Raw genomic sequence first — 57,671 nt, forward strand, 5'->3', positions numbered from 1 at the left:
CAGATGAAGCTAGATAAAACAGCTTCAATTGCGACTATTGCGTTAAAAGCGCCAGCAATTGATGATGTCGTGATTCTGGCTAGTACATGGGAAGATGAATGGCATGATTACAAAGAGTGGCTTGAAAAAAAACTTGCTTGTGCCGGGCGTTCCAATACTTCAGTAAAGATTCAACGTATCAGGTTGTCATCTCCAATTGATTACACTGCAATTACCAAAGTCATGCACAAGCAACTGGCTTATGTCTCTGATCAGGCTGATGGTATTTTTCTAAATCTGACCTCTGGTACGCCTGCAATGACAGTCGTTTCTGTTCTACTTGGAAAGAGTATTGCGAAATGTCAGTTAGTTCAAACTACCCCTCAAGGTCAGTTAATCGAGGTTGATGTACCTGTAGACTTTTCTGCTGAGTATCAAAAATCTTCGTCAACAGCTATTGCTCAACTTGCTTCAAAAACACCGTCTCTCAATAGTGCTTTTGATTCGATTACGGCCAAATCTACTGTCATGCAGAACGTCATCAAGAAAGCGCAACGATTGGCTTATGCTGATCTACCGGCTTTGCTACTCGGAGAAAGTGGTACCGGTAAAGAAGTGATGGCAAAAGGTATTCATAAAGCCAGTCTTCGTGCTGATAAGCCATTTAAAGCTGTTAACTGTGGTGCTTTACCTGAAAATTTGGTTGATTCCATTTTGTTTGGTCATGTAAAAGGTGCGTTTACAGGGGCACACCAAGATCATGCAGGTCTATTTGAGCAAGCAAATGGTGGAACATTATTTCTTGATGAAGTTGGTGAACTACCTTTAGCCGTTCAAGTTAAATTACTTAGGGCACTGCAGCAGCAGGAAATTACAAAGGTGGGAGACGTTGCCACGAAAAGTGTTGATGTGAGGATTATCGCTGCGACACACCGTGACCTTTTTAAAATGGTTTCTGACGAGTCTTTTCGTGAAGATCTTTTCTATCGGCTAGCCGTTGGAGTGATTGAGTTGCCTTCATTAAGGGCGCGTTCAGAAGAGATCCCTTTCCTGATCGAAGAGTTGATGATCGAGATAAACCAGCAGATGAAGACTCATCCCTTATTTGAGAGTAAGAATATTTCCAAGTCTGCAATAGAATTTGCAGAAGCATACAGCTGGCCGGGTAATATTCGTGAGCTATGGAACACATTAAACCGAGCCGTATTATGGTCGGAAGGTAAAGAGATCACTAAACAAGATTTGGACGTTGCGATAATAAGTCGTGACCTAAATTCGGCGAACAATGGTGAATTTAGGGTTCCTGGTGACCTTCAGCAACATATTGATAATATAAAGAAAAGTGCAATTGAGTCTGCGATGGATTATGCTGCTGGAAACAAATCTAAAGCTGCAAAATCGTTAGGTTTAAATAATCATCAAACGCTAAATAACTGGCTGAAAACGCTCAATTTAGAATCATAAAAACAACCAAGTTTGAAATTGGCGTAAACGTTGCAAAGTATCACTCATCTTAGGAGACAGAAAGGTGAAGAAGTCTATGAATTTTGAACATTTAAGGGAACAGTGGCCAGAGTTAGCTGAACTTGGTGCTTTTGCTGAAACGTACGCCGTTGTTGATCCGCAAAGTGCTCTCGTTAAGCTACGTTGTTATGTTGAAAAAATTGTTGGTTACCTATACCAAGAACTTCACCTACCTGTTGCTCCCAATGCTTCAATGCACGACAAACTCGTCAGTGGCGCTTTTACCTCGGTTGTTGATAAAACCATTGCTGATAAATTTCACGCTGTCCGCAAGGGGGGCAACAAGGCTGCCCATGAAGGGAAAGTCTCACAACATGATTCAATTTGGTTGTTGAAAGAGTCTTACTTTATTGGTTGCTGGCTCTATATGGCCTATGGCGACGGTGATATAAAAGGTTGCCCTAAATTTACTGTCCCAGACAATGCACCAACGGGTGAAGAGTCTAAAGCTGAGTTCAAGAGAAAGAACAAACTTTTACAGCAGAAGCTTAACCAAAATGACGATCTTCTTAAGAAAGCGCTAAAAGAATTAGAAGAAGTAAAGCAAGCGCAGTTAGAAGCTCAGAAACAAGCCGCTCAGCTGAAGCAGCAAACTGACCACGTTAAAGCCGATAAAATTCGCACTAATACTTTGTCGCTAAAAAGCAGTTTTGATTTCAATGAAGCGGAAACTCGTAAGCGCCTCATTGATGCTGAATTACGCAGTGAAGGTTGGGATGTCGCTCTTGATAATGAAAGCACGGAACAGGTGTCAAAAGAGTATGAAGTCGACGGTCAACCTACTGCGACAGGTAAAGGTTTTTGCGACTATGTTCTGTGGGATGACAATGGAAAGCCTTTGGCTGTTATTGAAGCAAAGTGCACCCGAAAAGATGCTAATGCAGGTCGTGAGCAAGCAAAGTTATATGCAGATGCACTAGAAGCAAGTACCGGCCAGCGCCCAGTCATTTTCTACACTAACGGCTATGAAATCTATATTTGGGATGATGCTCAAGGTTACGCTCCTAGGTTAATTTTTGGCTACTACTCAAAAGACAGTCTTCAGTATCTGATTCTTCAACGAGAAATAAAGAAAGATTTAAACAGCACACCCATTGATACAAAAGTTGCGGGTCGTTTATATCAAATGGAAAGCATCAGCCGTATTTGTGAGCGCTTTTCAGACAAGCATCGAAAGGCCCTTATTGTACAGGCAACCGGGACAGGTAAAACGCGAGTCTCTATTGCTTTAGCTAAGCGCTTGTTAGATGCAGGTTGGGCGAAACGTATTCTGTTCTTATGTGACCGAAAAGAGCTACGTAAACAGGCAGGTAATGCGTTTAATGAACACACTAAAGAGCCGTTATTCATCAAAGGTAAAAGTAAGAAAGAACTAGCTTCAAAAGCGCGTATTGTTATCGCGACCTATCCGGGCATGATCCAAAATTATGAAGAGTATGATGTTGGTCACTTTGACCTAATTGTTGCTGATGAATCGCATCGTTCGATTTACAACAAGTACGGCGAGCTATTCAAATATTTCGATGCATTACAAGTAGGTTTAACCGCGACACCTGTTGAGATGATTTCGCGCTCAACCAGTCAGTTGTTCGGCTGTGACTACAAAATGCCTACGGCGAACTACCCACTTGAACAAGCGATTGAAGAGAAAAATTTAGTTCCATTCAAAGTCGTGACTCACACAACTCAATTCTTACGTGACGGTATTAAGGCAAGCGAACTGACGGATGAGCAGATTGCAGAACTAGAAGACCAAGGTATTGATCCAAACACTCTGGATTTCGATGCGAAGCAGGTTGATAAAGCCATATTCAATAAAGATACCAATCGAGCAATCATCCGCAACCTAATGGAAAAGGGTTTAAAAGATGTGGATGACCAACTTCCTGGTAAATCGATTATCTTTGCAAGAAACATAGCCCATGCCGAACTGCTAGCTGAGTTGTTTAGTGAAATGTACCCAGATATGGGTGGAAATTTTTGCCGAGTTATTCACTCAAAATATGAGAGAGCAGAAGAGCTTATCGACAATTTCAAAAGTGTCGAAGGTAACGATGATGAGGTTACCATCGCCGTCTCAGTTGATATGTTAGACACCGGTATAGATGTACCTGAATGTGTTAACTTGGTCTTTGCTAAGCCTATAAAATCAAAAGTGAAATTTTGGCAAATGGTAGGGCGTGGTACACGTTTATGTGAAAACTTATATGGGCCAGGGTTAGATAAAAAGCACTTCCTCATCTTCGACCACTGGGGCAACTTTGAGCATTTCAAAATGAACCCAGACGAGGATGAAGGAACGCAAAGTAAATCTTTGGCGCAAAAAGTATTTGAAGCCAAATTAGTGCTGGCCGTTGAAGCGCTTAAAAAAGCAGAGATGGAAATCTTTGCTGACGTTATACCGCAGATTAAGGCAGACATTGACTCTCTAAACGTTCAAACCATCGCGGTACGCGAGAAATGGAAACTAAAAGCACAGCTGAGTGAAGAAAAACGTTTAATGCAGATGGCGCCAGATACTAAAGCGTTACTCTTTGATGAAATGGCGCCTCTGATGCAGTGGAAGAAGACCACCGGTGAAAGTGAAGCGCTGCGTTTAGATCTGCAACTCTTACAACTGCAACTCACCAAACTGCGGCAGCCGAGTAAAGTCGAGTTAGAAGTGCCGCCAATATTGGATAAAGTTACCAGTCTGTCGATGCATCTAAACGAAGTGCGTAGCAAAGCGGCCACGATTAAGCAGATTCAACAACCCAACTATTTGAGTGATGCCGATTATTTTGCGGTAGAAGCGTGTCGTCATAACTTACGTACGGTTATCCATTTACGCGATAAAGGCGTAGCACCACCTGCACCGACAACGCCCATTATTGACTTGCAAGAAGATCCAACACTCTATGAAACGCAAGAAATTAAAACCGACATTATCACTGTAGATTACGAGATCTATCGTCAAGAAGTTGAAAAGACACTTACGCCACTGTTTGAATCTAACACTGTGCTACAGAAAATACGTGGCGGGCAAGCGGTAACAGAAGCTGACTTATTAACACTGAATGCACTGGTGCATACACAAAACCCAAATGTGGATTTACATACACTTAAAGAGTTCTTCCCTGAATCAACAGCAGAGTTGGATCAAATCCTGCGAACGATAGTAGGGATGGATGAACCTCAAATTGAGCATGAATTTACTGCGTTCGTTCAACAAGTCCATACACACCTGAGTGCAAGGCAACAGCGTTTTATTGGCATGCTCAAGAACCACCTTTGTAAACACGGCTGTGTGGACATAGACGATCTTTATGAAGCACCATTTAATCAGGTTGATGATGCAGGCTTGGAAGGCGTGTTCCCTAACCCTGCGCAAGCAGACATAGTTGAACAGTTTGTTCGCCGCTTTAGCGTGCATTTGGGTAATAAACAATCAAGCGTCGAGAAAGCAGTGAATTAGCCCTTTGGTTAAGCCAGTAAGCTGATTACACTACAACCATTAAAAAACCAGCGGCTACTACCTTGAATGAGGGCCTTGAATTAAGGCTCTGAATACGCCGTTGGTTGCTCCCGAACTAGCTTTGCCGAAGAATTAAGCAAGCAGTCAAGCGAAAAACTAAGAGAATGAATAATGATTACATCAGGTGCACTAAAAAGCCAAATCGATAAGCTATGGGAAGAGTTCTGGACCGGTGGTATCACCAACCCTTTAACCGTCGTTGAGCAAATTACTTACCTGATGTACGCCCGTATGTTAGACATGAATGAACGTAACGATGAGAAGCGTAGCGCTCGTACTGGTAAGCCATTCACTCGTCGTTTTCCTATGAGCGAAGATAAAGAGAAGGATAAGCAACATATCCGCTGGGAAAACTTTCGTCACTTAGGTGCGGAAAAGCTTTACCCATTGGTTAAAGACGAGCTATTTCCCTTCTTTAAAGAGCTGACCAGCGATGACACCTTGTTTGCTGAGTTCATGAAAGACGCTCAGCTGATGATCCAAAAGCAATCTTTGTTAGTCAAAGCGGTTGAATTGGTCAGTGACCTTCCTTTAGAGAACAAAGACGTAAAAGGCGATTTGTACGAGTACCTACTTTCAAAATTGACCACCGCAGGTATTAACGGTCAGTTCCGTACACCGCGCCATATCATTCGAGCCATGATCGAAATGCTTGATGTAGAAGAAACACACCGCATTTGTGACCCTGCTTGTGGCACTGGCGGCTTTCTTTCATCGACGTATGAATACTTGTTAGAGAAATACTCTTCACCAGAAGGCACAGAGAAAGAGCAAGCATTTGACGAAGAAGGCAAGCCAGTATTAGACATTAACGGCAATCCGGTCTTTAACTATCTGTACGCAGGTGACAAGCTTGAAAACCGAGCCCATATCGATTACGACATGTTCCACGGCTTTGATTTTGACTCTACCATGCTGCGTGTTGCGGCAATGAACTTGGTGATGCACGGTGTAAAACAGCCGGATATCCACTACCAAGATACATTAAGCCAAAGCTTTATTGAACGCTTCCCCGATGAGGCTAAAAATGGCTTCGATATCATCCTTGCCAACCCACCGTTCAAGGGCAGCCTAGATGAAGAAGACGTCGATCCTGCGATTCTAAAAGTCGTGAAAACTAAAAAGACCGAGCTGCTGTTTGTTGCACTGATCCAACGGATGCTTAAGACCGGTGGCCGTAGCGCAACAGTTGTGCCTGACGGTGTTCTATTCGGCAGTTCTAAAGCGCACCAAGCGCTTCGTGCACACCTAATTGAAGATAACCAGTTAGAAGCTGTTATCTCGCTACCAAGCGGTGTGTTCAAGCCATATGCAGGTGTGTCTACCGCAATTTTAATCTTCACCAAAGGTGGCAGCACAGACAAGGTTTGGTTCTACGACGTGCAAGCCGATGGAAAATCACTTGACGATAAACGTACGCCAATCAAAGACAACGACTTGCCAGACTTGGTTAAGCAGTACAAAGCGTATCAAGCTGCGGTAATGGCAGGTGAGTCAACTGATCAGTGGTCAGACAAGACTCAAAAAGCCTTCTTGGTTGCGAAAGATGACATCAAAGCGAACAAATATGACCTGTCGATCAACCGCTATAAAAAAGTGGTGTACGAGCAAGAAAATTACGAAGAACCAAAAGTGATTTTAGGCAAGCTGAAAGCCTTAGAAAATGAGATTCTGGCTGATTTGAATGAGTTGGAGTCGATGCTATGAAAGTTGACTACATTCCCGTAACTGAATGCTTTGATATTAGAACTGGAAAATTGAATTCTAATGCAGCGGTTGATGGTGGGGAGTATCCGTTTTTTACATGTTCGAAAGAAGCTTCAAGCATCGATAAGTATGCTTTTGATCAAGAGGCTTTGTTATTAGCCGGAAATAATGCTCAGGGTCAATATGATGTAAAATACTATCACGGTAAGTTTAACGCTTACCAACGAACCTACGTTCTTTCACTCAAATCAGACAGCCATTCATATCCATATTTTAAGTATGCGTTGCAAGCTCAGCTAGAACTTTTAAAAGCTAGCTCTAAAGGAACCAATACAAAATATATTACGATGGAAATTTTGGGTAGGGTTTTATTACCTGTACCGTGCCCTAGTGAACAAAAACGCATCGCTGCCATTTTGGATAAAGCCGATGCTATTCGCCAGAAACGCAAACAAGCCATTGACCTTGCCGACGAGTTCTTACGCAGCGTGTTTTTGGATATGTTTGGTGATCCGGTGACGAATCCGAAGAAGTGGGATGTTAAAACTATAAGTGATTTTTGTAATGTTTCGTCAGGCTCAACACCTTCAAGAAAGAGAGAAGATTACTTCCAAGGTTCAATACCGTGGGTTAAGACAACAGAGGTTGACGGCTATGTTATCAAAGATACCGAAGAGAAAATAACCGAATTAGCCGTTAGAGACACAAGCTGTAAGCTTAACCCGAGAGGGGCAATAGTTGTTGCGATGTACGGGCAAGGTAAGACACGTGGAAAAGTAGGTATCCTTGGAGTGGAAGCCGCTACCAATCAAGCATGTGCTGTGCTAGCTCCTTCAAACAGTATAAACATGTCATATCTATATTACTATTTGAAGCTTTCGTACGAAACGCTGCGTTCATTGGGGCAAGGTGGTGGACAACCAAATCTTAACGGAACAATAGTAAAACAATTTCCAATATTGCATCCACCTAAACACCTGCAAGATCGATTTGTTGACATCGTCACGGTGTATGAAAGTACCGCGCTAAAAAATAATACGGTGACAGGCTGTTGTATAGAGTTATTCAACTCTCTTTCCCAAAGTGCTTTCTCTGGCCAACTATAAATTTCAGAGGTATCTTCGGATGCCTCTTTTTTTGAACGAAGATTAGGTCCTCTCTTTTTAAATATTGGTAAATAACATCCCTTATAGTTGGTGGTTTCAAAGGCATAAAAGTCAAGTTGAGATCCCAATTATTCCTATCATATCAGTGGTTATTCAAATAACCCCTTTCCTCTAAACTTAACCGTAAAATTAATTACACCTTGGTAATTTAACTTCCAAAGTTAAAGTGTGATTACCGACTTATTCCTTGATAAATCAACTTGTTACTAATCGGGATGTTTGTTGCAATGCATTGGCTTGTATAAAAATGGCTAAGTGCGAAGTATTTGGCCGGCTTACAGTTAAGGTTAAGTAAATAAGGTTAGGTTATTAATGGATACTACGTCCCCCAGCGCACTTGAACCTACAAGTGCGATACTCGGCTCTACTTCGGTTAATGGTTGCCTACGAGCCATTTTGACGAAGCGAGAACTATCTCAGCCAACAGGTCAGCCGCTCTTTACCTATCAGCTATCAGAATCCGAATATCATCACTTACGAACCAGTTTAAAAAAACAAAAATTGCCAACAAGGTTGCACGGAGATAGTAGCTGGTGTGCCGCTTTTTGCCTTTTTAGTGCTGAATGGTATCGACGTCAATATCAAGGTGGATGGAGCTGGAGTGGTATATCAAGCAGCTTAGAGTTTGAGTTAGATGCTAACCAACGTAGTAAAGTAATAAAAACAGGTTTTAAATATTGGCAGCGTACGGTTAGCCAATATAACGATGAAAGGCATAGTTTTCTTGGTTCAGTATTTCGAGAGGGCGGTTTGCCCTATGGGCTGCTAGCGAGTGAAGGCGGCCGTTTCCAAACAATCTTTAAACGTATTCTTAGGGTTTTTGACGACGCTCAGGAATTTGGTCAATCGCCTTTTCAGTTAGTGTCGGAGGGCCTTGAACATTTACCTGAGGCATTTAGACAAGAAACGACGGTTGATCTAATCACTAATATGGCGGAGCTATTGCTGCGTTTAACTGACGAATACAACCTGCAACAACAAGAGCAACCAGCCAATCATTTAGACACCCAATTACCCAATTGGCGAGATCTATTTCCAATCCCGCTTGATGTAGACACCGGAAGTGAATTTCTCACTGGCTTGCTGACTTCAGCCTCCGTTCAGCGAAAAGATAAATCACAACAAACAAAACGAATTATTTGCAGGCAAAGGCTTTCGAACAATGATGATTTGGGCTTTGTTGCTCAAATTAAATTGATGAAGGCGATACCTATGCCTTTTAAACGCGAAGCATTGATTAACAGTCGAGTTGAGTTATTTATACAAGAAGGCAATAGAGTAATTGCAGAGCTAGGCATTGGTCATACAACCTTTGAAGGAGAAACGACGAAGGTTATTTTACGAACTCCTGCTTGTGAATTTCGTCGCCAAGCTATAGAGCAAGATCTGTACTTAGTCGTATTGCAAGCCGGTGTTGAGCTTCATCGTGAAGAAATCGCTAATTCTGATCTCGCTATGAATGAGATGCCCATTGTGCTTAAGTCAGACGGTGAACATGATTGGGTCGTTGGACAAGGAAGTGTAAATGTTAAAGCAGATCAACTGAAAGCTATCTTATCAAAAGGTTCGACGTACACTGCCGAGTTTCCAGAATTGTGCACATCAGTAACGACAGAACACTGCCAGTTTGTCCACTTTAGTGGGGAAATTAAGGTTGATTATTATACTGAAGATGATGAGCATGATACTTATGTAATATCAACGCGACAGTCTGCAGTCTTAGCAGAGCAAGTGAGCGTTCGAGGTGTCAAATTACAATATTACTCAAGTACTGGACAACCTATCTATCTGGGGTTGCCAACCATTACCAGTCAAGAAGCGCATACAGAATTATGGTTAGGTAATAAACCACTAGGAGAAACGCATCAAGCTGGCTTGTTTGGTATCCAATCAGTACGTTTAAAGGCGAGTGGTAATCGAACAATGCTTCGTAAACGCCTCGCTATTCTTCCGCAATCATTCGGCATTGAACTTAAGCCGTCTAAGCAGGCTAATAGTGGTTTTGTCGATCTTCATTGTGAAAGGAACTTATTTGTATCCATAGAAGGCGAACAGGTCTCCTATAAACAAACCAATATAGAAGGTGGCAAGAGAATAACGGTGACAGCTGAAGGGTCACCGCCAGCGGATATTATTCTCTCTATCAGTGCTAACTTGATGGCTGACCCGATAAAAGTACGGGTACCTTTTCCAGCCTCAGGAGCGTTAACCTTTGACAAACATGGTAACGGTCTAGCCAATCGTATCACCATCGATGATTTATTAGGTGCACGTATTCAGTTTTTCCCGCGTGTAGATGTAGCGGCAAGTTATCATATTGAATTGAAAGGGCCGACGAGGTCTCGTGATGCGTCTTATTATTGGGAGTACAAGGTTGCAGATAAGGTGCTAGAGGTCAGCTTATATGAGTTTCGCCATCGAATTCGCGAACTATTGGCAGCATCTGGTGAACTTGATGATGAAATCCGAATGGTTATTGGAGGGTCGGGTTGTAGAGAACAACAAACGATCATTGGACGATATGCCACAGAAGCTCAACAGCTAAATGACACTGTGAGCTTTAATGTAAAACTGGAAAAAGAGCTCATTATTAAGCCAGAATTGATTAATTTGGCTGACCCAGCAGAAAAACCGCATGCCCTTCAACAAAGATATTCCAATGGCGTAGCGACAGGCGTATTCGAGCTAAATACAAAATTATCTCAGCCAGCGTTAATCGTTCCTTCAAACAAGACTCAGTTGGCTTTTCGCGCGAAGTTTATTCCAAGTCGTGAGCCTATTGAACATTCTAGTGATGTTAAAACTTTAAATAAGGCGGTTGCGTTATTTCATCCAGTAACTAACCCAAACGCGATAGCCGATGTGCTCCCAATGTTAGCGAATGACTTTAATCACAGTAGCTGGCGATTTATCAACGATTTGTTTGCTAATTACTCGCATCTTCCGATGGCGACCTTTGAAGTGTGGAAGGCAATAGTGACGAATACTACTTGCTTATCGGCTCTTGCGTTTAAAGCCGATAACCCCGCTCAATTAATGGAACGTTTGAAAGTTGAGTTCAATGTTATTTGGGAGCTTATACCGCTGAGTATTTGGCGGTCACATACTGTTAAGTATCGCCAGATGTTGCTAGATATAGGGCTGCCTGAAAAAGTGGTGGATAACAAAGTTAAGAGCAAGCTAGAAACTCTTTCTGAATTTACCCCATTGTTTGAAAAGCAGTGCCGAGCATTAATTGACGATCAATTTATTCAACAAAAGACCAATCTACCAGCTGTGTTTCAATACTTTCTACCGAAATGGAGCCAGGACTTGATGCGAGTTCACTTGTCTGACCGTGAATGGCCTAAAGCGTTTGGCTATGACTTAGAAACATGGTGCCAGAAACATTGCGAATCGCTTATTCATTTTGAAGTAAACCGAAGTTCACATAAAAGTGTGCTTTATTTCCCTATTTTTGCCGCTGCAGTGGCGTGTGGAAAAGTGCAACTGGAAGAATTGTCACCGTCACTTTATCCCATAGACTATTTCCATCTACGACAGATTGTCGAGTTTGACCGTCATTGGTTTAACCCCGTATTTCAGAGTGCATTGTGCGTATTTTCCCAAGAGGAAGCTTAAATGAAGCAATATTTTTCCACGCTAAAACAACAAGCTAATAGCCGAGCAAAAGAGTCAACTTTAAGTATTTTGGGTATCAATAACCCGGCGCTTAGAAACCATTTAAGCGAGAGAATGGAAACGGATGAAAAATTTGTTCACGGTCCGGTGTTTGAGCAAATGTTCTCTTGGGAAGCAGACGAAATAACGATAGAAGACCTTTCTACCCCTGAATATAACAACCTACTCAGCCCAGAGCTACTAGACGCGCTAGATGTCGCACCGCATAAAGAGGGGTGTAAAAGAGACAGTAGCTGCAAGTGTAAGTATGTTCTGAATCGAGAGATAAAGCCGTACAAACATCAACTAGAAGCATGGAGAGGTTTGCTTGACCCTCGCCCCCAATCCCAAATTATCACCAGTGGTACAGGTTCGGGTAAAACAGAGTGTTTCATGGTACCAGTTCTCGAAGATTTGTATCGAGAAACACAACAGACCAACAGTTCGCTAACCGGGGTGAGAGCGCTATTTTTGTACCCTTTGAATGCGTTAATAAACTCGCAGAAAGAACGACTGAATGCTTGGACGACACACTTTAACGGTGATATTCGTTTTTGTCTGTATAACGGTAATACGCCTAATGACCTTAAAGCTCAAGATAGGCAAAGGCAAAAAAATCAGCCTCAGGAAGTGCTTTCGAGAAAGTTGATGCGAGACAACCCGGCTCCTATTTTGGTCACCAACGGAACCATGTTGGAGTATATGTTGGTGAGGCAAGCAGATGCTCCCATTATCCAGCAATCGCAGGGCAAGCTGCGTTGGATCGTATTAGATGAAGCGCATACGTATATTGGTTCCCAAGCCGCTGAACTTGCTTTGCAGCTAAGACGTGTGATGCAAGCTTTTGATGTTAAGCCAGAGGATATTCGATTTATTGCTACGTCCGCAACAATTGCGGGCGCTGAAGCAGAAACGCAACTCAAACAATACCTCGCTAGGCTAGCTAATGTCGGCGTAGAGCAGGTAGCCGTCATTGGGGGGAGACGCGTTGTTCCGGGCTTACCCAAAGTAACACCAGCAAGCCTAACCATCAGTGAAATAGAAGCGATAGATCCAGAAGGTGAACAACCTAAAGAGAAGAAGCTAAGTCAAAACTCGGAAGTATCAGAGCGTCGATACTCTGCTTTAGCGAGTTCCAAACTAGCCGTTAGAATACGAGAGTTGTTAGCTGGAGACAATATAGGTCCGGTACATTACGCTGAATTGCTTGATAAATTACAACCTTATGATTTAAACGAAGCAGAATTATGCCGATGGCTAGATATCTGTACCGGAACCAAGCAGTTTCATAGCAGTGAGGCATTTTTAAAGCTTAGAGCTCACTATTTTCAGCGCACATTGCATGGTTTGTGGTGCTGTATTGACCCAAACTGTGCGAATAAGAAACAGTCTAAACTGAATGGCGCATGGCCATTTGGTCTTGTTTATAGTGAACATCGTCAGAAATGTCATTGTGGATCTGCAGTACTTGAATTGGCATTTTGCAATGATTGTAATGAACCACACCTATTAGCCATAGACCAAGATCGTCAATTGCAACAAAGGACTGGGAAAATAAGCGATGAATTTTCGCTACTTGATGAAGAAGAAAAAGAGGTAGATGAGGAGCGCTCAGATCAGTTTTCCAAAAAGACAACGGCAAGTGATACTCAAGTCGTTATTGGATCAAAGCAGAATGATGATTACCTACTAACAGGTTTTGATAATGCAGGTCATGAAGAGTTTGTGGAGAACAGTTCAATTCACTTATCAAAGTCGATGAATGAATCACAACAATGTTGCGAATGTGGTTACTCAGGTAGAGGTCAGTACAGTAAAGCGTTGCGAAGAGGGTTGTTGGGTGCACCATTTTACACAGCAAATGCGGTACCAACAGTATTAGAATACTGTCCGGATATTGAAGTCGATAAAGAATCCAAAATAGGCCCTAACTCTGTCCCGGGTCGAGGGCGTCGGTTAATTACTTTTACCGATAGCCGACAAGGAACGGCAAAAATGTCCATTCGAATGCAGCAAGAAGCAGAGCGCTCTCGATTGCGAGGTTTAGTATTTAAGGAGCTTCGCAGGCATGTTGAAGAGAAAGTCGTTATAGATGAGGCGTTACTCGACAGCGTAAAGGACTACTTGAGTATGCCTATCGACAAATTACGAGTCATGTTGCCATCCATCGAACAATCCATGCCTGAAGATGCAAAGGCACTAAAAGAATATATTGATGTTGTCAGTAGTTCGGTTGCTATACCTTTGCCTCAAACGATCCCTTGGTCTGAATTGGCAGCTGCTATTAAGCAAGATAACGATCTAAAAGAGTCGATGTTAAAAGAGAACAAGCGGCTATCGCCAGAAATTTTCGATGACTCGACAGGACCTTTGCGACTCACTCAAATGCTATTGACGAGAGAGTTTGCGAGACGACCAAAAAATAGAAACAGTCTAGAGACTCAGGGGTTGGTCAAAATAGTCTACCCAGGATTGGATAAAATCGATGTTGTTCCGGAGCTTTGGGAGAATTACGGCCTAACGGTAAAAGATTGGCGTGATTACCTTAAAGTTTGTTTGGATTTCTTTGTCCGCGAAAACTCTTATATAACCATTGACCGTGAATGGATTCGTTGGATCGGTATGCACTTTTCACCTAAAACATTATTAGGGCCAGATGCTAGTGATGTCGATGAAAACAGAGCGAAGAGTTGGCCGTTAGTGCGAAAAGGCAGTAAACGTCAACAACGTATAATCACTCTGCTCATTGTTGCCACAGGAATTGATATTACGAGTACATTAGGGGAAGACACGGTTAATGGTTGGTTGATTTCTGCATGGAATGCATTAACTGGATCAAAAATTTTACAAGATTCAACAGCAGACAAACAATATAGTTTGAACCTGACTAATGTCAGCTTTTCTTTGATGAATTCGGCTTATATATGCCCGATTACGAACAAGCTGTTGGACACTACGTTTAAAGGGATCACTCCTTATATTCCGTTTAAAGGCCAGTTAGATAGCAACCTATGTGAAAAAGTGAAACTTCCCGCGGTATGGGCTTTTGAAGGAAGTGACGACTTCTTACTTTCATTGATTCTAACGCGCAAGGATATTGAAAAATCATCGGAAGTGAGATCACTTAGAGAGCAGAATTTGTGGACGGACATTAATGACCGAACAGTAGAGGGTGGTTTTTACTATGCTTCAGCAGAACACTCTGCGCAACAATCCGCTGAGCGACTTAAAATCTATGAGGATGAGTTTAAAGTTGGCAGGAAAAATGTCCTCAATTGCTCAACAACAATGGAAATGGGCGTTGACATCGGAGGTATTACAGCGGTAGTGATGAACAATGTGCCGCCACACCCTGCGAACTATCTTCAGCGAGCAGGTCGCGCTGGTCGATCTAAAGAATCTAGAGCGATAAGTTATACGCTGTGTAAAAGTAACCCGCATGATACGTTGGTTTTTAATAACCCGAAATGGCCATTTACTACCGTTATACCAGCTCCTCATGTTGAATTTTCGTCTGAGAAATTGGTGCAGCGCCATGTGAATTCATTTTTGATGGGACGCTTCTTAATTGAAGAGGTTGGATTAACGAATAAAGAGAAATTTAACTTAGATCTTGAGTGGTTTAATGCGAAGCTTAACGGTGAAAAATCTATAGCAGAACGTTATATTAATTGGCTAAAAACGTGTGATAAGAGATTTGAATCAGCTTTATCTACTTTAATTGAAGGTACTGAGTTGAAAAAAATTCCTTTGACACAAATCTGTAAGCGCTCGGCAAAGAAAATAGAGGAAATAACCACGCGTTGGCTAAAAGAGTATCAATACATAGAAAATGAATTGGTCGGTGTTGATCCAGATGGACCTTACGCTTTTAAGCTAAATAGTGAAAAGTCCCGTTTATGTAGAGAGTACTTACTACGGGATTTAGCGACAAGGGCGTTTTTGCCTGGATATGGATTCCCTACTGATGTCGTAAACTTGGATACCGATAATATCGTCGATTTTAGAAGGCAGCTTCAATTTAGGAATCTAAGCAAACTTGATCGAGAGGATAATGTTTCTATCAATCGAGGGTTACCAAGCCGAAATCTAGCTGTTGCAATTCGAGAATATGCCCCAGGTTCAGAAATAGTTCTTGATGGGCGAGTACATCGGGCGGCAGGCATTTCTCTTAACTGGCAGAAAATTCACGTTGATGGCGCGAAGGATTCACAGAAATTTGACTTAGCTTGGCGTTGCCCTGGTTGTGGTCAGACAGGTTACGAAACGGATCTGGAAATACAATCTGATTCAAATTCTCTCGTGTGTACCAATATCGCTTGTGGACAAGTCATTCCAAAAAATGATGAAAAAGACCCAAGTAAAATAGACTGTCGAAAAAAAGTGATTCAACCTACAGGTTTTGTCACTGATTATTATCGAGAGCCAACAAATAATATTTCGAATAATAATTATGTTCCAGTACAACCTTCTTGGGTTATTGCATCCGGTACAGCGACACCATTACCCATGCCTGCACTTGGTTATATGGTGGCGGATACTAATGGAAAGGTCTTCCATCATAGTTCTGGGTTGTCCGGTAAAGGATACGCGTTGTGTATGGCTTGTGGCCGCGCAGAGTCGATGACAGCGAAAGGTGAGTTGCCAAATGCGCTTAACTTTGAAAAAACACATAAGCCCCCGCGTCCTAGTAAGTTCGATAAAGATGAAGTAGGTCGACACGCTGATTGTGATGGGTCAGCCAAGATAATGTCTTCAATTCATTTAGGTATTAACTCTCGAACCGATGTATTTGAGCTGGTGATTAAAAACCCCAAAACGGGTGAATACATACCTGATAATGAGCAGGGTCGGAAAGTAGCGACTACATTAGCTGTGGCATTACGAAAGTGTTTAATCGAACAACTTGGAGTGTCTACCAATGAGGTTCAGTATAGCGTTAGGCCAACAGTTATTGGTGAGAATCAACACGCATTAGTGCTACAACTGTTCGACAGCGTGGGCGGCGGTGCCGGATTTTCGACTTCCGCGCCATTTCATATCTCTAAGATATTAAATGGATTAGTTGGAAAGCTTGATTGTAGGAAGCATTGTGACGCGTTTTGTCCTGAATGTCTTTTAGAGTCGGATTCGAGACACGATACCGATAAACTCGATCGCATGTTAGCAATAGAATGGTTAGGAGATGATTTTAAGCACTACGTATCACTTGCTACTAAACACCAAAACCTTATCAATGATGGAAAATACTGCCCTCAAACTATTGAGGCGCAACTAACCGATTTACTCAATGAGAAAGTATCGGAATGTTTGTTTGTTCTTTCTTCTGAAGTCGAAGGTTGGGATACATCTCTTGTCTTGATGAAATCGAAATTGCATGAACTATTGGCGAAGAATATAGCTGTTTCAATAGTCGTCCCGAAAGTTGATTTTACTGAAGAAATTCTGAGTTTTTTAAGGGAAATACAAAAAATCGGGGTTCAACTTAGGTATGGAAAAGAGTGTGGGGCGATTGTTTTTCAAGGCTTAACTAGTAGCGGTTGGTCAACATTAGCTAACCTTGATATTAAAGCAACCACCCCTGGAGAGTATTGGCTTACAGCGGAAGATATTTCCATTATTTCTTATAGTGAACCAGAAATAGCGACAACTCCTTTCGAATTAGACTCCATGGAGCCAACTCACTTGTTAGGAGCTGTTCATGTTGATCTCACGACTGAACTAAATGGACCGCTATCAAACTTCGGTAGTGGCTTTATTAAGCTATTGAAAAGTAAGGATGAGCGATTAGCAAAGCTGCTTAAAGAAGGTGAGTTGAAAAGTATTTCATATTCTGATAGGTATCTCCAAAGTCCCGTTTCTTTGTTGTTGTTAGCTGAGGTTCTCAAAGTACTAGGAGAAACATCGGATTGCCAAATAGAAGTCAACAGCTGCTTTGATGAACAAAATAGAAATCCATTTGCTGTTAATCATGATTGGAACGATCGCTACGATTATGACGCTATATTTAATGCGTGGTTGACTCATATGGCCGGCAAAAAAGTAAATACCAACATAATTGATAATAAACGCGAAGTACCGCACCGAAGAGCAATACAATTGCATTTTTCTACTGGTGATATCGTTGAAGTAACTCTAGATCAAGGTTTTGGATATTGGCGTTTAGATCTCGCTGGCGGGATGCATCGATTTGATTTCATGAGAGATACACACGATCAGATAAAGAGGCTAATTGAGGTTTATAAATTGGCGAAGGTGTCTAATAGTGCCAGTTGGTCTACTTGGATTGCAGTTAACGTGTTGTAAGCATTTCAAATGTTAAAAGGTAAAATATGAAAATAACGTCACTGACTGTTGGTGGGTTTAAGGGAATAAAGACAAAGGCTGTCATTCCGTTGGCACCTATCACGCTTTTCTTTGGTGCGAACAGTACGGGTAAAAGTACTGTTTTGCATGCGTTGTTATATTTGTACGAAGTAGTCGCGAAGCGGAACTTTGATGCTCAACATAGTTCAATAGCGGGCGAGGCCCTCTATTTTGGTGGATTTCAAAACCTAGTTCATGGCAAAGACTTAAATGGCACTATTACTATAGGTGCCACTCTTGATTTTAGGGATGGTGCATCGGATATTTGGGATGAGTACTTGTCTGATTCTGAGCGTTGGTTACTCGAATCTGATTTAGGCTTTACTCCTGATTCAGAAGCGGATGAATTTAATTTCGAATTAGATATTAGATGGGATCACCTTAAACAGAAGACATTCGTCAGCCGTTATGAGTGTAACAGTAAAGGCAATGAGTTATGTCGTATAGAATCGCAACCAGGTAAACAGCAAAGTAGCATCACTCATTATCAACCGTTACCTCATTGGGAAGTAGATGAATCGTTCTCATTAAACAACTTATTTGATTCGGGAGAATGGGAAGAAATGTTCCTGAAAGGTCAGGACGCATTACCTAATATCTATGCTCGTCTAGATCTATCTAATGCTCCATTCTCTTGGAATAAAGTTTTTCCTGATCATCCTTTAGCTGCAAAGTTATTTGCAGAAGCTACATCTTCTCAAGCGATATTAGCGCCCATGAAATTGTTGGTGAAAAAGCTAGAAGACTTCATTCATATCGGGCCACTACGTGTTGTGCCAAATCGTTCGATAGTGTTAAACAGTAAAACCAGTCCACAACGTTGGTATGATGGGACTGCGGGTTGGGAGACGTTCGCTTACTCGAATGAAAGTGTTAAAGCTAAGACCAATGAGAAATTTACAAACAATGATTTCTTTGGCACCAATTATTGTTTTGAAGCACCTAATCACGGTGAAGCAAGCTTGATTGAGAAAACCGTTATCCTCAAAGACTCGCACACAAACATACATTTATTGCCATCAAGCGTAGGTGTTGGCGTTTCTCAAGTATTCCCATTCGTTGTTGCCACATCACTTGAACAAGACCTTATCGTATCGTGCGAGCAACCCGAACTGCATATTCATCCTAAATGGCAGTTGGCTTTAGGGGACATGATGCTAGAGGCAACTAAGAAAAACCCTGACCGTATGTTTTTAGTTGAGACCCACAGCGAACATTTGCTATTGAGGCTGTTAAAACGTCGCCGCCAAACCGCAGATGAAGAGATCGAATACGAACCGTTTGGTTGTAAGAAAAGTGATGTACAGATAGTTTTCTGCGAGCAATCCGAGGGTAAAACTCGTTTAATTCCAATCAAAACAACTGACGAGGGTGAGTTTGATGCACCTTGGCCAAATGGCTTCTTTGAAGAAAGAAGAGAGGAGCTATTCTGATGCTACATTTGGAATTTGCAGTTGCGCCTACTGAAGTCAACTCTTTGGCCGACTTGGCTCTGTTGGATGCGCGACTAGGGTTTGACCGTGGGGCTGTGTTGTCTGGTTTTCCGAAAGCTTGGTTTAGAGATGTCTCTGACCAATTAAGGCAGACGCACAATGGAACTTCGCTGGATAAAGCAACAGAGCGACTTAGAACTTTCAAAAATAATAAGACAGTTGCGTTTACTCGAACGTATGAAGAAGGTAGTTGGGTAAATGCAGCTACAGAAAGCCATGGAAATGTGCCGTTTCATAGATTAGTCGATCAATCATTTACTCAGTTACCTGTTTTTGTTTCTTCGATTACTGAGTTAGAAGACCCCGACTTTAACTACAACTCTCAATTTCCTCGAGATGCATTGTCTCTAGCTCAAGCAGCTACTGCACTTTTACTCGGTGCGGAGAAAGTTACTATTTACGACCCATTTATTTGTGTTACTAAGTCGGGTTATCGTAAAACGCTGCTTGAACTTATGAAGTTATGTAAAAAGGCTGAAGTAGAGTTTCATATTTTTTCAGAAGAAGACGGAAAACCAGCTTGGGGGCAAACAGAACAAGCTCTAATGGAACTAAAAGCTGTTATGCCTGGGAACATTAAGTTGTACTGGTATTGCGCAGATGATGATGGTTCGGGTTTTTTACATTCTAGAGGTTTATTCACAGCCAAGGGTGGTTTGATCTACGACAGGGGGTTTGCAGAACCAAGTGATAGAGATCAACGTCAAGAGCTCACAGATATAACTCCGATGCCCAACGATTTGCTTCAAGCGAAAGCAAATTCTTACAACACGTCTCTTCAATATGAAGATTTTGCTCTTGTGAGAGGTGTTTGGTCCTCGCATCCCTAATGAACAATTGGGGTCTGTAACTTGATGCGATACATGTGGCAGGATTAATTAAATATTAATCCTGCTCTCTAGCTATGGATTTAATTATGCATTTACAACTCAGCGCTACTAATGCTCTTAACAAATGGCTTAAAAACGATTTCCCGCGCTTATCAGTAGAAGCGGGCAAACAACCAGGAGTCAATAAACTAAGCTCGGATGCCGCTACTATAAGCTGGCAGGTACACCTGATTGAAAACCGTTGCCAATCCGTAGATAAAACCATAATCGCCTGTGAAGCTAGCAGTCGCTTCACTTTTTTATGCCACTCAATGGCCTATTTTTCACTCCAGATGAGCTCGCCGAAAGGCTAAAAATTGAGTGGCAATTTGCCTTCGTTGAAGCTTTGGAAAGCTACTCCTTGGAAACTTATGCCTTGAAAGATAAGGGCTTAATCCGCCGTTATGACATTGCCATGTTGCTATCAAAGCTCAATGACATTGAGCTCACACCGAACTGGATAAAAAACACCGATCTGAGTGTTAACGGCCATATTGCTGACGCTGCACAGTGGGTCACGCAAACCTTGGATGATAGGAATCTCGATCGATTGAGCCAAATGCTGGCGCTTGAAATTTCTAGCTATATCAATTCTTTATCCCGATCGAGCGGGTGCTCGACTATGCCCAACAAGTCACGAAAGTAACCCCACCCTCTGATGACATGAGTAATGTAGTTCTGTTTAGGGGCGAGTTAGTTTTATTGACTCATCTGAAGGTAATAATATTTACTATAGGTAAATACCCTTACAGTTCATATCTTCACATCTCAAGGCAATTCCAATAAAAACAATACGTTATAATGTGGCATGCTAGTTGATTAGTAACTCTTAACTTTCATAGAAAAAGGAAAAAGTTATGGGTTACGAAATTGATTTTTTAGGTGTTGGTGAAGAGTCTAAGAGTGGTGATGCAATCGCACTTCGCTACGGTAATCTACACGGTCATCGTGACGAGCAAACGGTAGTTGTGATTGATGGTGGTTTTCAAAGTACAGGTTCAAAGATTATTGATCACATCACCACTTGTTTCGGCACTTCCAAAGTGGATTTGGTCATTAATACTCACGCTGATCAAGACCATATCAACGGTTTGGAAACCGTCCTCAATGAACTCGAAGTAAAAGAACTTTGGATTCATCAACCGTGGCTACATAATCAAGGGCTTGCTGATAAATTCAAAGATGGACGCGTGACGGACAATAGCTTAGGGGATCGCCTTAAGCAAAACCTCGAAAAAGCTTGGTCATTGGTTCAGTTGGCTGAATCGAAAGCGGTTACTGTACGTGAACCTTTTACGGGTTTAACGGACACAGGAGGTGGTGTTAAGGTTCTTGGTCCTTCTGTTGAATACTACGAATCCCTCACTCCTGATTTCGATGGCATGCCGGAAAAAGCCATTGCAACGAATGCATTAGAAAGCTTTTTTGACAAAGTGCCCGCATCTATTAGTCGTTTCTTTGCCATTTGGGGTGAAGACCAGATTGATGATGACGGAGTCACATCGGCGAAGAACAACTTAAGTGTAATCACCCAATTGGTCGTTGAGGGAAGGCGCTCTGTTTTTACTGGGGATGCGGGCATTCAGGCTTTGGATTACGCGGCAGATCAAATCGATCAGTGTACGAGCGGAGCAGAGCTTCGATTTATGCAGATCCCACATCATGGCAGTAAGCGTAACATCGGGCCGACAGTTTTAAATCGTTTGGTTGGAGAGCCTATCGGGCAAGGTTCGTCTCGAAATATTACGGCGATTGCCTCTACTGCTAAAAATGGTGAGCCTAAGCACCCACGAAAAGCGGTTATGAATGCTTTTACTCACCGAGGTGTCAAAGCACTAGCGACGAGAGGCTCCGATATTTGTCACCATTATAATGCTCCTGGTCGTGATGGATGGAACAGTATGAATCCTGAGCCATATCACTTCGACTATGAAGAAGAGGTGGCATAATGGTGGGCATGTCGATGAAAGCCAATAACATTGTCCCGCTCTCGGTATTGATGGTTCTTCAGTTCACCGTGATATCACTTGTTAATCAAAGTTCTTTTGATATCAGTTATGTCAATATACTAAAAGACACCGGTGGAGCGATGTTAGCGATAGGTGCGATTTCGGGGTGGCTTAGCCACCTCATACCGGCTGAAGTCAAGAGCGTCTTGGTATTTTGGCGATGGAGCAATGTGTTACCTGGGCATCGCTTTATACAGTTATCAGAGAAAGATCGACGTATTGACACTGTGCTCCTAAAGGCCTGCGTGTCCGAGTATGATTTGTTGAAGCAAAATAATAGTGAGCAGAACAGTCATTGGTACAAAGAGTTTTATCGTCCATCCAATAAGCAGGACGAAGTGGCTTCAACTCACAGAGCGTATTTGTTGTATAGGGATGCGGCGGCTGTATCTTTTGTCAGTGCCTTTGCCTTGCTGGTCGCGAAGCAATTCTTGGGCGAGTATCTTTTAGAAGTAAGTTATCAATCTTTGTGGGTGTTTGTGGTAGCGATCGCAGGCTTTTCAATCGCAGCAAGAAACGCGGGGAACAGACTCGTCACAACAGCCGTAGCAATAAGCTTAAGTGACTTAATATAGTGGTCAGATTTGAAGTTTAACAAGGAAACAGTTGGTTAGTTATGAATGTGAAAAGTAAAGAACGTCAAACAATCAAAGACAGTAAAAATTTAAGAGTGACAGAAACAGCTCAGCCAGAAGTGAAAAAACGTATAACTCAACTACTGGAGCAGATTGGTGAAGGGTTACATGAGAGAGAGCAGATCCTTTCTATATCATTATTGAGCACGCTTAGTGGGCAGAACACTTTTCTATTCGGACCTCCTGGAACTGCTAAAAGCTTAATTTCTAGAAGGTTAGCCTGTGCATTTGAGTCTCAAAAGTATTATGAACATTTGATGAATCGTTTTACAACACCTGAAGAAGTGTTTGGGCCAGTGTCAATTCAAGAGCTCAAACAGGATAAGTATATCCGTAAGACAGAAGGGTATCTTCCTGATGCAGAGTTTGCATTTCTTGATGAAATTTGGAAATCCAGCCCAGCGATATTAAACACTCTGCTCACCTTAATTAATGAACATGTTTTCAAAAATGGCAGTGAAATTATCAAGGCACCTATTCGTTCGGTTATTGGCGCCTCGAATGAAGTACCTCAAGAAAACCAAGGGCTAGATGCTCTGTATGACCGATTTATTACTCGCTTAATGGTCCCGCCAATTGTACTTGAAGATAATTTCAATTTGTTACTAAACGCAAAGCCTTCGACTAGTGATCCTAATGTTGATAAGGAACTTAAAGTATCTCTTTCAGAGCTTAATCAGTGGAATGAAGCGATACATAATGTTGAACTTAGTAATGACACTTTGCTTGTTATCAAATATATACGCAATGAGATCAGTGAAAAAAATGAAGAGTTAGGTCTGTATGTTTCGGATCGACGGTGGCAAAAAGCTGCAAATTTGTTGAAAGCATCTGCGTTTTTCAACGAGCGTAATTATACAAACCTTACAGACACAATACTTCTAAAGCACTGCTTATGGACTTCTCCAGAAAACAGGATTTGTACCGAAGAGATCGTTATGAATGCTATCGAGTCATGTGGAATTGCTAGTGATATCAATTTGGCTGATCTTGATAATAGTAAAGATAGCTTAGAGAAAGAGATTACTAAAGAGCTCTTCTATAAGGAAGATGTATATGACGTAATTTCATTAGGGGAGGCGGATTACTTTAAAGTAGTAGCAAAATTCAGAGAGCATAATTCATATTCTTATGGCAATCCGGAAATTAAGCAGAAAACGGTTTATATTCCTTTTAATAAGTTTAAAAGTAAGACTTCTTTTCACCCTGTCGATACATCGGGAAATGACGTAAAAGAGGTTACATGTGAGTTCGATGAGCAAGGATCTTGTACACTATCGTATAGCGAAAGACGTTATGGAAATAGATATAACGACTTTGAATTCACCCCTTCTATTTTGTTCCACAAAGGAGATAAAAGAAGTGATGTAAACGAGAGGTTGATTAAATCTCTTTCAGGTTCAGTTGGTAACCTGAGAGGACAGCTAAAAAAAAGCCTTAAAGAGACAGAAGACAAGTTGAGTGTATATAAAGTTGAGCTGCATAGTCCCTTTGCTACAAGTGCAGATGCAGAGGTTGCTTTGAAAGGTGTTCTTTCTCAGATAGATAAACTCAAAATACGAATTAAAGACTGTGAACGTCTGGAGGCTCTATGCCAGTAGAGCTGATCCATAGGCAATCAGATAACCTGCTGAAAGAACTCACAAGTGAAAAAAGTTTATTGCTGGGTAATTTAGATGAGTTGTCATCTAAGGTAGAAGCCAAAGTCAGTGCTTGGAAAGAAGGTGTTGAACGGTCATTAGAAGTGGATAACCCTTTTTTCGATGATCAAGCGAATCTAAAAATATGGACGAATAATCAAGATATTGATGGATTACTAAAAAACTACATCTCATTTTGTCAGAAGGCTAAATATCACGTTGATTCTTCCTTTTGGCACAAAGAGTTGTTAGAGAAAAAGCCTAATGATACAGCTAGAAGTCTCCTGTTGTTAGATTGGCAGAAGAAGCTGGATAAATCTGCATCTGAGTGGTACTTCGAAACTCTGTCCAGAAAGCGTGAAGAATTTTATAAACAGATTAGTGAATGGCTTAATTTACTGGAAGAGTTGATGTATAGCTTAGATAGTTTAGGTCTTGAGCCAGGAATGTACCTTGATTTATCTGATGTTGAATTAAAAAGTGGAAGTATAGAAGCGCTAAAGAGATGGGCGGATTACCTCAAAAACAACGAAGGTGCCAAAAAGGTATCTGAGCTTTTAGGGAAAGTAAGGCAAATTGAATCATCAACTAAAATTGAAAAAGTATTGAAGTCGGTAGCATTCAAACAACCAGTTGTTGATATCAATTCAAAGGAAGAGATTGTAGGTGTGGTTCAAGGGAAGGATATTGAGCACGCGCTACCCTCTGAATTGGCACTTCTTTCGGATCCTGAAACATCAGTTCTTTTTGACCTTAAATATCTGGAATCACGCCTATTGAGTTTTGAAATGCAGGGCATTACAGAAATAGATCAGGAGGAGAGTCTCCTCGTAGATGAATCTGTTGAAGAGGATTCGAATTTAGGACCTATGATTTTATGCATAGATACGAGTGGTTCAATGTACGGTGCACCTGAACACATAGCCAAAGCTATGGCCTTGTACTTGTCTTCTGTAGCTAGAAAGCAGGACCGAAATTGCTATCTAATTAACTTCTCAACATCTATTGTGACTTTTGATTTGACGGGTAAAAAAGGGCTGGAATCTTTGATTAAGTTTTTGAGTTCCTCTTTTCATGGCGGAACAGATGTTGCTCCAGCACTCCGTCATGCTACTGAGTTAATGAAGAGTGAGTTTTATGAAAACGCTGATGTTTTGGTTATCTCTGATTTCATCATGAGTGAACTACCAAAAAACGTTATGAAGAGTATTGAAGAGCAGAGAGGACAAGGGAATAAATTTAATTCACTAGTCATCGGTGATTGCTTTATGTACCAACGGTCTAAGACGCAGTTTGATTTGGAGTGGATATATAATCCACATACTAGCAGTATTCAGGAGCTAGTTAACTTCAAACAAAGCCTGATTTAGCGTAGGTTGAAATTTCCCCGTGTAACGGGTGCTCTACAAAGCTTCTAAATATGTGGGGTTTTGAAGAGGAGTGGTACAAAACTGATATCTTGCTGGTGAGCGATGGTGATTTTCCAGTACCTTCGGAATTAAGTAGAAAAATTAGCAACCGAAGGGGAAATAATGGGTTACAAGCACACGGTATTCAAATAAGTAACTCTCACTGCACACCAATGAACAAAATTTGCGGTCCGATGCATTACGTTTCGGAATGGGGTGATTTAAAACATTAGCTCCTTGTTAGCGATGGCTGTCAGCGTTATTAGCAAACCAAGGCTCACTAGCCTATTGAAGTAACTCAATTTTATCTAAGCTAGTTATCATGATTTAAGCCTAAATATGGTAAATTCCATTATATGCGTATAACCATGATAATTAGGGCCAAGGATGTCAGAAGCGAAAGCCAATTTTGAATATGCGATCTCAGACGCAGAGCAATTGTTAGAGTGTTACGATCAGTTAAACGGATGCAACTCCAACTCCCAACCTCCAGAGGTGCTTAAGAGAGCTACATTGATAATGACTCTCACTGCATGGGAAACCTATGTCGAAGACATAGCAAAAGAGCTTGTTGATGCGAAATATGGTGTTGTTATAGGTTCACAGCTTGGAAGAATTGTTGAGAACCGACTTGATGAGCATCTTAAGTACTTTAACAACCCTGGTTCAAAAAAGACCAAAGCACTTTTTGCTGAGTTCTTCGGTATTGATGTCACCGAAGCGTGGGTTTGGAATAATTTTCAAACCGCTGATGAAGCTAGATCACAACTCAATAAATGGTTAAAAAAACGAGGTGAGGCTGTTCATCGCGCTCAAACCGATAGAACCGAAGCTCATATCGTCAAGCGCGAAGAGCTGGACAAGTGCATCAGGTTCTTTAGAGAGTTGGTGAGCGTGACTGATACAAGGTTATCTGGACTGTGATGAATCTTACTAGCTAGCTGAAAGTAACTTTCTTACCGTTGTAGTTTCGCTGAAATACTCGTTTCACAAAAATATCAACTTATGGTTGTTTTAGGCGATATCTACATATGGTTGTTTTTTAAGTAAGCTATTGAAGTAAAAGAAATCGTAAATATCACTTTATGGTTGTTTCAACATTGATGTTGAAACAACCATAAATTTATATTGTCTCTTCATGGTCTAGACTTACGTAAGTTTACGACAAAATCGTGAAGAGGCAATATTATGTCTGCTCTACCTTCCCTTTCTACAGCCACCCTAATAGCGCTTGAAAGTGCGTTTGATACTCCTCCGAAGCCTAACCAAGTCACGAGGGAAAAACATACACCGTTACGTCAGTGCTAAGATGGGAAAAAGAGTTACGGTAGTTACTCCAACTGAATACACATTCTTATGTTCACTTTACCACCCAACAAAAGAGTTACAGCTGATTCATTATTTTGTGGTAACCCAATGGGAAGGTGAGATAACCGCACAAGAAGCAGACAGCATCGCGTGGTATCTACTGAACTCAGCGCCCGTTGGTATGATTGCTGATGGTATTGCTTTACAAGAAGTGGAGCGAGTAGGGATGTTTCTCTAAAGCTTCGTCAGATAAGCAGGACAGCAATAAACACAAAAGCCTAAACACTCGTTTGGAGCTGAACTTACATTGGTTTGTATTTCGATACTCTGTGTACTTCGGCTCACGCAAAAATGGCCACCATGATCTTTACCGCTTTGTCAGCTATTGAACTAAGACAGCTCGGGATTACTTTTATGTGGTGTTATGTTATAACATTCGACTTGTTCAAGCTTTTAGGTCAAAGATATGTCGTCAATTCCAGTCACCATTTTGCATGGGTTTCTCGGGTCAGGGAAAACCACGTTTTTACGCAACATTCTTCAACAAACCGATTATTCCGGTGATGACCTGTCCGTTATTGTGAATGACATGAGTGAGTTGGATGTCGATGGCGTGCTTATCTTAAATACAGATGCGGTGAGTGAAGAGCAAGGTAACTTCGTCACGATAAGTGGAGATAGCATCAGCAGCCCGAGCGGTGTACAGCACCTCAATAAAGCACTTAAAAAGCTTTGTGCAGAAAAGTCGCCAGAATGGATTGTGATTGAAACGTCGGGTAGTAGCCATCCTTTACCTTTGGTCGAATATTTCAAAAACAACGCGCAATTTGCACTCAAAGACGTTATTACGTTGGTGGATGCGACTTGGCTGCGAGATGACTATCGACAAGGCTCTGCTTTAATTCCGAAGTGGCAGAAGAATATGCAGCAAGGTGTTCGAGGTGTAGAAAACTTGTTGGTTGAGCAAATCATGTTCTCAAACCGTGTCATGCTAACCAAAACGGACAAAGTGGATGACAATGCCGTTCGCAACATTGCGCAGGCGATTCATCCGCTCAATGTGTACACCGAGATAATCAAAACTTCATGGGGAAACTTGGATATCCGCACGTTGAAAGGCAAGCAAGACTACAACTTCGTCCTAGTCGAACAATTAATCGCAGAACTTCGTGAGACAGTGAATGAACCGTTGAATTTATCCGATAAAGACGAACAAAGCCTTGTCGCAAAAGTGCTTAAAGATGATCGCCCATTTCATCCTGCACGTTTATGGAATACCTGCCAACAGCATTTAACGAAAGGCGTATTTCGTAGCAAAGGGTTCTTTTGGTTCCCGACTCGAGATGATGTTTCACTGCTTTGGAGCCAAGCGAACGGCAATGTTGGGCTTGAAGTTACAGGATTTTGGCGTGCTTCGGTGATCAATGATGAATCGCAAAACTTTACTGAGGAGCATCGTCAGATCTTGCAAGATAAGATAGACAGTGTTGAAAGTCGCTTTGGTGATCGTCGTTGTCGATTAACGGTGATTGGGCAAGGAAATGAAGTCGATGCCTTTATCTATGCACTGGAAAAATGCTTTTTGACGGATGCGGAATTGGATTTGTGGCAGCAAGGGGAGACGTTTGAAGATCCGTGGCCAAAGAAAATTGCCAAGTTAAGCCAGAAGAAGACACTTTAAGTACACTGGTGAATACTACGTCGCCACGTTGTTGAATCTTGGCTTGCTCCAATAACGGGTTTACTCAATTGACCTCATACACATGAAAGCCTCCCGAATATAGCGGGAGGCTTTTTATCTAAGCTGTTTACTCTTCCCATTCAGGGAATGGGTCTTCCAAAGACAACCAATAGTCGCCTCCTTGCTCCATTTCATCTTCCGTTAACAAACATTCGTTGAGGCGGGCAATCAATTTTTCTTGCTCTAACCCTTGGCCAATAAACACCAGTTCTTGTCGCATATCACCATAAGGTTCTTGCCAAATGTTGTTGATGGCATCAAGGGATTCTTGATCCGTCGGCCATTCTTCTTTCGGAATTGCTTTCCAAAACATACCTGCGGCACCATAACGTGCTATGCCACCCGCTTGACTCCACTGGCCAACAAACTCCGGCCTCGTTGCTAACCAAAAATAACCTTTAGAACGAATCAGTTTGCCGTAGTCTTCTGCGTTATGGAGGAAATCATAGAACTTCTCTGGGTGGAAAGGGCGTCTCGCATGATATGCAAAGCTGGAAATACCGTATTCTTCGGTTTCAGGTATGTGTTCGCCTCGCATTTCTTTCAACCAACCAGGAGCTTGTTGTGCCTTTTCAAAACTGAAATTCTGTGTGTCGAGTACCGCATCAAGTTCCACTTCACCATTCGAGATAGGAAGAATAGTGGCTGAGGTATTAAGTGTTTTAAGAATCGCCAAAAGTCTGTCGACTTCTAACTTCTCAGCGAGATCAGTTTTGCTTATCAAGATCACATCCGCGAACTCCACTTGATCGACAAGTAAATCAGCGACACTGCGCTCATCGTCTTCACCTAATGACTCGGGCGTCTCTGTTAAGAACTTCGCTTCATCGTAATCTCGCAGGAAATTGATGGCATCAACCACTGTTACCATTGTGTCTAAACGGGCAACGTCTGAAAGCGAAAGCCCATTCTCATCGGCAAAAGTAAAAGTCTCTGCAACGGGAAGTGGTTCAGCGATGCCTGTGGACTCGATAACTAAGTAATCGAATCTTCCTTCTTGAGCGAGTTTGGTTACTTCTTCAAGTAGATCCTCACGCAGGGTACAGCAGATACAGCCGTTACTCATTTCAACCAGCTTTTCTTCACTGTGATTGAGAGAAACTTCATTCTGAACGGTCGCTGCATCGATGTTGATTTCACTCATGTCGTTGACGATGACCGCAACTTTTCTGCCTTGTCTGTTGTTAAGAATATGACTTAAAACGGTTGTTTTTCCTGCGCCGAGAAAGCCGGATAAAACCGTAACAGGGAGTTTTTGGGTGTTCATGCTCATGCTCTTTTTATTAGTGTAATGTTATAATATAACATTAACCATGTTCGGTGATCTTAACTCTGGCATCAAGCAGTTTATTACTGTATCGGGCACTGCACCTTATTGGAGCCTTTTATCGTTTTAAGTTGTAGAGGTTCAGATGTACGCAAGAAAGGACATCTGACTCTTATCTGGTGAGAGGGTTTATGAACGAAGATAAAACTCATGTCATGGCAGAAGAAGAAATTGTAATGTGGGCTCATTATTCTGACAAATATACTGGGTTTTGTCTTGAGTTTGCTACAGACAATGAGCTGTTTTCAAAAGCAAATAAAGTAAAGTATGTTAATGAGTTTCCAAAGCTTAATGCGTTAAGTACTTATGGTATCAATGATCGCTCGGATGTTCTTGAACTCTACTGCGCAAAGTCGAAGTCTTGGAAATATGAGAGGGAATGGCGCTGTATCCACAACGAGCCGGGACTGCATTACTTACCCAAGAGAATCCCTCACAGGTGTTTATTTCGGTCCGAATATTACTCCAGATATGATCGAGATTATCTGTTTAATTTTGCAGGGACAGAATCCAACGGTTAGGTTTTGGCGAGGAAAGCGCAGTGAAGTTAGCTTTAAAGTTGAGTTCGAGGAGTTTTTCTATACATCGTCACCGAAAGCTGAGGAACTTGGGCTACGCACATAACAAACAATTTAAGAGTGATTCCCCACGCTTGGCATTTTTGGTTTGGGTCGAGTTCAGTGTTTACGGCGTTCAATTTGAGTGTTGTGGTCGCGTGGCTCACACCTTAATTGGGCGTTAGGCGCCTATGAAATGAACTACGGAATATTAGCTAATGAAACTCGAAGAACAAATTGAGAAGTTATCAGACATAGGGTTGTCGTTGAATAAAGGTGTGACTATTAACGATTTGCTCCTTTCATATTCGAGAGAAGAATACGAATCGAATCCTTTTGATTTAATCCTTTTTGTATACGGAATAGAGATTGAAGAAGAACCATGGGGACGGTTTGTTTGTGATCAAGCGTGGAATTTCGATGCAGAGGCGATTGAAGACGACGGTTCCTATACTGAAATCGTAAAGCAGTTCCACCGAATTACAGGCAGAACTAAGAATTTAGAAGGGCTGCGAGATAGTGTAAACCTAGAAGAACATAACGCAGAGCTTCAATATTCAGTTGATGGTGTTAAAAGGCTGCTGAAGCCTGAAATAGACGATGATTGGGCAGATGCTAAAATTATCGAAATTATACTAAGCGATTTACGCCAACCGGGGTTCGATTTCTATCCAAAGGATAATGGACAAGCCAGTATTTGGTTCTATTTGTCTGAAAGTCAGGCTATAAAGCTAAACAAACTCGCCAATAATGTGTTTAATTTAGAACGTAAACCATGGTGGAAAGTATGGTAGTTCTCAGTGAATTCAAGACGCCTAACAAGAGACTATGGCTTCAAGATACTTTATCTAATCTTAGATAAATGCGTTAGAGTCATAAATCTAACGCATTTATGTCCAGTAATGTGTTTGAAGGTTTATTGGTTAAAAATAAATTTTAAGCTTGCCTAGACTGGTGTGATGAAAGTAACTTTCTTACTGCTGTAGTTTGGCGAAAATGTATAATTCACAAAATTATGTCTGCTCTACCTTCACTTTCTACTGCCAACCTAATAGTGCTTGAAAGTGCGTTTGATACTCCTGTCTGAAGCCTAACCAAGTCACGAGGTAAAATATACACCGTACGTCAGTACTAAGATGGGAAAAAGAGTTACGATAGAGTCTTTTTTAGAATGTGCCGCTTGTTATCACTTTGATTTTGAACCTAGTATCGTTCGCTTTTGTTCTCAGCCGATAAGATTTTTATATTGCCTATTTAATGACCGATAAAACATCACCTATGCTTTCAACGGGTTCAGTGTGCATCGAAAGCCATTTTCCTGCTTTCTGGGGAAGAAATTGAATCGTTTTTCTATTGTTGCAAATGACTGGATATATTTGAAATCCTCAATGGAAACCTTGGCTGAACCTTCCGCAAATCGCTTAGGTTGTGCTCTAACAATAGTACCTTCATCAACATTCGGGCTCTGATCGAACTTAATCACCAAGTCACATTGCCAATCATCGTGTGTTGCGGGGCGATATGGTGTGGTTTGCCTTTTGTACGTACTCTTTTGTTAAACCGCGCTTTTCAACATGCGCTGATGGACGCAGATGGCAAATGAATTAATAGCGAGCGTAGGAAAATACTCTATTAAGTTTCGTTCAAACGCGTGAGTAAACCCCAAGAAAGAAGCAAGTGATGGAGGACCGACCGTGACAGGTGAGCTCAATGCGGTTGATCTGCTAACTCTTATGTTGGGAATAACGAAGAATGAATCCTTTTCCGCAGGGCTACTAACATTAGTTGAGTCAATGTTAGATTCGTTTAGCTCACTCTTGAAAAGCCAAGTAGGAGTTTGGTGATCTTTGGTTCATAGGCAAAGCACTTCGCTGATTTAAAGCGGGAAAGGTCATCATTTAGATGTTGGACAAGTGTATTTACATCTATGGTGTTGGACGCAAAGGAAAAGATTCATATCTACAATAGGTTAAGAAAGGTAATTTTCAAAAATACAAAGATATACTCTCGGATAATGAATAACATCAATTTTGAGGGGTTTCATTTGTTCAAAATAACGGGGGAGCAATGAATTTGAGGGGATTGTGCTTCATCATAGTTTTTGCTAGATTGTCGAAATGAAATACATTCCTATGACTACCTTATTCTTTTTCTGGTGGCGCTCTAATTAGAGCGGTGCGGAATTCCTACATTCTAAAGCTGCTGGAAGGTAGCCTAAGACTGTAACCTCTTTTGTATCTCCAGTAGCGTTCTATTTTTACTAGGAGATACATATATGAACACAAAACAAAACACGACCAAACCAGAAACCATTTTAACCGGTGATAGAGCTACAGGCCCTTTGCATCTAGGTCACTATGTCGGCTCATTAAAGCAGCGCGTAGATTTACAGACAATTCATGACCAAACAATTCTTGTTGCTGATATGCAAGGCCTTACTGATAATGCTCACAACCCGAAGAAAGTATCATCCAATATTCTTAATGTCGTAGCAGACTATCTGGCTGTCGGTATCGACCCTTCTAAATCGACGATTTGTCTTCAATCGCAAATCCCGGCTCTTGCTGAGCTGACAATGTATTACAGCAATGTTGTAACAATCAGTCGGCTAGAACGAAACCCAACGGTAAAAAGTGAGATTCAGAGTAAAGGGTTTGAACGTTCGCTTCCTGCTGGTTTTCTAACATATCCAATATCTCAAGCCGCTGATATTTCTGCATTTAACGCAACATTAGTTCCTGTTGGGGATGACCAATTACCGATGCTTGAGCAAACTAATGAAATAGTGAGAAAGATTAACTCTCTAGCAGGAAAAGCTGTTTTGACTGAATGTACGCCCTTACTAAGCAATTCACCTCGTTTGCCTAGTACGGATGGGAAAAGTAAGATGTCGAAGTCGTTGGGTAACACCATCAATCTAGGAGCGACTGAAAAAGAGATTTCAGCTGCCGTTAAATCGATGTATACAGACCCAAACCACATAAGAGTTGAAGATTCTGGTGCGATTGAAGGTAATGTTGTTTTTACGTACCTTGATGCTTTTCATCCAGATTCAAACTACATAAGTCAGCTAAAAGAGAATTATCAGCGTGGTGGGCTCGGGGATGGTACCACGAAGAAAATTCTAGAAGAGTGCTTGCAGGACATGCTTCGACCAATAAGAAAAAGAAGAGCTGACTTTTTGAACGATAAAACTCAACTCATTGATATTTTAGTGAAAGGAAGCCAATCCTCTAGAGAGAAAACAGAAAAAGTACTTTTTGATGTTAAAGGTGTTTTTGGGCTTAATATTTTCTGAACAGATCGTTTAGAAATTTTTCTTCGAAACGCCCATTATTTGAACTATAAGCTTAAATTAGCCTATCGTATACTGTGTGTTGTTCGATTTATTTAAGGCGCTAGTGGGACTGAACTTACTAACGCCTTTTCGTTTAGCTGATTTTTGTAAAGCGCGACTCTACGGGAAAAGTACAAATTTTTCCAACTCCACTTTCTCTACTTGAGATAATCGCTGAAATGTTAATTTAACAAGGTAGCTATCACGTTGTTATCCAATTCCAGGTTATAGCTTTATTCCTTATTTACGGAAACCTAACGGTTACAACCACCCTAATCATCAGACTTAACCGCTTTCATCAATGCTTTTTGAATTGCGATGGTTGCTCTGGTCTTGGGAAGTATTCTGAGCCTTCAATCTTCAATCTTCAATCTTCAATGTCATGTCTTAGAAGTAGCATTTAATATTTGGCATGACATTACCGCTAGTTAATCTACTATTCATCTAATTATAGAGCTAATAACTTGTTAACTTGACGGTACCACTGTGAAGTGCGGTTAAAGTATTTTGCCGAATTGTTTTAACTAAACAGGTCAGGATTATTTTACTTGCAGTTATGATGTAAATTGAGATTGAAATGATCTTAATTCGGTTGGTAAATTTGTGTTAGATAGGTTGATAGTCTTACGATTCCTCAATTTAATCGAGCTAACTACATCTCCAAAGTGTTGATTAAATAATGCCTCAAATCTACCACTGAGTATGTAGTCATGCAGTTTTTCATCTAATAATTGCGCTAGCTGCATCTTCTCTGGGTGTACATATAAGACCAGAGGAAGAGGGTAATAAAGGGAAATACTTTTTTCTATCACAAGCCCTTGCAGATAGTTTGTATGTTCTTGAAATATACTTTCTACTTCATTAGCTCCGAGTGATACGTAATCACACTTTTTATCTGAAAGTAGCTTAAGTGTCTCTGAAAGGGTTCCTTGCTCTAGTACTCGGTATCCATTTGATCTAAATAGCTCTGCATCAGCCCATGTTGCGGGAATTCCAGCAGTAAGTGATTTCAGTTTACTGCTAGAAATATTATTAAATAAGAGCTGATCTTGTTCCCTAATGATCAAAATACGGTGTCCAAGTAAGCCTTTGCAAATAGGAGAGTTGAGCTTGATTACGGGTTGGTTGGCAAATTTCTTGTTGCCTGCGACTGTAACGAGTACGTCATAATCATTGTTGAATATATTCCCTTCGTCCTGAGCTCTTGGGAAATCTGTATTGTCGCAATGAATGGTAACAGGCTCATTTGAATTCCAATTCAATAAGTTATGTAGCAGTTCAAGCTCATAGTGCTGTCTTTTATTTGATTTATTGCCATTCCAAAAGTTGAACATATTTATCCTAGGGCTAAATCTTATTTGATTCACAATATCTTGACATAAGTGAAAACCCAAAGAAAGCGCTTTCTTTGGGTTTTAGAAGAGCGTATGTCCGCTCAGAGTAGGGTAAGAGACTCCATCGATTAAAGTGTTCTTCAAAGAGTACGGGGAAGTACAGTGTTTATAGAGGAAAAATAGTGGTGATGTTAATACTTAAAATAAAATATAAAATATTGTTTTAATAGTACTTTATATATTGATAAATAATTRATGTGATGAATGACACTGTTATATATATCCACTCTCTATCTGTTTTAAATTTGTGATCTATGGTTCGTTTCATTCAATTGTGAGTTGAAGAATCATCGGATCAGCATATTATCCACCCAAAGAAAGCGGTTTCTTTGGGTGATGGTCGATAATAAATACCAAAATACCGTCATTTTTTAAAGCAAAAAGAAAGCGCTTTCTTTTCGGTTATTATCATTAAAAGGACAACGTGATGCACAAAAAGACATTGATTGCTTCGTTCGCCATTGGAGCTTTATTCGGAGCGTCTGTACAAGCAGATGAAGTAAAGCAGGGTGGTACTCTAACGGTGCCAATTATCAATACTGGCTTTGTGGAAAATTTTAACCCTTACACAACCAAGGATTTACTGCACGGAGTAATGTTTGAACCACTGGTCGTATTTAATAACATGACAGGGGAAGTTGACTATCGTTTGGCTGAGTCCGTTGAGTATTCAACTGATCTGAAAACTTTAACGCTTAAATTACGAGAAAATTTGAAGTGGTCTGATGGTTCAAAGTTAGCCGCAGACGATGTTGTTTTTAGCTTCATGTTGACCAAAGAAGCGCCAGCATTTGATCAAAAAGGTATTTGGTCGTCCGGTAACCTGAAAAAAATCAAATCACTTGATGAACAGACTGTCGTGTTTGAACTGACAAATGCGGATTCTACATTTGCTTGGAATTTAGAACGTTACCATATTGTGCCAAAGCATATTTGGTCGAAAGTTGAAGACCTGACAACGTTTACCAACTTGAACCCGGTGGGTAGCGGACCGATGACAACGGTTAAATACATTAAACCACAGCAGATGGAGCTGTGCCGGAACCCGAATTACTATTTAGAAAATCGTCCGTATTTAGATTGTATCAATTTCCGTTCTTACAATGATAATTCTCAAATTCAACCTGCATTAATGAAAGGTGAGATTGATTGGGGATCAAACTTCATTGCTGACGTTGAGTCAACGTTTGTCGATTTAGACAAAGAAAACAATCATTTCTGGTACCCAGCGAATGATGCTATCCACCTTTATGTGAATACAAAAGAAAAGCCTTTTGACGACCTGAAGGTACGCCAAGCTCTCTCTATGGCACTTGACCGTGAAACTATCGTTGATATAGCAGCTTACGGTTACCCGACGGCAAACTTCAATGTCGGCGGTATTGGTGAGCTTTACGAAAATCATATTGATAAAAATGTGTCAGATAAGTATGGCTATTTAGCTCAGTATGATGTTGAAAAAGCGAACGTTTTGCTTGATGAAGCGGGCTTAGTTGATAAAAACGGTGATGGATTCCGAGACAAAGAAAATGGAGAAACTGTTGAATTTGATATTGAAGTTGTGAATGGTTGGACTGACTGGATTCAAGTGGTTCAGATGGTATCTGAATACTTTGAAGAAGTTGGTGTAAAAGCGAACGTTAAGACAGTGGACTGGGCGGTATACGACAGCAACTTAAAAGAAAGCAAGTATACAATGTCAATTAACTGGTCAATGGTAGCGACAAACCCAATCTTGGCTTATCAAGAGTATTTCTCTACCTCTCGAATCGGGAAAACTTGGCATGCTGGTCATGGTATTAACTCTCCTGAAATCGATGCGTTAATCGATAGCTTCGGCAAAATTGGTGACGCTGAACAGCAAGAAAAAGTGTTGAGTGAGCTTCAAGAGTTTACAGCTGAAAACCTTCCATTTATTCCTCTGTTTTCTAACCCGACATGGTTCCAATACAGCACTAAAAACATTGTTGGTTGGCCTAGTGAAAAAGACCCATACGTACAGCCAGTATGGTACGACGGTGGTAAGAGAGTGATCATTCTCAACAATCTACACCTTAAGTAAGTTATTTTTGAGAGGGCTACAGCCTATGCTGTAGCCCCTAGGTTAAAAGATTTTTATGTCGTTTTTAATTCGCCGATTTGGCTTCTATTTTACTGCTTTCTTAATCGCTATCTCGTTTAATTTCATGTTGCCTCGGCTGATGCCAGGTGACCCTGTTGATGCTCTTTTCGCTGCAGCTCAAGGTCGTATGGATCCGGCTCAAATGGATGCTGTTCGTGAAATGTACGGTTTTGTTGATGGAAATGTTTTTGAACAGTACTTCGCTTATATGAAAAGCGTTTTCACTCTTGATTTAGGACCTTCTGTACTTATGTTTCCTGTAAGTGTTTCAGATGTTCTTGCTATGGCACTGCCGTGGACCATGTTCCTAGCTCTTGGTTCGCTGATTGTTGCTCTTATCATTGGTGTCAGTATTGGTACGTATGCTTCGTATCGACGTGAAGGGCTATTTGGACAAATTGTTCCGCCTGTTTTGGCATTTATTAGTAACTTTCCGTACATCGTTACCGCGTTACTGTTGTTCTATTTCTTCGGTCTGAAACTTGAACTATTGCCTTTGGCATACACCTATGATCCATCACTAGAGCCAGGTTTTACATGGGAGTTTATTTCTAGTGTGGCTAGACACGCAGTGCTTCCAATGGGATCTATGGTCTTGGTTGGAATCGCAACATGGGTATTCAACATGCGTAATGCGATGATAAATGTATTGGGTGAGGATTATGTGACGATGGCTGAGGCAAAAGGTTTGAGCAGTTATCGCGTGATGTCTCGATACGCTGGTAGAAATGCCATTCTTCCTGTCGCGACCGCTATTGCAATGGCGATAGGATTCTCATTCGCTGGCTCAATCATGACTGAAGTGGTCTTTAACTATCAAGGCTTGGGGAACATCCTTCTTAAAGGAATTGTGGCTCGTGATTATCCTTTGATTCAAGCCATCCTTCTTATTTTAGTGACAGCAGTTCTTACTGCTAATTTTATTGCCGACTTACTGTATGTCTGGCTTGATCCAAGAATTTCGAATTGAGGCGCATCATGGATAACTTAATTGACACTCAAAATGTTTCGAATCGACCGAATATTCCGGCTCGTGAGCCGAAATGGTCGTGGAAAAACATGAAGAAAACTCTGGGTAAAGCTTATGCATTTTTCTACGGTAATCCGCCCGCAATCATTGGTACATTTTTACTTACAATTGTTTTAGTTGGAGCGTTATTTGCGCCTGTGTTGTCGACTCATAACCCAGAAAAACGGGTTGCGCGTCCGCATGTAGCACCAAATGCTGAACATATTATGGGTAGCACTCGTAGCGGGAGAGATGTGTATAGCCAAGTCCTTTTTGGAGCAAGAAAGTCACTTACTGTTGCGATTTCTGCTGGTGTCATTGCAATGACCATCGCGGTTCTTGTTGGAGTCTCTTCTGGTTACTTTGGTGGAAAGGTAGATGAACGCTTGAATTTCATTACTAACGTATTTCTAGTATTTCCTCAATTACCTTTGCTGATTGTTCTCGCCGCATTCTTAGGTCAAGTGGGCTCATTAGTCATTACTGTGTTGTTAGGGGTAACCTCCTGGCCTTGGGGGGCGAGGGTGATTCGTGCGCAGACTATGGCGATTCGAAGTAAAGAATTCATTATTTCAGCAGAGGTTATGGGGGAGTCAAAAGTCCGCATTATTTTGGTCGAAATACTTCCGAACTTAGTTTCTATTGTTTTTGGTGGCTTCCTAGGCACTGTGATCTACGCAATGGGCTCTGAAGCTGGTCTAGGTATTTTAGGTTTAGGTGATGCTACCGAAGTGAGCTGGGGTTCTATGTTGTATTGGGCACAGACCTCTTCGTCGTTATATACCGGTGCGTGGTGGGAAATGTTGGTTCCTGCATTAGCGTTAGCGATTACTGGTGGTGGACTTGCATTGATTAACATGTCAATTGACCAAGTGAGCAACCCTAAGTTACGTACTGGTCCACACATTAAACTGTGGCACAAACTTAAAAAAGAAGCAGATAAGCGCCGAGGTCTATAATGAGCAATCTACTAGAAATTAACAACCTGTGTGTCGATTACGTTTCTCCTAATGGCGTAGCGAGAGCCGTTAACGACGTTAGTATTTCCATTGCTCCCGGTGAAACGCTCGGTATTGCCGGTGAGTCTGGTTGCGGTAAAAGTACATTAGCTTTTGCTATATCACGCTTACATAAAGCGCCGGCTCTCATCTCCGAAGGCGAGATACTTTACAAAGGTCAGGACGTATTAAAAATGACCAACAAGCAGCTACGTGATTTCCGCTGGAATGACGTATCTATTGTTTTTCAAAGTGCGATGAACTCACTTAACCCTGTTATTACCATCGGTGAGCAGCTAACGGACGTTATTCTAGCGCATAAGAAAATACCATATAAGAAGGCTCACGAGCGTGCGGTTGAGCTCTTAGGAACGGTTGGAATTCATGGCGATAGAATGTCGAGCTTTCCCCATCAACTGAGTGGAGGAATGCGTCAGCGTGTTGTTATCGCGATTGCTTTGGCGCTGGAACCTCAACTGATCATCATGGACGAGCCAACCACGGCACTTGATGTGGTTGTTGAACGTGAAATCTTGAATGAGCTGTATGAGCTTAAGAGTAAGTTTGGTTTCTCTATTCTGTTTATTAGCCACGACTTAAGTCTGATGGGCGAAATTGCAGACCGAATTGGCGTGATGTATGCGGGTAACCTGATTGAATTAGGCGATGCTAAGAAGGTATTTAGTGAACCTAAGCATCCTTATACAAAAGGGCTTATCTCTTCATTCCCGACTATCCACGGGCCAAAAGAGCGCTTGTACGGAATTCCTGGAAATCCTGTCAACCTTCTGGATACACCTCAGGGATGTAACTTCCAGGAACGATGTGGTGAATGCATTTCAATGTGTATTAAAAATGAACCTCGTTTGGGCACAGTTACGACTGGGCATAATGTATCTTGTCACCTAGTTTGAGCGAAAGATTATGAATACTTTAAAGAACGTTGATAAAAGCAAAGTTATCTTATCAGTTAAGAATTTGGTAAAAGATTTCCCACTAGGTCAGTCAGTGAAAAGCAACATGATGCGAGCGGTAAATGATGTTTCATTTGATCTCCGCAAAGGAGAAGCATTAGCGATTGTTGGTGAATCTGGATCTGGGAAAAGTACCGGAGCTCGAATTCTTACTCGAATTTACGATAAGACTGCGGGTGATATCGAATTTAAAGGTGAGCCACTGTCTGACTACATTGCAAAATATGGCGAGCTTGAATATGCACGCCAAGTGCAAATGATTTTTCAAGATCCGTTTGGCTCGCTGAACCCTGTACACACAATTTACCACCATATTGCACGACCATTACTAATCCATAAACGAGCAGAAAAAAAAGCGATTCCAAACCTTGTTTATGAATTGCTTGAGATGGTTGGGCTTACACCAGTTAAAGAGACTGCGGAGAAATACCCGCACGAACTGAGTGGTGGGCAACGACAACGTGTCGCAATTGCACGTGCAATTGCTGTGAGCCCTGAAGTTATCTTGGCTGATGAACCGATCTCTATGCTTGATGTGTCTGTGCGATTAGGAATTCTAAACTTAATGGCTGACTTGAAAGATAAGCACGGCATTTCGTTTATGTACATCACTCATGACATCGCTACAGCGCGTTATTTTGCCGAGAAAACGGCAGTTATGTACGTCGGACACATGGTTGAATGGGGCAATAGCGATAATGTCACTCAGAATCCGCAGCACCCGTATTCTCAGCTGTTACTTTCAGCTGTGCCAGAAGTCGGTAAATCGGGAAAGCGTGACATGAACGTGAAAAAGGGCGATATCCCTTCTTGGAAGCCAAGTAGCGTAGGTTGCCCTTTCGCCAGCCGTTGTATGAAAGCCGATACGCTTTGCACACAGTCAATCCCAGAACCGACTCAAATTGCAGAAGAGCATTTTGCTCGTTGTCATCACTTGTAAGCCTTTAATCCTTTTTTGAAGCGCAAAAGAAAGCGCTTTCAAAAATTATATGTAAGAATTTTTGGAATTTTAATATGAAACAAGACTATAAATTAACACCAGAGGTCGATGGCAAGTTCGTTGATTTAGATGGTGAGCGTTACTACCAAATCTCTAATGTTGACCAAATGACACCATTCTTCATTAGCGTTGTATCGTCGAGCGATCACTGGTTATTTATTTCATCGACAGGCAGCCTTTCTGCAGGGCGCATTCGTCCGGAAAATGCTCTTTTTCCTTACAAGTCTGTTGACCATATTCATGAAAATGCGGAAAACACAGGTTCAAAATCCATCTTCCGTGTTGAACATTGTGACAAGGTTGTACTTTGGGAACCTTTTAATATATTCCATGATGGTATTTTTGATGTTGAACGTAATCTTTACAAAAATACGATTGGAGACAAAATCGTATTTGAAGAAATAAACCATACTTTGCAACTGCAGTTCCAATACAGCTGGAATACGAGTGAAAAATACGGATTTATTCGTCGTTCAAAGCTGACCAATCTCGCGAACTTCGAGCGTAAAGTTGAAGCACTAGATGGCTTACAAAATTTACTTCCTTCAGGTGCTCCGCTATCAGCACTTCAAACAAGAAGTGCATTAGTTGATGCGTACAAGTGGAATGAACAAGTTGATGATAGTTCATTAGCACTTTTCAGCATGTATGCCAAGTTGAGTGATAGAGCTGACCCTGCTGAATCATTGCTTGCGACGACAGTGTTCAGCTTAGAAACAGAAACTAGCCAGATTTTACTGACGAGTGCTCAAGTTAATGCATTTCGAAAAGGACGACCTATTGAAAGTGAGCCTTTGACTAAAGGGGTTAGAGGAAGCTATTTGGTTCACAAGTTGCTTACACTTCGAGCTCACCAAACCAAAGTTTGGTCAATTGTTGCGGATATAGACAAGACTCATTCAGATATCTGTCAGCTTCAACTCGAACTTTCCTCTCCTGCAGCTCTAGCTCTTAATTTAGAGAAGAGCATTGCAGAAAATCAAAATGAGTTGATCACCCTAATGTCTGGTGCCGATGCTTGGCAAGTAACGGCTGAAGAGAATACCAGTGTGCACCATTATGCCAATGTCCTGTTCAATAACATGCGTGGTGGAGTATTTGAAAATGGCTATATACTAGAAAAAGCTGATGTAGTTAAAACCATGGAAAATGCAAATTCTCAGGTTGCTGGTCGTCATCAGGAATTCTTCAGACAGTTAGCAGATACCTTTACTCATGCAGAATTAGTCTCTCGCGCTAAAGATACAGGGGATTCACAGTTAGTTCGATTGAGTTACGAATATCTGCCGCTTACTTTTGGTCGTCGTCATGGTGACCCTAGTCGACCTTGGAACCACTACGAGATCAAACTTAAAGATGACAAGGGTGAGCGCTTGCTCTCTTACCAAGGTAACTGGCGTGATATTTTTCAAAACTGGGAAGCTATGGCGTTGAGCTATCCGGGCTATATCAAATCGTTCATCTCTAAGTTCGTTAATGCCTCAACTGTAGATGGCTATAATCCGTATCGAATCACGAAAGATGGCGTAGATTGGGAACTACTAGAGGCTGATGACCCCTGGAGCAATATTGGCTACTGGGGCGATCATCAAATTATTTATCTATTGAAGTTTCTTGAATTAGCTGAAAAGTTTGAGCAAAACGATCTTATTGAATTACTAGAAAGTGACATCTTTAGTTACGCAAACGTACCTTATGAACTTTGTGGAGTTAAAGGACTTTTTGATAACCCAAAAGATACCGTAGAGTTTAACCAAGAATTGCAGGATTTGACTGAGCAACGCGTTAAAAGCTTAGGGAGTGACGGTCGCTTGCTGATGACGGGTGACCAAGAAGTTTATATGGTTAATCTAATGGAAAAGATACTCGTCCCTTTATTGGCTAAGCTGAGTAACTTAGTTCTTGATGGTGGTATTTGGCTTAATACACAACGCCCTGAGTGGAATGATGCAAATAACGCTATCGTTGGCAACGGACTGTCTATGGTTACCTTGTATTATATGCGTCGTTATGTTGCATTTATGCAACGCCTGTTAGATAAATCACCATCGTCATACAATATTTCGAAAGAAGTCTTTGAATGGATGTCTTCTGTTACACGGATCATTTCTGAGGCAAATACAGAGATTCGTCAAGGAACGGTAACACGTCAAACTCGAAAAGCAATGCTGACTAAGTTGGCTAAATCGGCGGCAAATTACCGTGAACGAGTTTATAGAGTAAATGGGTTCTCAGGGAAAACGAAAGTTGAGAAAGAGACAATTGTTCAATTGATGAGCTCTAGCTTAAAAGTTCTGGATTCGACGATCGCAAATAACTTGCGTGAAGACGGCTTGTACAATGCGTATAACATCTTGAGTTGTTCTGGTGAGAGCTTAATGGTTGAAGAGCTGTACCCTATGCTTGAAGGGCAGGTTGCGGCACTAAGTTCGGGTCTATTATCACCTAAACAAGCGGTCAAGTTGCTGGATAAATTGTTTGCCAGTGACATGTATCGCTCTGATCAAAATAGTTTTATGCTTTACCCTGATCGGGAACTCGTATCTTTTATGGGAAAAAACCGTTTGAGTGTTAGAGACATCGAGCAGAGCAAATTGTTAAGCATGATGGACTCAGCTAAAGACTACAGGTTAGTCAACAAAGACAGTAAAGGTGAATATCACTTCAATTCGAGTTTCGAGAATCGAGGTTTCCTCCAGGCTGCTGTTGATGAAATCAAAGCCGACTATTCGTCAATTAGTGATGATGAATTTTGTCATGTATCTAGTTTGTATGAGCGTGTATTTAATCATAAAGCCTTTACTGGTCGTTCGGGGACTATGTTTGGTTATGAAGGTTTAGGCTGTATCTATTGGCATATGGTTTCTAAGTTGCTGCTAGCTGTGCAAGAAAACTATCAGTACGCTTGGAGTATGGACTCCAATAGTAAGGAAACTCTTAAACTAGCGGATTACTATTACAAAGTCCGAGCAGGTATTGGCTTCAACAAAACGCCTGAAAACTACGGTGCGTTTCCGACGGATCCATACTCTCATACGCCAAAGCACTCTGGAGCACAGCAGCCAGGTATGACCGGACAAGTTAAGGAAGAAGTGATTACCCGCTTTGGAGAGCTAGGTCTAGAGGTTGTCGATGGGAAAATTATTATTAATCCATCACTTCTTAGTCCTAAAGAGTTCTTACAAAAAGCGGCGACATTTGACTGCCAAAATATTGAAGGGCAAATGCAAAGCTTTATTGTTCAAGCTGGACAACTGGCTTTTACTTACTGTCAGGTACCGTTTATTTATCAACTCAATGATGAACTAACACAGGGCATTGAAATTCACTTTAAAGACGGAACAAGTGAGGCGTTTGCATCGTTAAACCTAAATCAAGAAGTGGCTACACAACTCTTTACTCGCACAGGGCTCATTGAGAAAGTGGTCGTCGTGTTGTCAAAGCACCAATTACTCTAATTCTAATTCTAATTTGAAATGAAATAAAAAGGCTCTAAATGAATACTTAGAGCCTTTTCTTTTTATTGTAAAAATGGAGTGTTTGATTTTCGAAATTTAAAGCTTAGCCACGGATTCTCTTACAATCAATGTCGGTGTGAGTTTGTGCTTTAATGGGTAGTCGCGTTTATTAATTAACGATAAAACACCTTTTGCAGCTTCTTCTCCCATCTCGTGTACTGGAAAGTCGACTGTCGATAATCGAGGGCGAATATGTTGGCTATGAGTATCGTTGTCGAAACCTACTACCGAGAGGTCTTGGCCAATCACTAAGTTTCGTTCCGCTGCTACATCATATACAGCAAGTGCGATGTTGTCGTTTTGACAGAAAATAGCGGTGATCTCAGGATCTCGGTCGAGTAAACGTCGAGCTGCGTCATGGTTTCCTTGATGATCAAAGCGCCCTTCAACAAATAGCCCTGCGTTGTATTCAATTCCAAATTCTGATAATGCATTTCGATATCCTTGAAAGCGATCTCGGCTATCAACTTTGCTTAACTGTCCTGTAATACAAGCGACTTTTTTATGCCCATTTTCAAGTAAGTGCTTAGTTGCAAGGTAGCCACCAAGCTCATTATCAATGTAGATACAGCGTTCAGAAATCTCAGGAATAAAACGGTTGAGAATAATCATTGTTTCACTGTCTTTTGCAATTTTGATCAGTTCGTCATCACTGAGCTTGTCTGAGTGCACAATGAGACCATCCACAAGTTTAGATTGTAAAAACTGGATAGAGTCGAGCTCTTTAGTACGTGACTCCTGGCCACTTGTAACGATCAAGTGAATATTGTTCTGGCGAACGGTATTTTCAGCTGTATGCATTAATGGTCCATAGAAAGGTCCATCAAGTGAACCAACTAGCATGCCAATACTATTTGAACGACTGGAGGCTAGAGCTTGTGCAAACGCGTTAGGCTTGTAACCCAGTTGCTCAATAGCTTTGAATACTTTTTCGCGATTGGTTTCCTTTACCGTAGGGTGACCATTTAATGCTCGTGAGACGGTTGATTGAGAAACTTGAGCAAGTTCAGATACTTCTTTAATGGTGATCAATGGTAGTGACCTTATCTCTACAAGGAATGAACTAAGCTATATTACCTGCGTGATCAATAAGAGCCTAGTAATCCAATGATTAATATTTAAAACTCTGAACTGCTTAACGCTAAATTTGAACATTAAGCATACAAAGTAAGGTAACGAATATTTCATATACTCGAACAAATATCAAGAAAGCGCTTTCTGTTCTGTTGTGATGGAAGTAAATCTGTTTTCTGAGCTTAGTTATGAGCCTGAAATAACAGAAACCTGCGAATAAAGGCAGTTAGGTCATTATTCGCAGGCTTCCGGTCATAAAAACTTGGGAACCTACACAACCTACAATGAACTTTGATAAAATGTGAAATTAAACAAGAAAGCGCTTTCCTTAGGTGAGCGTTGTCTCTTTTTTGAACTAAGCACTTTTATATACTCATTTTGATAAAGGCGTTCATAGCATATGGGCTATGTTCGCGGAGTTATTCATTAATCGACCTTCTTTTATGGGTTCCGATATTACGCGTCGCCTACATAGAAAGTCGTGATACAAGGAGTTGTAATGCAACATCTAACCAATCAGGTAAAGATAATAACGTCTTTGATTCCTGTCGCTTTGATGTCTGGCTGTACGTCGATAGAACCGCTAGTTTCCGAAAGTGCTGACTTAGCTCAAACCGAAAAACCTATCATGTTATCTCATGCGTCTGTTGCTTCAAGTCCAGGCTGGCAATTAGTGTGGGAAGACCAGTTTGAAGGGGAGCAAATAAATAAACGTAATTGGTCATTAGAAGTGAACTGTTGGGGAGGAGGGAATAATGAGCAACAGTGCTACACGGATGATCAGAATAACGCATTTGTTAAAGATGGCTTTTTACACATTGTCGCGCTGAAGCAAAGTCATACTGGGCCTGACAATGCGGAAGGTACGATTGGCGGAGCAACTAAGACACTCCCTTATACTTCTGCGAGGCTGAGCACAAAAGACAAACGTGACACCAAATATGGCCGTTATGAAATCACAGCAAAGTTACCTGGTGGGCAAGGTGCGTGGCCCGCAATTTGGATGTTGCCAACCGAAAATAAGTATGGCACATGGGCAGCTTCTGGCGAAATCGATATTATGGAAGCGGTTAACTTAAACACACCTTCAGATGCGGCAGGAGCGAAAAATGATGATCTAGAGAGCCGGATCTATGGGACGTTACATTACGGACGAAATTGGCCAGACAATGTTTATAAGGGGCAGGCCGCGACATTGCCAAATGGTGTGAACCCTACTGAGGGCTTCCATACATACGCGATTGAGTGGGAAGAAGGCGAAATTCGTTGGTATGTAGACAATATTCATTACGCGACTCAAACTCAAGAGGGCTGGTACAGCCAATATGAAGCGGAAGAAGGGAAACTCATTAATGCGAGTGGAGCAGCTCCGTTTGATGAAAAGTTTCATTTGTTATTGAACTTAGCTGTCGGTGGAGCGTGGTCAGCAAACGCAAATGATAAAGGCATCGACGAAGGTTTGTTTCCGAAAACAATGTTAGTTGATTCAGTAAAGGTATACCGTTGTAAGGTTGATCGTTGGAAAGGAAAAGGGTGTGCAAGTCGCTCTGAACATGCGATACAAGTAATAGGGCACGAAGCTCCAGAGATCTTAGCAACCGATGATAGTTATGCTGATGGACCAACGTTGGAGATTTTTACCGAAACTCTTAACGCAAGCTTGGCTTATGCAAGTTATGACCCATTGGATATTGTTGACTATCAAGAAGTGACCGAACCAGATCGTGGAACAGTGCTGCAAGTGAATAAGAATGAAGGATCAGGAAATATCTATTTTCGTTCTCCTGTAACAGATGTGACACATTGGCAAGAAACGGGTGAACTGGTTTTTGATTTGAAAGTTGAAAGCATGGTCGACGGGGTTGAGCTACTGGTTAAGATGGACAGTGGCTGGCCGAAAACAAGTGACTATACCGTGCCGCTTTCAGCAATGAATGAATGGAAGACGGTACGTATTCCAATAGCCGACATTTTAAATAGAGACAATCGATTTGCTGGTGGGAATCAGGCTGATCCAGCAATGATCACCAACCTTTTAGTGTTTGAACCTCAAGGGAAAATGAGCTTTAAATTAGACAATATTCGATTTGAAAAGTAAGCCTTTTAACTAAGGGGTTTGAATAAAAGTCTGAATATAAAGGGAACATACACTGTATGTTCCCTTTTTTATTTTGACGATTATTGAGGAAGACAATCGACTATGTATACCGAAACAGACCTTGAATGAGTGCACGGATCAATTCATCTTTAATATGTGAACGGTGATATTTTACTTGGCTCCATAATTGTTCCAACAAAATACTTAACATCTCTATTTTTGTGACTTACACACAAGAAAGCGCTTTCTTTGGTGGGTTTGATCACGGTTTATATTCACGAGATCGATTTATACTCTTTCCATACCAACTGAGCGGTTAAAGCCAATAAGGTTAAGAGTACATAGTGAATGTGGGCTTAGATTTGATCTTATTTGAATCTGTTCGATTGGTTTTTTTTATAAAAAACAAAGAAAGCGCTTTCTTTTTGAAAGTATAATTTGGAACATGGAGTTATTATGAAACTTTCTAAGCTTACCCTTGCTTGTTTAGTCGCTACTGCTGGCTTGTCTACTGTACCTGCTGTACATGCTGAAAAATCGGATGGATTTGAATTTCACGGTTATTTCCGTGCTGGTGTTCTATTTAGTGAAAATGATGATTTCAAACGTGCAAAGTTCCCTGCATCTAAAGAACGTTTAGGTCGATTGGGTGTTGAGTCGGATAGCCACTTTGAATTAGCACTGCAGAAAAATTTTGAGAATGACGGTGGGCAGAAAGTTCGAATCAAGACACGAGCTGCAGCTAACAATGCGGAATATGCAACCAACCAACTTGGCGCCAATGCCGATGCAACCAACAGCGAAATTGGTATGGCAGAAACTTTTGTCGAGTTTGAAGGTGTATCTGAAACCGGTGTTGTATGGGGTGGTAAGCGCTTTTATGGTAAAGATAATTACATCTTTATGACTGACTTTTTCTACACAGACATGTCAGGTACAGGTGTTGGTATTGAAGGTGTTGAGATAGGTGGTAATAAGTGGGACTTTGCTTATATTGCAAGCGATGATTCTGGCGATACAAGTTTCTGGGGAGACAGTAACAACATCATGCATGCGCTTCATGCTGGCGTGAACTTTGGCAGTGTTGAACTTCATGCTATGGCTAAGTATATGCCAGACAATATGGTCGATTTAAGTTCTGGTAATGGTCCAGAAGCATTCGCTGAGAATGGCTATGAAATGACGGCAATTGTTCACACTGAGTCTGTCTTTGGGTTGTCAGATAAAGGTTTTACAAAATACATCGCGCAGGCTGGTAAAGGCTTAGGTTCGGGTAACCTTTTAGGCGGTACTCTTACGACTTACAACACGTACAAGCCTGGCAGCGATTATCAAAGTTGGTTAACGACAGGTACGGGTTGTGGTACGTCTTGTTTGAAGGCTGTTGATGAAAACGATGTATCACTACGTGCTTTAGCATGGGGTGGGTACTTTTTTGAAAATGGTGTGAATATTTTCCACTCTCTTCAAACCCAGTACAACGATTTTGACAATGGCGACACAGACGGCTGGGTATCAGCAATGGTGCGACCAACGTTCCCAATTTCAGAAAACTTCTTTATCGCTACCGAAGCTGGTTACATGTACAACTACGAAGACCGTAATGGTGAGTCAAAGAATTCTTATGATTACAAGTTAACAGTAGCACCAACTCTAGTTGTGCACTCTGGCTTCGGTCCATCCCCAGAGATTCGCTTCATGGCATCTTACCTTGATGGTGAAATGCAAGACGGTACAGGTAAAGAGGGTGATTTTGTTGTCGGTATTCAAGCTGACATGTGGTGGTAAATTACCTCTCTACAGACCTTTTAATTACACCAAATGTACTGGGGGAGTCGTTAGTATTAAGCCATTGTCATTAGGGCGGACAGGGCTGCAGGTGTGATTTTTTTGCAATAGTTGACCTTTTGTTTGGCAGCGTATAGAGGTTCATTTATATTGCTATGAGTCTTCCACATTTGAGTTTCATTTCAAATGTGTTCTTGCCAAAGATACTCATCGACCGCTTCGAAAGAAGCGGTTTTTTTATGTGTGGTATATCTAATCTTTTAAGGCTTAAGGCTTAAGGCTTAAGGGGTAAAGGATTATGGGTTATGGCAAGCATGTTGATTTCTAAACTCTCGAGGGCTGCATCCATTTTGAAGTTTAAAGCACTTTGAAAAATAGTTGCTGTCAGAAAACCCACAAGACTCAGCGATATGCTGGATACTGTTGCTGTCGTTTAATAATAGCGTCGCCGAATGTCTAATTTGAAGGCCTTTGAGGTATTGATTTGGGGATGTATTTAAAAATTGCCTAAATAGCCTTTCTAGTTGTCGTTTACTAATATAAGCCGCTTGCGCGATAGCTTCTGTATCCAATCCCACGTCTTTGTAATGGCTGTCGATATGAGCAAGTGCTCGGCTCAATGCTAGGGTTGTTTTTGGTAAGCTATGGGTCTGTTCTTGATATCGCCGAGCAAGTTCTATCGCAAGTTGCTGCATTGTGCTCGTCAATATGATTTCAAACCCCTGTTCTGCATTGTCGTATTCCGATTTGATTTGTTGTAGAAGTTCATTGATTCGTTTCAACTGAGAAGCTGATAACGTAAGCTTTGCTTGATATTCAGATGCTTGTCGAGCAATCGGTTCTACCTTGAAAAGTGCTTGATAGCCTGGCATTTGACGCATTGAAGGGACCTCAAAAAAAGGCAATGCCGTATCAAACATCAAGTTTACAATCTTCAGTTTATTTACTTCACAAAATCCATGTTCAATATCCCCATTAATAACAAATACATCCCCTGTACTTAAAGGGTAAGTGTGGGTAGCTACCGTATGCTTTCCACTACCACTCACAACTAAGAAAAGTTCAGAAAAGTCATGGCTATGTACGTCAAAGTCGAAATCGTGATGCCCATCTACATAGGCAAATTTTATCTGGGGATATCTCTGATGACTTTGGAGTCTAAACTTGGTTTTCATGTCGCTATTTTACCTATTACTGTCGCTTATTTGGTAGTTACACGCCGTAGTTAAGATTACTATTTTTTGAACAAAGACAATATTAACTTTTAGAGCGAGAGGTCAAATTTTTGCTCTAAGTAAAAAATAGTAGGACTCAAAATGAATACTGTGGAAATTCTCGAAGCACAGAAGCAGCTTGCACCCATAAGTCGACAAGCGGCTACTGAGGGCATTGTGCTACTAAAAAATAGTGATTCAATATTGCCATTGCAGGCTAGTGATACGGTGTCTCTTTTTGGTCGCTGTCAGATTGATACCTACCGAAGTGGCACTGGATCTGGTGGAGCGGTGAATGTGCCTTATTCCGTAAATGCATTACATGGCTTGTATGAAAATCCAAACATAAATCTCAATCTCAATTTGGTAGAGGTATACCAACGTTGGATCAAGGATAACCCGTTCAATGACGGCGGTGGTGGTTGGGCAGCAGAACCTTGGTTTCAAGATGAAATGCCTCTTTCAGCTTCTGTTGTGATGGATGCCGCCGCCAAATCTAACAAAGCCATTATTTTTATCGGTCGAACGGCGGGTGAGGATCAAGATAATGCTCAGCAGCAAGGCAGTTACAATTTAACCGCACTCGAAATGCAAATGTTGAAGAAAGTGACCGAACATTTTGATGATGTCATTGTGATACTGAACGTGACCAACATTATTGATATGTCATGGGTAAGCTCACTAAAAGATGCAAGTTCGCTCAAGGCGATTTTATATAACTGGGCTTCAGGGATGGAAGGTGGGCATGCATTAGCTGATGTTTTATCTGGTGATGTTAGCCCAAGTGGACGTTTGGCAGACACTATTGCGCACTCTTTATCTGATTACCCTTCGAGCTCGAATTTTGGAAATAAAGACCGGAATTTATATCAAGAAGATATCTATGTCGGGTATCGGTATTTTGAAACTTTCAACCCTAAAGCTGTTCAATTTGAATTTGGTTTTGGGCTGTCCTACACCCGCTTTTCCAATCAATTAAATGCGCTAACAATTCTTGGTTCCGCCTCTGAACAAGAGTTGGTATTTGATATTGAAGTTAAAAACATAGGCGCCCAATACAGTGGCAAGGATGTTGTTCAATTATATGTTGAAGCGCCTCAAGGTCACCTTGGTAAGCCTTCACGAGCACTGATCGGGTTTGTGAAAACACCGACCTTGGCTCCGCAAGAAACGGTGTGTTTGACAATTTCATGTCCGCTCTCTTCCTTCGCGTCATTTGATGACTGCGGTAAAACGGGGCACTCAAATAGTTACGTACTTGAAGCTGGAGAATATCATTTTTATCTAGGAGGAAGTGTTCGCCAAGCAAAGCTTGTTAGTGAGAGCGTTAAAATAGAAGAGTTGTTGGTTGTTGAGCAATTAACGGAAGCACTTGCTCCTGTCACCGGATTTAAGAGATTGATCCCCAAAGGCAACGGGGAAAATGGTGTTTACAGTTGCGATTTCGAATCTGTGCCGCTGCGAACTATAGATTTGAGTAAACGTATTCTGAGTGAGCTTCCAAGTTCTATTCCTCTTAGTGAAGATATGGGCATTCGTTTACTGGATGTTAAGCAGGGGCGAGCGGACATTGATGGATTTATCTCGCAAATGACCGTAAAGCAGTTAGCGACAATTGTTCGTGGTGAAGGTATGTGCAGCCCTAAAGTGACACCTGGTACTGCTGCGGCTTTTGGTGGTGTATCACCAAGCTTGTTTGATCTAGGCATCCCTGTCGTTGCTGCTGCAGATGGTCCGTCTGGTATCCGAATGGATAGCGGACATAAAGCATCTCAAGTCCCAATTGGTACATTATTAGGCTGTACATGGAACACGGAACTGAATGAGAAACTATTTCATTTAGTGGGGAAAGAGATGCAAGCCAATCATATTGATACGTTACTTGGTCCTGGGATTAACATCCACCGCCACCCTTTGAACGGTCGAAATTTTGAGTATTTCTCAGAAGATCCGTTTCTCTCAGGGGTAATGGCAGCATCTCAAACTCTTGGTCTTAAAGCCGCAGGAGTGTCTGGCACAATCAAGCATTTGGTGGCGAATGATCAAGAAACGTCACGGTTTGATGTTGATAGTGTTGTATCACAGAGAGCGCTTCGTGAGATTCATCTGAAGCCTTTTGAAATAGCGGTAAAGCAAGGAGGAGCCACGAGTGTTATGACTTCCTACAATCCTATTAATGGTCACTGGGCTGCATCCAATTACGACCTCAATACCACGATTCTTCGGGGGGAGTGGGGTTATAAAGGGATAGTGATGACGGATTGGTGGGCAAAAATGAATGACCCAATCAAAGGTGGTTCTGAAAGTCGAAGTTACACATCCTTTATGCTTCGCTCTCAAAATGATCTGTATATGGTTGTTGAGCATGATGGTGCGGAAAATAACGTGTCGAATGACGATACGTTACAGGCGCTTGAAAACGGAACGTTGAGCTTAGGTGAGCTGCAAAGAAGCGCGATCAATATTTGCCGCTTTATCATGGAATCTCCAGCAATGGATAGACCCTTAGTTGCGTTTGATCCGATTAAGAGCTTTGACTCGACGAAAAGCTCAGACAGGTGTCAGAACAAGGTTGATGGTGATTTTTGTCAGCTTACTACCGAGCAACATGTAACAGTGCTACCACTTAATACTCAAGAAAACTGTAATATTGTTTTGGAAGTTAAACAGGCTGGTGTGTATCGATGTACGGGTATTGTTCATTACGATAGCGGTACTTTGGCTCAATCGGCGTGTAGTTTGAGTCTCAATAAAGTGTATGCGATGTCTCTATCAGTGAATGGTACTCATGGCGAGACAGTTTCAGTTGAGGGGCTTTCCGTTAAGCTGGATAAAGGTTTTTATCTGTTGGATATTGAATTCATCAAATTAGGCTTAGAATTAGATCAATTAGAATTCACGTTCATGCCTGAATAGGGCTGAGGGATAACAGTCGTTTATTCAACTCTCGTTTGCTAAGAACTGAGGTGAAGTGAGAAAGAAGATAAACGACTGCTTTGAGTCTGAGTTACTGTGCTTTTTGATATTGTTTCATCGCGTCAACAAAGGTGTTTCGCATCCCCTCTATTCCTAGTCGCTCAGATTCTTCAACGTAAGTCAGTGCAGCACTGAAATCTCCAGATGAAACCGAGTTTTCTATAAGAGTTTTATAAACCTCTTTCTTAATCAGTGTATTTTCCGTTAATAAATCTGATTGGGCTATGGTTGATTCTGGAAGAATTTGTTGGACTCGATTTTGACGTTTTTGTTCTTCAGCAACGGTGGTGATAGCCGTAAAGTCAAAATCAAAAGTGATTTTTCCTATCGCAGAGTGGGGTATCGCGTAGTCCGTATTATGAGCGATGTTTGCTTGGACATCGCCAGAACGTATCGCCATATCACTTGGTTTTTCGACGGGAGTTGTTTCCGCGAGTGCTTCGCTGGTTGTGAATATGACCAAGTAAGCAGGAGCCTCGCCGTTCAAGTAACGTTCTTGCAGTTCTATTTGCGCACCATATTGTGCATCATCAAGCAGGCTAAGCGGCTGATACTTTATGGTTTCATTGCCAATGACATCTAAAGGTTGGTAGTTTTGATCTAAGACCAAAAGTGACGGAACGAACGCTGAATAATTAGCATTTGAAGTTACAGAAAAACGAATAGCATCTAGTGTTGTAGGAAGCTTAAGTCCTCCAGCAAAGGAACGGCCAGATTTGAACTCGACCCTAGGGCTTGCTGTGGTGATAGAAACAAATGTTCTTTCTGGGTTCGTGACGCTTTGATATTGAATAGTACTAAGGGTTTCGCAGCAGTTTTCGCTGTTTTGTAGTGACTCTAGCCCCGGAGAAGATTTGTGATAGCTAACCGGTGATTCTGTTGCTGTTGAACAAGCGTTGAGCATCAATACTGTTGGGATCATTGCTAGGTATTTCATAATTCCTCTCAGTTAAAAAATATACAATTAACTCAGGATGCTTAATTGATAATAACCTCACTATACAAGAAAGCGCTTTCTTTTTGTTGATGAATGCTTGATTTAGAGAAAAATTAAGGGAGTTCTTAGAGAAATTAATTTGTGACTGCTTGGACTCTGCTGTTTCAGATTCTAATCTAGAGGCACTGAGAAACCAACGTCGTCCCTAACTATTCTTCTAAGTTTTACAATGCGTTTTGCTCCAGAAGTTAGATTAAAAGTCTTTCTAGATTCAGTACCCAAGGGAATTCTGGTAAATCCAAAAAATTCTAAGTCCTATAACTCGCACGTAAGCATCCCCAATAATTGTGGGTTCGAGGACCTTGGTATTACCATTGTGACTTTAAAGTGCTATGTATTATAAATTGATTTCGGTTTGATCGAAGTATGTCTTTAATCTGGCGATTAATTCCCACTGCGTATAAATAACCTTGCATTTATAAATTCTGACAATATTATAATGAAAAGAAAGCGCTTTCACGGATGGATGGGTATGGGATTGAATAAAAAATTGATGATGATCTTAGGGTTGTTGTTTCTTATGGTAGTTTTAGCGATCAGTGGCTGGGGGTATAGTTCATTTAAAAAAGAATCAACTGAAAACTACCGCCTCTTACTAGAGACCGAGTCCAAGCTTATTGGTTATGCTCTAGAGCAAAAAGTTGAACGTAATTTTGACGTACTAAAGACGGTATCAAATATTGTTTCAATATCGAGTAAAGGTGTTATGGACTTACGTGAGCTCATGCATCAATTAGATTCGATAGTAGAAAATAACCAAGTCATAAACGCATATATATCCCTTTCTAATGGGGTTACCTATTCCACCTCCACAAACGGAGTAGTACCTAACTTTAATGCAAGAGAGAAACAGCGTGAGTGGTTTGTCCGCATTTTTTCAGGCGAGTCTCATGTAGTCACTTCACCGTATATGAGTTCTGAAGGTAGTGCAGTTATGGCTGTGGCAGTACCCGTTCGAAGGAGGGGATTTGTTGTTGGTGCCTTGGTGACTAATATTAAAGTTAACAGTTTGACTCAGTTTGTTTCTGGGTTATCTCCGGACAATCAAGTTTGGGTTGCGCGAGAAGATGGATACATCTTAGCTTCCAAATATCCAGACCTTCTAGGGAAGGATTTGTATCAAGAGCGACCTAGTTACGCTGCTTATCAAGACTCAACTAAGAGTTCGCATTCTTACATATATGAAGGGCAAGAATATTTTGTAGCGTCGAATAAACTTACTAGTAATGGTTGGACTGTTTGGGGATGGCAGCCTTGGCAAGATATTACTAGAGCTTCAGAAGCTAATTTCTTATCCAGTTTGATGCTTTCACTAGCGTTAATTCTGGTGGCTCTGTTTGTTTTATATCTTTGCCTTAAGAAGTTTGTTTATGAGCCATTAGGTGGAGAGCCTGGGGAAATCATGGAGCTAATGGATTCTATTGCTTTGGGAGATCTTTCGAAACGTTCATCGTACAAAAAGCCAATTGGAATCTACGCATCGGTGTTTGGTATGTCTGCTAAGTTAAGAATTATACTCCAGGAAGTAAAAGGTGTATCTCACCAAGTAGGGGATGTTTCTGTGGAAGTCGACTCGGCAGCCTCTATGGTGAGTTTTAATGCTAAGGAGCAAATGCAGAACCTTGAGCAAACCGCGACTGCTATGAATCAAATGTCTTCAACTGTTGATGAAGTCGCTATAAATGCGAATAGTGCCTCTCTAGCAGCACAACAAGCTTACAGCAACGCAAGTAAAGGCATGGACCTGGTCAAAGGTGTTGACCAAGGTATAGATACTTTGGTTAAAAGTATCGCCTTAGCTCAAGAAGCAATATTGGCTGTTGATAAAGAGACTCAGAGTGTTGGTCAGATTGTTGATGTTATAGAAGATATTGCTGAGCAGACTAATTTACTTGCATTGAATGCAGCTATTGAAGCTGCTCGTGCAGGAGAGCAAGGGCGTGGATTTGCAGTTGTTGCTGATGAAGTTCGAAGTCTCGCAAGCCGAACCCAGACTAGTACTGCGCAGATTCAGAGTCTTATTAGTCAACTACAAAATGAGGCGACTCGCTCAGTAGATATTATGAGACTAAATGAAGAGGAATCGAGTTCTATATTGGTTTTTTCTAAACAAGCAACCGAAGCTCTCGGTACAATTCAAACATCTGTCTCAGAGATTCAAGGTATGAATGTTCAAATAGCCACTGCGGCAGAGGAGCAATCGGTTGTTGCTGCGCAAATTAATGAATCAGTATCGGATATCCATACTTTGGCAGGGAAAACACACGA

The 57,671-nt window shown here is 41.4% G+C and carries 34 protein-coding genes and 2 pseudogenes (2 of these 36 cut by a window edge); 30 read left to right on the top strand and 6 right to left on the bottom strand.

From position 1 onward, the window contains the following. The 16 genes and pseudogenes from L4C37_RS13055 to L4C37_RS13130 form a co-directional block, all read left to right on the top strand. A protein-coding gene (locus tag L4C37_RS13055) for a sigma-54 interaction domain-containing protein (RefSeq protein WP_429768844.1) crosses the window boundary here: on the top strand, window positions 1-1,443 show its 3' portion. Its footprint begins 42 nt before the window's first position; 1,443 of the gene's 1,485 nt are visible here — the last part of the coding sequence; the start codon falls outside the window, past its left edge; its stop codon occupies window positions 1,441-1,443. Window positions 1,444-1,519: 76 nt separating this feature from the next. Next, on the top strand, window positions 1,520-4,957 hold the full coding sequence (locus tag L4C37_RS13060; protein WP_429768845.1) for a DEAD/DEAH box helicase family protein: 3,438 nt from the start codon (window positions 1,520-1,522) through the stop codon (window positions 4,955-4,957). Window positions 4,958-5,128: 171 nt separating this feature from the next. Then, the gene (locus tag L4C37_RS13065; RefSeq protein ID WP_429768846.1) at window positions 5,129-6,724 is read left to right on the top strand and encodes a type I restriction-modification system subunit M; all 1,596 of its coding nucleotides are present in this window, start codon (window positions 5,129-5,131) and stop codon (window positions 6,722-6,724) included. Next, window positions 6,721-7,830 (top strand): restriction endonuclease subunit S, encoded by a 1,110-nt coding sequence (locus L4C37_RS13070; protein WP_429768847.1) that lies wholly within the window; start codon window positions 6,721-6,723, stop codon window positions 7,828-7,830. Before L4C37_RS13065 ends, L4C37_RS13070 begins: the two co-directional genes overlap by 4 nt. 372 nt (window positions 7,831-8,202) lie before the next feature. After that, complete coding sequence (locus L4C37_RS13075) at window positions 8,203-11,511, top strand: STY4851/ECs_5259 family protein (protein WP_368085592.1); 3,309 nt, start codon at window positions 8,203-8,205, stop codon at window positions 11,509-11,511. Then, window positions 11,512-17,856: a DEAD/DEAH box helicase gene (locus L4C37_RS13080; protein WP_429768848.1), complete on the top strand. Its 6,345-nt coding sequence runs from the start codon at window positions 11,512-11,514 to the stop codon at window positions 17,854-17,856. Window positions 17,857-17,882: 26 nt separating this feature from the next. Beyond that, complete coding sequence (locus L4C37_RS13085) at window positions 17,883-19,349, top strand: DUF3696 domain-containing protein (protein ID WP_429768849.1); 1,467 nt, start codon at window positions 17,883-17,885, stop codon at window positions 19,347-19,349. Continuing rightward, complete coding sequence (locus L4C37_RS13090; RefSeq protein WP_429768850.1) at window positions 19,349-20,239, top strand: hypothetical protein; 891 nt, start codon at window positions 19,349-19,351, stop codon at window positions 20,237-20,239. The genes L4C37_RS13085 and L4C37_RS13090 overlap by 1 nt, the downstream gene beginning before the upstream one ends. A 301-nt stretch (window positions 20,240-20,540) precedes the next feature. Next, window positions 20,541-20,924, top strand: coding sequence for a hypothetical protein (locus L4C37_RS13095; RefSeq protein WP_429768851.1), 384 nt, complete (start codon window positions 20,541-20,543; stop codon window positions 20,922-20,924). Between the two features lie 211 nt (window positions 20,925-21,135). Then, window positions 21,136-22,227 (top strand): ComEC/Rec2 family competence protein, encoded by a 1,092-nt coding sequence (locus L4C37_RS13100; protein WP_429768852.1) that lies wholly within the window; start codon window positions 21,136-21,138, stop codon window positions 22,225-22,227. A 14-nt stretch (window positions 22,228-22,241) separates the two neighbouring features. Beyond that, a complete protein-coding gene (locus L4C37_RS13105; RefSeq protein ID WP_429768853.1) occupies window positions 22,242-22,862 on the top strand; it encodes a hypothetical protein in 621 nt (206 codons plus the stop codon). 41 nt (window positions 22,863-22,903) lie between these two features. Then, complete coding sequence (locus L4C37_RS13110; RefSeq protein ID WP_429768854.1) at window positions 22,904-24,523, top strand: AAA family ATPase; 1,620 nt, start codon at window positions 22,904-22,906, stop codon at window positions 24,521-24,523. After that, the gene (locus L4C37_RS13115; RefSeq protein ID WP_429768855.1) at window positions 24,514-25,932 is read left to right on the top strand and encodes a VWA domain-containing protein; all 1,419 of its coding nucleotides are present in this window, start codon (window positions 24,514-24,516) and stop codon (window positions 25,930-25,932) included. The genes L4C37_RS13110 and L4C37_RS13115 overlap by 10 nt, the downstream gene beginning before the upstream one ends. 426 nt (window positions 25,933-26,358) lie before the next feature. Next, window positions 26,359-26,895, top strand: a complete 537-nt coding sequence (locus L4C37_RS13120; protein WP_102526024.1) for a HEPN domain-containing protein — start codon at window positions 26,359-26,361, stop codon at window positions 26,893-26,895. 421 nt (window positions 26,896-27,316) lie between these two features. Continuing rightward, window positions 27,317-27,517 (top strand): annotated as a pseudogene (locus L4C37_RS13125) (NTP pyrophosphohydrolase); the annotation flags it as partial. A gap of 228 nt (window positions 27,518-27,745) precedes the next feature. Next, on the top strand, window positions 27,746-28,960 hold the full coding sequence (locus tag L4C37_RS13130; protein WP_429768856.1) for a CobW family GTP-binding protein: 1,215 nt from the start codon (window positions 27,746-27,748) through the stop codon (window positions 28,958-28,960). A 127-nt stretch (window positions 28,961-29,087) separates the two neighbouring features. On the opposite strand, the gene zigA is transcribed toward L4C37_RS13130, so the two are convergent. Then, window positions 29,088-30,287 (bottom strand): zinc metallochaperone GTPase ZigA, encoded by a 1,200-nt coding sequence (gene zigA / locus L4C37_RS13135; RefSeq protein ID WP_429768857.1) that lies wholly within the window; start codon window positions 30,285-30,287, stop codon window positions 29,088-29,090. A gap of 236 nt (window positions 30,288-30,523) precedes the next feature. On the opposite strand from zigA, the pseudogene L4C37_RS13140 reads away from it, so the two are divergent. The 3 genes and pseudogenes from L4C37_RS13140 to L4C37_RS13150 all read left to right on the top strand — a co-directional run. Continuing rightward, window positions 30,524-30,676, top strand: a pseudogene (locus L4C37_RS13140) (DUF2971 domain-containing protein); the annotation flags it as partial. Next, on the top strand, window positions 30,675-30,971 hold the full coding sequence (locus L4C37_RS13145) for a hypothetical protein (protein WP_429768921.1): 297 nt from the start codon (window positions 30,675-30,677) through the stop codon (window positions 30,969-30,971). The pseudogene L4C37_RS13140 and the gene L4C37_RS13145, both read left to right, overlap by 2 nt. Window positions 30,972-31,122: 151 nt before the next feature. Further along, window positions 31,123-31,698 (top strand): hypothetical protein, encoded by a 576-nt coding sequence (locus tag L4C37_RS13150; RefSeq protein ID WP_429768858.1) that lies wholly within the window; start codon window positions 31,123-31,125, stop codon window positions 31,696-31,698. A 761-nt stretch (window positions 31,699-32,459) separates the two neighbouring features. Here the strand turns inward: L4C37_RS13150 and L4C37_RS13155 are convergent. Next, complete coding sequence (locus tag L4C37_RS13155; RefSeq protein WP_429768859.1) at window positions 32,460-32,615, bottom strand: type I-F CRISPR-associated protein Csy2; 156 nt, start codon at window positions 32,613-32,615, stop codon at window positions 32,460-32,462. A 564-nt stretch (window positions 32,616-33,179) separates the two neighbouring features. Between L4C37_RS13155 and trpS the strand changes: the two genes are divergently transcribed. Further along, window positions 33,180-34,202, top strand: a complete 1,023-nt coding sequence (trpS, locus tag L4C37_RS13160) for a tryptophan--tRNA ligase (RefSeq protein ID WP_429768860.1) — start codon at window positions 33,180-33,182, stop codon at window positions 34,200-34,202. A 593-nt stretch (window positions 34,203-34,795) separates the two neighbouring features. Here the strand turns inward: trpS and L4C37_RS13165 are convergent. Next, complete coding sequence (locus tag L4C37_RS13165) at window positions 34,796-35,575, bottom strand: ABC transporter substrate-binding protein (protein ID WP_429768861.1); 780 nt, start codon at window positions 35,573-35,575, stop codon at window positions 34,796-34,798. Window positions 35,576-36,062: 487 nt separating this feature from the next. Here L4C37_RS13165 and L4C37_RS13170 point away from each other — a divergent pair, with 487 nt between their 5' ends. From L4C37_RS13170 to L4C37_RS13195, 6 genes are all read left to right on the top strand, one after another. Continuing rightward, on the top strand, window positions 36,063-37,697 hold the full coding sequence (locus L4C37_RS13170; protein ID WP_429768862.1) for an ABC transporter substrate-binding protein: 1,635 nt from the start codon (window positions 36,063-36,065) through the stop codon (window positions 37,695-37,697). A gap of 55 nt (window positions 37,698-37,752) precedes the next feature. Then, on the top strand, window positions 37,753-38,727 hold the full coding sequence (locus tag L4C37_RS13175; protein WP_429768863.1) for an ABC transporter permease: 975 nt from the start codon (window positions 37,753-37,755) through the stop codon (window positions 38,725-38,727). A gap of 8 nt (window positions 38,728-38,735) precedes the next feature. Further along, on the top strand, window positions 38,736-39,725 hold the full coding sequence (locus L4C37_RS13180) for an ABC transporter permease (RefSeq protein WP_429768864.1): 990 nt from the start codon (window positions 38,736-38,738) through the stop codon (window positions 39,723-39,725). After that, window positions 39,725-40,678 (top strand): ABC transporter ATP-binding protein, encoded by a 954-nt coding sequence (locus tag L4C37_RS13185; RefSeq protein ID WP_429768865.1) that lies wholly within the window; start codon window positions 39,725-39,727, stop codon window positions 40,676-40,678. Before L4C37_RS13180 ends, L4C37_RS13185 begins: the two co-directional genes overlap by 1 nt. 10 nt (window positions 40,679-40,688) lie before the next feature. Further along, a complete protein-coding gene (locus L4C37_RS13190) occupies window positions 40,689-41,678 on the top strand; it encodes an ABC transporter ATP-binding protein (protein ID WP_429768866.1) in 990 nt (329 codons plus the stop codon). Window positions 41,679-41,752: 74 nt separating this feature from the next. Beyond that, window positions 41,753-45,196, top strand: coding sequence for a hypothetical protein (locus L4C37_RS13195; protein ID WP_429768867.1), 3,444 nt, complete (start codon window positions 41,753-41,755; stop codon window positions 45,194-45,196). 96 nt (window positions 45,197-45,292) lie between these two features. On the opposite strand, the gene L4C37_RS13200 is transcribed toward L4C37_RS13195, so the two are convergent. Next, window positions 45,293-46,288, bottom strand: coding sequence for a LacI family DNA-binding transcriptional regulator (locus L4C37_RS13200; protein ID WP_429768868.1), 996 nt, complete (start codon window positions 46,286-46,288; stop codon window positions 45,293-45,295). A 541-nt stretch (window positions 46,289-46,829) separates the two neighbouring features. Between L4C37_RS13200 and L4C37_RS13205 the strand changes: the two genes are divergently transcribed. After that, window positions 46,830-48,428 carry a glycoside hydrolase family 16 protein gene (locus L4C37_RS13205; protein ID WP_429768869.1) on the top strand — a complete coding sequence of 533 codons (1,599 nt, stop codon included), beginning with the start codon at window positions 46,830-46,832 and terminating at the stop codon, window positions 48,426-48,428. Window positions 48,429-48,884: 456 nt separating this feature from the next. Continuing rightward, complete coding sequence (locus L4C37_RS13210; RefSeq protein WP_429768870.1) at window positions 48,885-50,216, top strand: carbohydrate porin; 1,332 nt, start codon at window positions 48,885-48,887, stop codon at window positions 50,214-50,216. Between the two features lie 296 nt (window positions 50,217-50,512). Here the strand turns inward: L4C37_RS13210 and L4C37_RS13215 are convergent, their stop codons facing one another. Continuing rightward, window positions 50,513-51,391, bottom strand: a complete 879-nt coding sequence (locus tag L4C37_RS13215) for a helix-turn-helix domain-containing protein (RefSeq protein WP_429768871.1) — start codon at window positions 51,389-51,391, stop codon at window positions 50,513-50,515. A gap of 141 nt (window positions 51,392-51,532) precedes the next feature. Between L4C37_RS13215 and L4C37_RS13220 the strand changes: the two genes are divergently transcribed. Continuing rightward, entirely contained in the window at window positions 51,533-54,346 is a 2,814-nt protein-coding gene (locus tag L4C37_RS13220; protein WP_429768872.1) for a glycoside hydrolase family 3 protein, read from the top strand. Between the two features lie 91 nt (window positions 54,347-54,437). Here the strand turns inward: L4C37_RS13220 and L4C37_RS13225 are convergent, their stop codons facing one another. Next, the gene (locus L4C37_RS13225; protein WP_429768873.1) at window positions 54,438-55,343 is read right to left on the bottom strand and encodes a MalM family protein; all 906 of its coding nucleotides are present in this window, start codon (window positions 55,341-55,343) and stop codon (window positions 54,438-54,440) included. A gap of 532 nt (window positions 55,344-55,875) precedes the next feature. On the opposite strand from L4C37_RS13225, the gene L4C37_RS13230 reads away from it, so the two are divergent. Next, on the top strand, window positions 55,876-57,671 hold the 5' portion of the coding sequence (locus tag L4C37_RS13230; protein ID WP_429768874.1) for a methyl-accepting chemotaxis protein. The gene runs 88 nt beyond the window's last position; only the first 1,796 of its 1,884 coding nucleotides appear in the window; it begins with the start codon at window positions 55,876-55,878; its stop codon lies beyond the right edge, outside the window.

The sequence above is a fragment of the Vibrio kagoshimensis genome, from assembly GCF_050337535.1.
Taxonomy (GTDB): domain Bacteria; phylum Pseudomonadota; class Gammaproteobacteria; order Enterobacterales; family Vibrionaceae; genus Vibrio; species Vibrio gallaecicus.

Coding starts and splice junctions, on each gene's coding strand:
- L4C37_RS13060 (WP_429768845.1), top strand. CDS start 1,520: ATGAATTTTGAACATTTAAGGGAACAGTGGCCAGAGTTAGCTGAACTT.
- L4C37_RS13065 (WP_429768846.1), top strand. CDS start 5,129: ATGATTACATCAGGTGCACTAAAAAGCCAAATCGATAAGCTATGGGAA.
- L4C37_RS13070 (WP_429768847.1), top strand. CDS start 6,721: ATGAAAGTTGACTACATTCCCGTAACTGAATGCTTTGATATTAGAACT.
- L4C37_RS13075 (WP_368085592.1), top strand. CDS start 8,203: ATGGATACTACGTCCCCCAGCGCACTTGAACCTACAAGTGCGATACTC.
- L4C37_RS13080 (WP_429768848.1), top strand. CDS start 11,512: ATGAAGCAATATTTTTCCACGCTAAAACAACAAGCTAATAGCCGAGCA.
- L4C37_RS13085 (WP_429768849.1), top strand. CDS start 17,883: ATGAAAATAACGTCACTGACTGTTGGTGGGTTTAAGGGAATAAAGACA.
- L4C37_RS13090 (WP_429768850.1), top strand. CDS start 19,349: ATGCTACATTTGGAATTTGCAGTTGCGCCTACTGAAGTCAACTCTTTG.
- L4C37_RS13095 (WP_429768851.1), top strand. CDS start 20,541: ATGCCACTCAATGGCCTATTTTTCACTCCAGATGAGCTCGCCGAAAGG.
- L4C37_RS13100 (WP_429768852.1), top strand. CDS start 21,136: ATGGGTTACGAAATTGATTTTTTAGGTGTTGGTGAAGAGTCTAAGAGT.
- L4C37_RS13105 (WP_429768853.1), top strand. CDS start 22,242: ATGAAAGCCAATAACATTGTCCCGCTCTCGGTATTGATGGTTCTTCAG.
- L4C37_RS13110 (WP_429768854.1), top strand. CDS start 22,904: ATGAATGTGAAAAGTAAAGAACGTCAAACAATCAAAGACAGTAAAAAT.
- L4C37_RS13115 (WP_429768855.1), top strand. CDS start 24,514: ATGCCAGTAGAGCTGATCCATAGGCAATCAGATAACCTGCTGAAAGAA.
- L4C37_RS13120 (WP_102526024.1), top strand. CDS start 26,359: ATGTCAGAAGCGAAAGCCAATTTTGAATATGCGATCTCAGACGCAGAG.
- L4C37_RS13130 (WP_429768856.1), top strand. CDS start 27,746: ATGTCGTCAATTCCAGTCACCATTTTGCATGGGTTTCTCGGGTCAGGG.
- zigA (WP_429768857.1), bottom strand. CDS start 30,287: ATGAACACCCAAAAACTCCCTGTTACGGTTTTATCCGGCTTTCTCGGC.
- L4C37_RS13145 (WP_429768921.1), top strand. CDS start 30,675: ATGTTCTTGAACTCTACTGCGCAAAGTCGAAGTCTTGGAAATATGAGA.
- L4C37_RS13150 (WP_429768858.1), top strand. CDS start 31,123: ATGAAACTCGAAGAACAAATTGAGAAGTTATCAGACATAGGGTTGTCG.
- trpS (WP_429768860.1), top strand. CDS start 33,180: ATGAACACAAAACAAAACACGACCAAACCAGAAACCATTTTAACCGGT.
- L4C37_RS13165 (WP_429768861.1), bottom strand. CDS start 35,575: ATGTTCAACTTTTGGAATGGCAATAAATCAAATAAAAGACAGCACTAT.
- L4C37_RS13170 (WP_429768862.1), top strand. CDS start 36,063: ATGCACAAAAAGACATTGATTGCTTCGTTCGCCATTGGAGCTTTATTC.
- L4C37_RS13175 (WP_429768863.1), top strand. CDS start 37,753: ATGTCGTTTTTAATTCGCCGATTTGGCTTCTATTTTACTGCTTTCTTA.
- L4C37_RS13180 (WP_429768864.1), top strand. CDS start 38,736: ATGGATAACTTAATTGACACTCAAAATGTTTCGAATCGACCGAATATT.
- L4C37_RS13185 (WP_429768865.1), top strand. CDS start 39,725: ATGAGCAATCTACTAGAAATTAACAACCTGTGTGTCGATTACGTTTCT.
- L4C37_RS13190 (WP_429768866.1), top strand. CDS start 40,689: ATGAATACTTTAAAGAACGTTGATAAAAGCAAAGTTATCTTATCAGTT.
- L4C37_RS13195 (WP_429768867.1), top strand. CDS start 41,753: ATGAAACAAGACTATAAATTAACACCAGAGGTCGATGGCAAGTTCGTT.
- L4C37_RS13205 (WP_429768869.1), top strand. CDS start 46,830: ATGCAACATCTAACCAATCAGGTAAAGATAATAACGTCTTTGATTCCT.
- L4C37_RS13210 (WP_429768870.1), top strand. CDS start 48,885: ATGAAACTTTCTAAGCTTACCCTTGCTTGTTTAGTCGCTACTGCTGGC.
- L4C37_RS13215 (WP_429768871.1), bottom strand. CDS start 51,391: ATGAAAACCAAGTTTAGACTCCAAAGTCATCAGAGATATCCCCAGATA.
- L4C37_RS13220 (WP_429768872.1), top strand. CDS start 51,533: ATGAATACTGTGGAAATTCTCGAAGCACAGAAGCAGCTTGCACCCATA.
- L4C37_RS13225 (WP_429768873.1), bottom strand. CDS start 55,343: ATGAAATACCTAGCAATGATCCCAACAGTATTGATGCTCAACGCTTGT.